General features: G+C 37.3%; 43 protein-coding genes and 2 tRNA genes (2 of these 45 running past the window's edge). 33 read left to right on the top strand and 12 right to left on the bottom strand.

All coding sequences use genetic code 11. The features are described 5' to 3' along the window. From AC0L6O_RS21645 to AC0L6O_RS21630, 4 genes are all read left to right on the top strand, one after another. Positions 1-60, top strand: the 3' portion of a protein-coding gene (locus tag AC0L6O_RS21645; protein WP_473305308.1) for a DUF4331 family protein. Its footprint begins 507 nt before the window's first position; the window shows 60 of its 567 coding nt (coding positions 508-567); its start codon lies off the left edge, out of view; the stop codon is at positions 58-60. Between the two features lie 70 nt (positions 61-130). Continuing rightward, entirely contained in the window at positions 131-1,414 is a 1,284-nt protein-coding gene (locus AC0L6O_RS21640) for a tetratricopeptide repeat protein (RefSeq protein WP_473305306.1), read from the top strand. Positions 1,415-1,416: 2 nt separating this feature from the next. Next, entirely contained in the window at positions 1,417-3,624 is a 2,208-nt protein-coding gene (locus AC0L6O_RS21635; RefSeq protein WP_473305305.1) for a TonB-dependent receptor, read from the top strand. A 157-nt stretch (positions 3,625-3,781) separates the two neighbouring features. Beyond that, entirely contained in the window at positions 3,782-4,765 is a 984-nt protein-coding gene (locus AC0L6O_RS21630) for a DUF4382 domain-containing protein (protein WP_473305304.1), read from the top strand. Between the two features lie 109 nt (positions 4,766-4,874). Here AC0L6O_RS21630 and AC0L6O_RS21625 read toward each other — a convergent pair whose 3' ends face one another. From AC0L6O_RS21625 to AC0L6O_RS21600, 6 genes are all read right to left on the bottom strand, one after another. Next, the gene (locus AC0L6O_RS21625) at positions 4,875-5,612 is read right to left on the bottom strand and encodes a proteasome-type protease (protein WP_473305302.1); all 738 of its coding nucleotides are present in this window, start codon (positions 5,610-5,612) and stop codon (positions 4,875-4,877) included. Positions 5,613-5,768: 156 nt separating this feature from the next. Next, the gene (locus AC0L6O_RS21620; RefSeq protein ID WP_473305300.1) at positions 5,769-7,082 is read right to left on the bottom strand and encodes a hypothetical protein; all 1,314 of its coding nucleotides are present in this window, start codon (positions 7,080-7,082) and stop codon (positions 5,769-5,771) included. Between the two features lie 14 nt (positions 7,083-7,096). Continuing rightward, on the bottom strand, positions 7,097-8,008 hold the full coding sequence (locus AC0L6O_RS21615; protein ID WP_473305298.1) for an AAA family ATPase: 912 nt from the start codon (positions 8,006-8,008) through the stop codon (positions 7,097-7,099). Positions 8,009-8,060: 52 nt separating this feature from the next. Continuing rightward, complete coding sequence (locus tag AC0L6O_RS21610) at positions 8,061-8,489, bottom strand: SRPBCC family protein (RefSeq protein ID WP_473305297.1); 429 nt, start codon at positions 8,487-8,489, stop codon at positions 8,061-8,063. 84 nt (positions 8,490-8,573) lie between these two features. Then, complete coding sequence (locus tag AC0L6O_RS21605; RefSeq protein WP_473305295.1) at positions 8,574-9,515, bottom strand: purple acid phosphatase family protein; 942 nt, start codon at positions 9,513-9,515, stop codon at positions 8,574-8,576. 81 nt (positions 9,516-9,596) lie between these two features. Continuing rightward, positions 9,597-12,350: a TonB-dependent receptor gene (locus AC0L6O_RS21600; protein ID WP_473305293.1), complete on the bottom strand. Its 2,754-nt coding sequence runs from the start codon at positions 12,348-12,350 to the stop codon at positions 9,597-9,599. A gap of 208 nt (positions 12,351-12,558) precedes the next feature. Between AC0L6O_RS21600 and AC0L6O_RS21595 the strand changes: the two genes are divergently transcribed. Continuing rightward, a complete protein-coding gene (locus AC0L6O_RS21595; protein WP_473305292.1) occupies positions 12,559-13,257 on the top strand; it encodes a glycosyltransferase in 699 nt (232 codons plus the stop codon). Between the two features lie 251 nt (positions 13,258-13,508). After that, a complete protein-coding gene (locus tag AC0L6O_RS21590) occupies positions 13,509-13,967 on the top strand; it encodes a DinB family protein (protein WP_473305290.1) in 459 nt (152 codons plus the stop codon). Position 13,968: 1 nt separating this feature from the next. Here AC0L6O_RS21590 and AC0L6O_RS21585 read toward each other — a convergent pair whose 3' ends face one another. After that, positions 13,969-14,979 carry a bestrophin family protein gene (locus tag AC0L6O_RS21585; RefSeq protein ID WP_473305289.1) on the bottom strand — a complete coding sequence of 337 codons (1,011 nt, stop codon included), beginning with the start codon at positions 14,977-14,979 and terminating at the stop codon, positions 13,969-13,971. Positions 14,980-15,110: 131 nt separating this feature from the next. Between AC0L6O_RS21585 and trhA the strand changes: the two genes are divergently transcribed. Then, positions 15,111-15,782, top strand: coding sequence for a PAQR family membrane homeostasis protein TrhA (gene trhA, locus AC0L6O_RS21580; RefSeq protein WP_473305287.1), 672 nt, complete (start codon positions 15,111-15,113; stop codon positions 15,780-15,782). Here trhA and AC0L6O_RS21575 read toward each other — a convergent pair. Then, positions 15,779-17,104, bottom strand: coding sequence for a sensor histidine kinase (locus tag AC0L6O_RS21575; RefSeq protein WP_473305285.1), 1,326 nt, complete (start codon positions 17,102-17,104; stop codon positions 15,779-15,781). The genes trhA and AC0L6O_RS21575 overlap by 4 nt on opposite strands. Before the next feature lie 3 nt (positions 17,105-17,107). Further along, positions 17,108-18,427, bottom strand: a complete 1,320-nt coding sequence (locus AC0L6O_RS21570) for a sigma-54-dependent transcriptional regulator (protein WP_473305284.1) — start codon at positions 18,425-18,427, stop codon at positions 17,108-17,110. A gap of 297 nt (positions 18,428-18,724) precedes the next feature. On the opposite strand from AC0L6O_RS21570, the gene AC0L6O_RS21565 reads away from it, so the two are divergent. From AC0L6O_RS21565 to AC0L6O_RS21485, 17 genes are all read left to right on the top strand, one after another. After that, positions 18,725-19,975, top strand: a complete 1,251-nt coding sequence (locus AC0L6O_RS21565) for an efflux RND transporter periplasmic adaptor subunit (RefSeq protein WP_473305282.1) — start codon at positions 18,725-18,727, stop codon at positions 19,973-19,975. 210 nt (positions 19,976-20,185) lie between these two features. Next, a complete protein-coding gene (locus AC0L6O_RS21560) occupies positions 20,186-20,863 on the top strand; it encodes an ABC transporter ATP-binding protein (RefSeq protein ID WP_473305281.1) in 678 nt (225 codons plus the stop codon). A 171-nt stretch (positions 20,864-21,034) separates the two neighbouring features. Beyond that, on the top strand, positions 21,035-23,458 hold the full coding sequence (locus tag AC0L6O_RS21555; RefSeq protein ID WP_473305280.1) for an ABC transporter permease: 2,424 nt from the start codon (positions 21,035-21,037) through the stop codon (positions 23,456-23,458). A 2-nt stretch (positions 23,459-23,460) separates the two neighbouring features. After that, complete coding sequence (locus AC0L6O_RS21550; protein WP_473305278.1) at positions 23,461-25,866, top strand: ABC transporter permease; 2,406 nt, start codon at positions 23,461-23,463, stop codon at positions 25,864-25,866. Positions 25,867-25,923: 57 nt separating this feature from the next. Next, positions 25,924-28,335 (top strand): ABC transporter permease, encoded by a 2,412-nt coding sequence (locus AC0L6O_RS21545; protein ID WP_473305277.1) that lies wholly within the window; start codon positions 25,924-25,926, stop codon positions 28,333-28,335. Positions 28,336-28,528: 193 nt separating this feature from the next. Next, positions 28,529-30,934 (top strand): ABC transporter permease, encoded by a 2,406-nt coding sequence (locus tag AC0L6O_RS21540; RefSeq protein ID WP_473305276.1) that lies wholly within the window; start codon positions 28,529-28,531, stop codon positions 30,932-30,934. Between the two features lie 2 nt (positions 30,935-30,936). Beyond that, entirely contained in the window at positions 30,937-31,245 is a 309-nt protein-coding gene (locus AC0L6O_RS21535) for a hypothetical protein (RefSeq protein WP_473305275.1), read from the top strand. Between the two features lie 77 nt (positions 31,246-31,322). Beyond that, positions 31,323-33,755: an FtsX-like permease family protein gene (locus AC0L6O_RS21530; RefSeq protein ID WP_473305273.1), complete on the top strand. Its 2,433-nt coding sequence runs from the start codon at positions 31,323-31,325 to the stop codon at positions 33,753-33,755. A 44-nt stretch (positions 33,756-33,799) separates the two neighbouring features. Continuing rightward, the gene (locus AC0L6O_RS21525) at positions 33,800-36,199 is read left to right on the top strand and encodes an ABC transporter permease (protein WP_473305271.1); all 2,400 of its coding nucleotides are present in this window, start codon (positions 33,800-33,802) and stop codon (positions 36,197-36,199) included. 23 nt (positions 36,200-36,222) lie between these two features. After that, complete coding sequence (locus AC0L6O_RS21520; RefSeq protein ID WP_473305270.1) at positions 36,223-38,625, top strand: ABC transporter permease; 2,403 nt, start codon at positions 36,223-36,225, stop codon at positions 38,623-38,625. A 258-nt stretch (positions 38,626-38,883) separates the two neighbouring features. Then, entirely contained in the window at positions 38,884-40,308 is a 1,425-nt protein-coding gene (locus tag AC0L6O_RS21515) for a site-specific integrase (protein WP_473305269.1), read from the top strand. Next, positions 40,305-41,168, top strand: a complete 864-nt coding sequence (locus AC0L6O_RS21510; RefSeq protein WP_473305267.1) for a hypothetical protein — start codon at positions 40,305-40,307, stop codon at positions 41,166-41,168. Before AC0L6O_RS21515 ends, AC0L6O_RS21510 begins: the two co-directional genes overlap by 4 nt. A gap of 115 nt (positions 41,169-41,283) precedes the next feature. After that, positions 41,284-41,574: a hypothetical protein gene (locus AC0L6O_RS21505; protein WP_473305266.1), complete on the top strand. Its 291-nt coding sequence runs from the start codon at positions 41,284-41,286 to the stop codon at positions 41,572-41,574. Continuing rightward, positions 41,571-42,482: a hypothetical protein gene (locus tag AC0L6O_RS21500; RefSeq protein WP_473305265.1), complete on the top strand. Its 912-nt coding sequence runs from the start codon at positions 41,571-41,573 to the stop codon at positions 42,480-42,482. The genes AC0L6O_RS21505 and AC0L6O_RS21500 overlap by 4 nt, the downstream gene beginning before the upstream one ends. Positions 42,483-42,841: 359 nt before the next feature. Beyond that, entirely contained in the window at positions 42,842-43,201 is a 360-nt protein-coding gene (locus AC0L6O_RS21495) for a hypothetical protein (RefSeq protein WP_473305264.1), read from the top strand. A gap of 437 nt (positions 43,202-43,638) precedes the next feature. Beyond that, positions 43,639-44,430 (top strand): hypothetical protein, encoded by a 792-nt coding sequence (locus AC0L6O_RS21490; protein WP_473305262.1) that lies wholly within the window; start codon positions 43,639-43,641, stop codon positions 44,428-44,430. A gap of 1 nt (position 44,431) precedes the next feature. After that, positions 44,432-44,932 carry a type II toxin-antitoxin system VapC family toxin gene (locus AC0L6O_RS21485; RefSeq protein WP_473305261.1) on the top strand — a complete coding sequence of 167 codons (501 nt, stop codon included), beginning with the start codon at positions 44,432-44,434 and terminating at the stop codon, positions 44,930-44,932. A gap of 23 nt (positions 44,933-44,955) precedes the next feature. On the opposite strand, the gene AC0L6O_RS21480 is transcribed toward AC0L6O_RS21485, so the two are convergent. Together AC0L6O_RS21480 and AC0L6O_RS21475 are read right to left on the bottom strand one after the other, a co-directional pair. After that, positions 44,956-45,225 (bottom strand): hypothetical protein, encoded by a 270-nt coding sequence (locus AC0L6O_RS21480; RefSeq protein ID WP_473305259.1) that lies wholly within the window; start codon positions 45,223-45,225, stop codon positions 44,956-44,958. Positions 45,226-45,410: 185 nt separating this feature from the next. Next, positions 45,411-45,482, bottom strand: a tRNA-Arg gene (locus AC0L6O_RS21475). Between the two features lie 273 nt (positions 45,483-45,755). On the opposite strand from AC0L6O_RS21475, the gene egtB reads away from it, so the two are divergent. Both egtB and egtD read left to right on the top strand, forming a co-directional pair. Beyond that, positions 45,756-46,904, top strand: coding sequence for an ergothioneine biosynthesis protein EgtB (egtB, locus tag AC0L6O_RS21470; RefSeq protein ID WP_473305258.1), 1,149 nt, complete (start codon positions 45,756-45,758; stop codon positions 46,902-46,904). A gap of 4 nt (positions 46,905-46,908) precedes the next feature. Continuing rightward, positions 46,909-47,850 (top strand): L-histidine N(alpha)-methyltransferase, encoded by a 942-nt coding sequence (gene egtD / locus AC0L6O_RS21465; protein ID WP_473305257.1) that lies wholly within the window; start codon positions 46,909-46,911, stop codon positions 47,848-47,850. Positions 47,851-47,854: 4 nt separating this feature from the next. Here the strand turns inward: egtD and hflX are convergent, their stop codons facing one another. Further along, positions 47,855-49,057: a GTPase HflX gene (gene hflX / locus AC0L6O_RS21460; RefSeq protein WP_473308556.1), complete on the bottom strand. Its 1,203-nt coding sequence runs from the start codon at positions 49,055-49,057 to the stop codon at positions 47,855-47,857. Between the two features lie 526 nt (positions 49,058-49,583). Here hflX and smpB point away from each other — a divergent pair. From smpB to nrfD, 7 genes are all read left to right on the top strand, one after another. Further along, positions 49,584-50,039, top strand: a complete 456-nt coding sequence (gene smpB / locus AC0L6O_RS21455) for an SsrA-binding protein SmpB (RefSeq protein ID WP_473305255.1) — start codon at positions 49,584-49,586, stop codon at positions 50,037-50,039. Between the two features lie 98 nt (positions 50,040-50,137). Beyond that, positions 50,138-50,647 (top strand): HNH endonuclease, encoded by a 510-nt coding sequence (locus AC0L6O_RS21450; RefSeq protein ID WP_473305254.1) that lies wholly within the window; start codon positions 50,138-50,140, stop codon positions 50,645-50,647. 141 nt (positions 50,648-50,788) lie between these two features. After that, positions 50,789-52,606 (top strand): 30S ribosomal protein S1, encoded by a 1,818-nt coding sequence (rpsA, locus tag AC0L6O_RS21445; RefSeq protein WP_473305253.1) that lies wholly within the window; start codon positions 50,789-50,791, stop codon positions 52,604-52,606. Between the two features lie 113 nt (positions 52,607-52,719). Further along, a tRNA-Cys gene (locus tag AC0L6O_RS21440) sits at positions 52,720-52,790 on the top strand. A gap of 251 nt (positions 52,791-53,041) precedes the next feature. Further along, the gene (locus tag AC0L6O_RS21435; RefSeq protein WP_473305251.1) at positions 53,042-54,244 is read left to right on the top strand and encodes a c-type cytochrome; all 1,203 of its coding nucleotides are present in this window, start codon (positions 53,042-53,044) and stop codon (positions 54,242-54,244) included. A gap of 57 nt (positions 54,245-54,301) precedes the next feature. Beyond that, positions 54,302-57,355 (top strand): TAT-variant-translocated molybdopterin oxidoreductase, encoded by a 3,054-nt coding sequence (locus AC0L6O_RS21430; RefSeq protein ID WP_473305250.1) that lies wholly within the window; start codon positions 54,302-54,304, stop codon positions 57,353-57,355. Between the two features lie 55 nt (positions 57,356-57,410). Continuing rightward, positions 57,411-57,671, top strand: partial view of an NrfD/PsrC family molybdoenzyme membrane anchor subunit gene (nrfD, locus tag AC0L6O_RS21425; protein ID WP_473305249.1) — the start only. 1,104 nt of this gene lie beyond the right edge of the window; the window shows 261 of its 1,365 coding nt (coding positions 1-261); its start codon is at positions 57,411-57,413; its stop codon lies off the right edge, out of view.

Below are 57,671 nucleotides of genomic sequence, written 5' to 3'. Positions count from 1 at the left end.
GTAAGCTCAAACGACAAAGACTTCAGTACTTCTTTCCCATATCTAGCCACTCCTTGGTAAGATATAATAGGAACTAATTTGGGGCGGGTTTTGCCTGCCCCTATTTTTTAAAATCAAACACTAAACGATTATGAAAAGGCTACAAATAATAATCTTGATGGGTGTTCTTGCATTTTCTTGTAAGACTCCCGATAAAGATACTGTTACAAATTCCTCAGACTACAATAAATACCTTACTTCAAACCTAGAGAACGAAAAGCTAGCGTTTGCAGAGGGAGAACTAAAATTTTGGTCAGATAAGTTTGAAAAAGCACCAAATCAAAGTACTTATTTAAGTAAAATGGCTGCCGCCAATAATGAAATTTTTGCCCTGACGGGTCAAATTAAAAACTTAAATACTGCAGCTAAACAATTAACCAAGGTTAATGAGATGAGGTCAACCAAAAGTGCTTCAGTGCTTCGCTCTCTTGCTAAAACTAAAATAACACAACACCAATTTCAGGAGGCTAATCAAGCATTAATCCTAGCAGACTCTTTAGGAGAGAACAAATCAGCTACTCAAAAAATGATTTTTGATGTATCTATGGAGCTTGGCGAGTATCAAAAGGCGGGTTCTATCTTGAAAAAACTAAGCGAAAAAGAAGATTTTGATTATTTAATAAGATTGGCCAAATGGCGTGATTATAATGGAGATACTGAAGGAGCCATAGAGCAACTCAAGTTAGCCACTATTAAAGCAGAAGAGCTAGACAGCGACGAACTTAGACTGTGGATTTATTCTAACATAGCAGACTTTTACGGGCATGTGGGCAGTATTGATAAATCTTATGCTCATTACCTAAAAGCTTTAGAAATTGACCCAAATTATGTTTATGCTCTAAAAGGTATTGCTTGGATAACTTTTTCACACGAGAAAAACACGAAAGAGGCCGAAAGGATTATCGCAGCAATTGAGAAAAAACATGAAGCTCCTGACTATAATTTATTAAAGGCCGAAATAGCCAAATATGAGGGAGACTTAGCGAAAGAAAAAGAGTTAAAAGAGACTTTTCTTAGTTTGGTTTCATCGTCTAGCTATGGTGATATGTATAATGCATATTTAGTCACAATGTTAGAAAATGAGCCAGAGAAAGCTTTGGAACTAGCAAAAAAAGAAGTTGCCAATAGGCCAACGCCACAATCTTATCAATTACTGTCTTCTGCATATTATCAAAACGGAAACAAATCTGAAGCCTTGTTAATAGCTGATAATAAGGTGAAAGGTAAGACGTATGAACCAAAGAGTTTAATTCACCTAGCTCAGGTGTATAAAGCATCCGGAAATGAAGAAAATGTTACGGATTTGAAAAATGAATTAAAAGGGAGTTACTTTGAAGTTGGGCCCAATATGACCACTGTTATTAAAAATCTTTAGGCATGAGAAGACTTCTAATTATATCATTATTTTTTCTAGTTTCACCTCTTTTTGCACAGCAATTTCAAGGACGAGTGGTAGATGAAAATAAGTCAGGAATTCCTGAAGTGTCGATAAGGGTAGTGGGTACTAACAAATACGCAAAGACCGACTTTAACGGTAACTTTAAAATAGACCAAGTAAATAAGGGAGATATACTGAGTTTTAATATGCTTGGTTTTAGCTCTCAGTTAATAGTTTTTAATGAAGAAACCGCAAGTGAAATAGTACTTACAGAAGCGTTTATTTCATTAGATGGGGTGGAGGTAAGACCAGAAATGGATGCGATGCAGGTTTTTGCTGATGTTAACATTGAGGTTAATCCCGTAAACTCATCTCAAGATTTATTAAGAATGGTACCAGGGCTTTTTACTGGACAGCATGCAGGTGGAGGTAAAGCGGAGCAAATTTTCTTAAGAGGTTTTGACATAGACCACGGTACAGACCTTAATATTTCAGTGGATGGCATGCCGGTAAATATGGTTTCTCATGCTCATGGTCAAGGGTATTCAGATTTGCACTTTGTGATTCCTGAAACGGTAGAAGGCATTGAGTTTTCTAAAGGAAGCTATAATGCAGACCAAGGTAATTTTGCCACGGCAGGAAGTGTTTCTTTTAAGACAAAAGAAAGAATTGACAAGAGCTCAGTAAGTGTAGAGTACGGAAGCTTTAATCATAAAAGAGCCTTGGGCTTATTTAATTTAGTGGCAGACCGTTCTGCTAAAAGTCAGGCATATATAGCATCAGAGTATATTTATAGTGATGGGCCATTTGTCTCACCTCAAAACTTCAATAGGTTTAATGTGATGGGAAAGTGGAACAATCAAATTTCAAGTACAGAAAAACTAGTAGTAGCGGGTTCTTACTTTGGAAGTAAATGGGATGCTTCTGGTCAAATACCAGAAAGAGCAGTAGCCTCTGGTTTGATTAGTCGTTTTGGAGCCATTGATGACACCGAAGGTGGAAACACTTCTAGAACTAACGCATCAGTATCTTACTATAAGTCTTTTGGGAATAACACTACCTTAGAGTCGAGAGCATTTTACACCAATTATGACTTTCTGTTGTTTTCTAACTTCACCTTTTTTGCAGAAAACCCTATAAATGGTGACCAAATCAAGCAAGCAGAAAACAGAAACTTGTTAGGTTTTGAAACCTCGTTTTCAAAAGAGTTTAATGGTTTTACCCTTAACACAAACGGTGGTATAAGGTCTGACTTTATTAGAGATAATGAGTTAACCAGAACAGAAAACAAGACCACGGTGCTTAGCAGAGTGTATTATGGAAATATAGATGAGACCAATACTTATTTAAATTTAAATACGGTTTTCAAATTTGGTAACTTTAGTATGATTCCTGGCTTACGTGTTGACCATTTTTATTTCAATTATAATGACAAACTTTCTAACGATGGCATAGGTAACACAGAGCAAAGTTTTTTAGTGAGTCCAAAATTGAGTTTCATTTTGCAGCCTAGTCCCGAAACACAGTTTTTCCTTAAAACAGGAACAGGCTATCACTCAAATGATAGTAGGGCGGTAATTTTCAAAAATAACAACCAAGTGCTGCCTCGCTCTTATGGAGCAGACTTAGGAACGGTCTTAAAAATCAACAAGCGTATACTTTTAAATGCTACTTTATGGGCACTTAATTTAGACCAAGAGTTTGTTTATGTAGGAGATGAAGGTATAGTGGAGCCTAGCGGCAAAACCAACCGACTTGGTGCCGACCTAGGCTTTAGGGCTCAAATCACAGACAGGTTGTTTTTTGATTCTGATATTACCTATTCTTATGCTAGAAGTAGTGAAGAGCCTAAAGGGGAAAACTATATACCCTTAGCACCAGCTCTAACATTTACGGGAGGTTTGGCTATTACAAACTGGAAAGGTTTCTCTGGCGGAATCAAAACAAGAGTTTTAGGGAAAAGACCTGCCAATGAAGATTATTCTATCACGGCAGAGGGTTACTTTATTACTGACGCAAATGTGAATTATGAATTTGGAAAATGGCGTTTGGGCGTAAATATTCAAAACCTTTTTAATTCATCTTGGAATGAGACGCAGTTTGCTACTACTTCTAAACTTTTCAATGAGGTTAACCCAGTAGAAGAAATTCATTTTACGCCAGGTGCACCGTTCTCTTTAAGAACCAGCATTGCTTTAAGATTTTAAAACCCCAATTTACACAGATAGTCTTCCCCAAAACGGGGAAGCTTTTTCCATTTTTTTACTTTTTCGACTAGTTAAACGATAGGGAATGGTTGTTTTAATAACAACTTCACAAGGAGTGTTTCCTATTTATAAATTATAACGAAAAAGTAAAATTAGAATGAGAAAGCAAAGTAGAATTTTAGCTTTAGGAGTGTTGGCTTTATCAATGTTCGCATTTTCTTGCGATGATAATGATTCCACACCAAAAGGTGACATCAATGACCCAGACCAAGCCCAAGGGAGTTTAAGTTTCGGGATTACAGATGCCCCTATTGACCAAGCAGATGTTTCGGCGGCTTTCATAACCGTGACAGAAATCAAAGTAGACGGACAGACTTTTAGTGGTTTTCAAGGGCCAAAAACCTTCAATCTTCTTGAACTTCAAAATGGTAATTCACTTGACTTAGGCCAGGGTAATGTGGCAGCGGGTTCATATTCAAGCCTTGAGTTAGTTATTGATGCAGAAAGTGATGCTACAGGTTCAGGACCGGGATGTTACATACTTAAAACAGATGGTACTAAAGAGAAATTAGAATTAGCTTCTGGAAATGCTACATCCATCACTATGGCTCCTAGCGATTTTAAGGTTGAAGAAAACGCTAATACAGAAATCATCATGGATTTTGACTTGAGAAAATCTGTGAAATCTTCGGGTGATGATTATTCTTTCGTGACAAATAATGAGTTAAACGCTGCAGTGAGAGCAGAAAATAAGGCTATGACTGGTGCCATTAAAGGTAAAATTGATAATGCAGCAGCAGCCAGCGGAAAAGTAGTGGTTTATGTTTACGAAAAAGGAACATTTGATGCGAGTACTGAAACTTCAGGTCAAGGAAGCAGTGATATAATGTATGCCAATGCAGTGAGTAGTGCTAAAGTGAATGCAGATGGTACGTTCAACCTTTCTTTCTTATCAGAAGGAAACTATGAGATTCAGTGTGATAAGCCTGAGGAAAATGATTCAGGATTAGGTTTAAGTACGCTTTTAGAGCTAGAGAGCAATGTGGATTTAAGTAATGTAGGTGTTAATGCAGGAGCAGAAACTAACCTAAACTTATCGCTAAAGCTTGATGGTATACTTGGGAGTTCAATAAATTTGTAAGGAAGTATAAACCCTTCGGGGCTGAAAGCGGCTGTCATTTTTGGCAGTCGCTTTTTTGTTTTAGCAAGACTTTGAAAAATAGTAAAAGGCTCGATGGCTTTTTTATAAATCAGCCTTTGTCAAACAAAGGTGATTTGTCAAGAATTTTATCAATCAGAGTATCAGGAATCTGGTTAACAGAGTCTTTAAGTCTATCTGCCCAGAAATTGGTAATTTCTTCTAGATCTTTCTCCTCTAGTCTATGCTCTTCTAGCTCAAAGGTTTCTCTGTTAAATATCAAAACATCAATAGGGAAACCAACATCGCTAGCACAAACTCTAGTAGAATCAAAAGACAGAAAACCCGTTTTTAAAGCAAATTCAAGGCTAGAATCATAATTAACTGTTCGCTGAAGTACAGGCTTGCCATAACCAGAGTTTCCAATAATCATAAAGGGCGTTCCTTCACCTACTTCTATCCAGTTCCCTTCAGGGTAAAGTAGGTAGAGTTTAGGCTCATCATCTTTTGGCATTTGCCCACCTACTATGGTGAAAATGTTGAAGTTGATGCCACTTTTAGCTAAGATGTCACGGTCTTCCGCAGCTACTCTTTTTATTTGTTTGCCCAAAGCATTAACTGCCTGATACATTTTATCAAAGCCCTCCGTTTCGTCAAGTAACTCTTCAAAATAGCAAAGCACCTTATCTCTTACTGAACGTAAACCGGAAGTCATTATAAAAATAGGATGTTTCCCATATTTATGAACAAAGACTTTTTTAGCGGTGGTGGTTTCTGAGCCAGAGGTAATTCTGGTGTCTGCAAGAGCTACCAATCCTTTCCTCAATTTTATTCCTAAACAATAAGTCACTTTATTCTACTTTAATTAATGATCGGCACAAAGTTATTCCACTTCAAGTACATTGCTAATATTAGGAATGTTTTTTTATGGTCATTGAAGATATTAATAGAAGAAGTGTCGTTCTAGGTGATGGTGAAACATGCGGTTATACTATTTCAAGAGTTCTTAAGTTCTTTTAATATTCATTTCCCTCACGGCATCTTCTATGCCTTTTGGTGTCATGGGATACATATTGATTAGTTGTTTTAAAAACTGTAAAGACATGGTGTGTGGCCAGTACTTTATTGGCTCTGGGTTTATCCAGGCCAGTTTTTTAAACTTCTTTTTTAAGCTCTCGTAGGTATTAATGCTTTGCTGGTTAATTTCATAGGTTCCCATGGTGGCATCGCCAATGATAAACACGCTGTAGTTGGAGTCTTTGTTTAGCAGTGTTTTTATTTTTACCGGCTGCGTTCTGTTTGAGTCCGAATAAACCTCTCCATAAATGGTATTATGGAAATAGTACGTTTCTAAATCGTGAGCAAAACGCGTTTTCATTTTCTTAAAAAGCTCACGAACCACTTTTACGTAAGAAAGCATAGAGTAGCCACCATTGTCAATCAATAGTATCACCTGAAGTTTCTCTTGGTTTACTTTCTTTATTTCTGGAATAAAGAGGCCTCCACGCTTTATACCAAGTTTTATGGTATTATGAATGTCGATTTCGTCATGAGCAGACTCTTCTATCACGCCTTTTAAAGATGCCAATGCAGCATCAATATTATTATCATTAACTAGCTTATTGACATCCACAGGATAGTAGTTTTTGTTATTTAGGACAGCCCTTGCCATTTTGCCACCCCCCGTTCCGCCTACTCTTACGCCCCCTTTGGCAGCACCGCCATGGCCATAAGGAGAAATACCTCCTGTGCCTATCCAGTGGTTTCCTCCAGAGTGACTTGTTTTTTGATTTTGTTTTATGGTTTCCATTCTTTCCAAAATCTGCTCAAGACTTAAGTCAGAATAATCTGCCATTTTATCCAGATTTCTTTCTGTAGTTTCGCCATTGTTTTCAGCCGAATTGTCTTGTTGATAAGGATTATCTTTATCCCATAATTCTCGCCCATTAATCACCTCTTTGATATCATAAGTGGTCAGGTGAATTTCATCTAAAAACTTATTGACCAAAGCGTCTTCATCCAACACTGGGCTATCGCCGTCAAAATTGTCTTTCCATTTCTTAAAGGTCTTTGACCTAATAATGGCATCATTAAGCCTTTCGCCTTCTTTGATTTCAATTTCTAAAAAGTAGTCATAAAAGGCCTTGGTGTATGGTCCCAGTAAGGTTTTCTCTTTTACCACAATGGCTTTTAAAACATTATAAACATCGCCCAAAGTGCGTATCAAACCCTTTGTTATTGATTTTTGGAGCAATAGCAAAGTTCTTACATCGGCGGGTAAACCGTAAGTTCTGAAATGAGCAGGTAGTGATTCAAACATGATTTGACTAGGTTTTAATTATAAAAACCTTGACGTTTTGGCTCCGGCTCACCAGAAAGAGAACGTTTTATTTTCTCCATGTCGGCCTGCGTTTTTATCAAAACACCCAAACCTTCTAAACTTTTGATTTTTTCTATGGAGTCTTCGCTAGCGAAAGATTGAACATACTTTAGCCAATTTAGCAGCTCTCTGGTAGTAGGAGCTCGTTCTAAACCGAGGTTTCTTAATTGGTAAAAAGCATCTAAAGCTACCTCAACCACCCTATCGTGAATTTTTGGATAGTGTTTTAGTACAATTTCACGCATCAATGTTTCGTCAGGAAAGTTTATGTAATGATAAATGCACCTTCCCTTAAACGCCGTTGGCAATTCTTGCTCTCTATTAGAAGTAATTACTATGGCTGGCATCTCTTCTTCCGATATCTCTATCACCTCGCCAGACTCAGGCATTACGAGTTTCCTATGGCTAAGTGCATAAAGCAAATCGTTAGGAAACTCACGAGGAGCTTTGTCAATCTCGTCAATAAGTAAAACAGAGTGTGGAGTGGCGTACGCTTTTGCCGCTGGCCCTTTTACCACATAATCTGCAAGGTTTTCTGAGTTTCTGTTGCCTGTTGAAAGTTTTGAGGTAAGTCCTTTTTCTGCTCGCTGAGCATTCAATATTTCTACCTGAGAATCTCTTAAATATTTGACATGGTCAAAACGAGCTACAAAAGATTCTACATTGCTTTTTGAGCCAGTAGGGTAGGTAAATATGGGTAAGCCCATTGACTTTGCATATTGAATAGGAAGCTCTGTTTTCCCTGTTCCGGGCTCACCTTCTATCAATAAAGGCATGCCTAAAACACGTGCCATATGAAAAGCTTGTGCTAAGCTTTGGTCACAGATATACTTCTCAGAACCCTTCCAAAATTCAGTTAACGCCATGCTAGTTTGTTGATTTTTAATGCAATTTAGTACATTAAAACAAACTTGCTAGCTACTCTCTTTCTTGGAAAGGCACTACTTTTCCTTTTTCTAGGTAATTTCTGAGGTCTTTTAGCAAACTAGCCCAGCAAAAAGAAGAATACTTTAAATGTCTATTTAATTCAGGCCAGTCTTTGTGCCAAAACTGCACATAAGTGTCTCCATTGCTAGTAAGTTCTAAATCAAAACCAAATGTGGTGGGAGTCCAATCGGCATCAGCCTCGGTCATTTTCAGATAAAAGGCTTCCCCTTTTTCTGCTTTAATCACTTTTGCATACCAATCATACTCATTGGTGAAGAAAAGGTTATAAACTTCTCCAAGCTCTGGTTTTCCTGAGCATTTTAAGGGCCACCAGTTTTCTAAGTCTTTTGGTGTAGAAATGGCCTCATAAACCCGTTCAGGTTTGACTTTGATTATGAAATTATGATAAATGGCGTTCATTAGCTTCAATTTGAAAACTAGTTAAGACTTTCAAATGAAAATAACAAACGCCACTCAGGATTGACTTTAATAAAGAAAGAGGGCTTACTTCACCATTTCGGTTTGATAAAGCAATTTTCCTTTATAGTCTATAAAGCTTAATCTGGCTAATCCCTTTTTTAAAGTGAGGTATCCAAAGCCTTGTCTTGATTCTGCAAAAACTGTGGTTGGTAAGTAACCTGTAGGTCTTACTTCTGAACCTGCTCCAGAAACTATATGGTGCGTTTTACCTTCTGGTTTAATGTACTGTAAATCGTGCTCGTGACCTGCTAAATAAAAGTCAACTTCATATTCTTTTAGAATTGGCAATAAGTGGTTTCTAACGAAGTTAGGGTCTTCTATTCTTTTCCCACCTGTATAAAGCGGATGATGCCCTGTTACTATTTTCCAGTCCGCATCTGAATTTGCTAAGGTCTGTTTTAGCCACGTTAATTGCTTGGTAGTATCTTGTGTTGACACTTTGCTAGCATATTTTTCTTCTCCGTAATACTCATCATTAAGCGGATTAGTATCCACAAAAACGAAAAGACCTTTACTTCCATCTTCTAATTCTTGCTCAAAAGAGTAATATGCTTCGGGCATATTCCATCTTCTGCTGATGTTGGTATAATCAATCTCGGCTTGCATATTTCCTCTATAATCATGGTTTCCTAAAACCACAAACCAGTTGATATTTAAAGAATGGGCAGAGTAAATATTTTCAAATGAATTGGTCCATTGCGGGTCTGATACACTGGCTACTCCGTTTGGATAAAAATTATCACCTGTAGAGATGATAAACTCAGGCTCAAACTTTAATGCCGCCTCACCCATGGCTGTGGCTAATTCCTTTTGTTTGAATTCGCCTCTTCTTCCCCAGTCTCCAAAAACGAAAACGCCTGTGGCATCATCATCGTACACTATTTCTTTATCTAGTTTTACCTTTTTTTGACCAAAGGCTAAATTGACGCCAAAGGCTAAAACTAATAATAATCCTATTTTTTTCATATGATCTAAATTAAGGTTTATAGAAAAAGATGCCCAAAAGTATGGACATCTTTAGTATTCCTAAACCATTATAAACTGTATTTACTTTTTCCCGCTTAAGTCGAACTTTAGGCCAACATTATATCGTGCGTTATAAAACTCTTTTTGCATTGTTCTGGAAGAAATGCCTTGGTAGTATCTTAATGGCTGATTAGTAAGGTTATTTCCTTCTATATATAATCTGATAGCAGGAGTAAAGGCATACGCTGCATTTACGTCTAAGAAGGTTTGTTTGTCATAAAATCTATCTTCAAAAGCCGAACCACCAATCTCGTCTACGTAGTCACTAGCATAGTTTAATGATACCCTTGCTACCAACTTTTTATTCTCATAAGAAAGAGATGCATTAAACATATTATTTGCTGTACCTGGAAGGGCTAAGTCATCGCCTTCACGTCCTTCAATTCCTGAAGTAGAAGAATGTGTGTAGGTATAGTTTAAGTAAATGCCGAAACCTTTCCATAACTGACGCTGAAGGGCAAGCTCCATTCCTACTACCTCTGCCGTACCACCGTTTTTAGGAAGTGTATATTCTAGGTCTGTTCCAAAAACTGGGTCGGCATAGTTTTGAATAGTCTGAGAGTAAATAAAGTTTGAAATATTCTTATAAAAGAATCCCGCAGACACTATTCCGATGTTTTTGAAATAGTTTTCTGCCATAACATCTAAGTTAGAAGCTGTACTTGCTTTCAAATCAGGGTTTCCTCTTTCTAACTCAGAATCTTGTGGGCTAAAGTTAGCAAACGGCACTAGGTCATAATAGCTAGGTCTTGCAATGGTGTTAGTCCAGGCAAACCTAAGAATTGCATTTCCTCTCAAGTCATATTTCAAATGTACACCAGGAAGCAAATTGCCATAAGCGTTGTCTCTGCTGTCTTGAGAAACGGTTTCCTCGTCTATGTTATAAATATTACCAGTGTAGTCAATGTTGGTATACTCATATCTTAATCCTAAAATAGCTGAAAGCTTTTTGTTTAGCTGCTGGTCTACCATAACATAGCCACCTGTGATGCTCTCATTGGCAGAATAGATACCCGAGATGTACTCTTCAGGAACATCTTTTTTCTCAAATAAGCTCGTGTTATTTAAATCTAGCTTACCAAGGAATTCTGGTGTAGCAAACTGCCCAACTTGATACTGAGAACCTGGTAGGAAGTTTAAATCTGAATAATCTGCATTGCTTACGCTAGCTAAGTCTGTGATAGTTTCATTGACCTCTTCGTATTCAAAATAGTTTTGGTCTCTTAATTTCTCTTTGGTTCTTAACCTTCCACCAAACTTGAAAACACCTTTATTAGAATAAGGTAACTGGAAGTCTAATTTTGCATTTAAATCCTTGTCAGATGTATATTCATATTGCTCAGAAATAGCGTCTAAGCCAATAGCAAGGTTATCAGCTCTATTAGCTAAATAAACCGAAGGAGATTTAGTGTCTCTTATTTCTAAATTGACCACTTGGTCTTTATCCCTAAAGCTAATGTAACGCTCACCAGGTCTTTCTTCAGAAGCTTTTGCCAGTGTTACATTCCAAGTAGCTTGTAATTTGTCAAACCTATGGTTTCCGTTTAATGTATAGTTCCAAACACGTTGGTCTTCTAACCTTTTCGCTTTTACTCGGTCACTGTCAATACCACCCTTGGTTTGATATTCTACTCTGCCGGCTGTTATGTTATAAATACCATCTCCCTCTGAAGTAAATTCGCCATCATCAAAAGCATCTTCTAGCTTACTTACTCTCATTCTCAAACGATTTTCCCAGTCGTCTCTCCAGTTATACATGGCAGAAAAACCAATAGAATGGTTTGGACTTAAGTCATAATCAAAGTTTGCAGAAAGGCTTCGTCTCACACGCTGAACCGTGTATTTTCTAATGTCAAATTCATCAATTACTGCACCAGCATCTGTTTCAACCCAAACGGCTTCAACGTTATCAGAACCGAAATTGTGATTGTTATAAGAGCCAGAAAGAACAAAACCCAATTTCTCATTCAAGATTCTGTTTCCAATCACAAAAGCTCCATTATAAATAGGCTTTTTAGAAAGCATGTTAATTCCAGAGCCTAGTGTACCTGAAATTCTTAAATCATTTGGTGCTTTTCTGGTTACCAAGTTTACAGAACCTCCAATGGCATCCGCATCCATGTTTGGCAATACTGCTTTATTGACCTGAATGGTTTGAATCATGTCAGAAGGAATCAAGTCCATTTGTACTTTTCTGTTGTCACCTTCTGCCGAAGGTATTCGCTCACCATTAAGTGTGACAGCATTAAACTGAGGAGCCATTCCTCTAATCACAATGTCTCTTGCCTCGCCTTGGTCGTTTTGCATGGTAATGCCAGGAATTCTCTTTAAAGCATCTCCTATATTGGCATCAGGAAATTTACCTACTTGGTCAGAAGAGACCACATTGGTAATATTGGCATTAGTTTTTTGTTGATTAAGTGCCTTTGCTTGCCCCTTAAGCCTATCTCCTAAAATTATCACTTCATCTTGAAGGGTAATTCCAGACTGCATCTCAAAGTTTTGGCTATTGGTACCTTGAGAAAGTCCAACAGACCGGTCCAAAGTATTATATCCTATATAGGTAATATGAATTTCTTGTTCACCTGTGGCTAAACTCGAAAAATAGAAACTACCATTTACATCTGTAATTGTTGCTTTATCTTCTAGTTTCACGGTAGCTCCTGGTAGTACGAGGCCGTTTTCATCATATACTTTGCCCGAAAGACTTGCATTTTGTGCTTGAAGATTAAGGCAAATGAAAAAGAAAGTTATTGAGGTAAAAATTCTTTGCATATTTAGGTGTTTTGGTAAATTTCCGCAAAGGTATTTTTCTCACATTACCCCAATGTTAAGTAACCGTTTAGAAATTGTTTCTATTTAATATGTCAGGTAATCAGTGATTTGTGATAATTTTGATAGGATTTTCGGTATTCAAAAACAGTACAGTTAATCTCAAATGGGAGAGAACTCGTATATTAAAAGAGAATGTTAAAAAGTGTAAATGATTAGTATAATTATACCCACATATAATGAAGCCGAACAGATAAAACCTTGTTTGGAACAAATTAGTACTAACATTCCCGAAGGCACTTCTTTTGAAATAATTCTTTCAGATTCTCCGTCATCTACTGACGATTTAGAAAAGCTTACAAAAAAACTAGGCTTTAAATACCTAGTATCAAACAAGCCTGGTAGAAACCACCAGATGAATAGTGCTGCACAGGAGGCAAAAGGGGATATTCTATATTTTGTACACGCCGATGTGTTGGTTCATCAAGATTTTATAGCCGACATTAATAAAGCAATTAGCAGTGGAGCAGACCTAGGAGCATACCGAAGTGAGTATGACCACTATCCTAATCCACTTTTATATGTTAACGCTTTCTTTACGCGTTTTCCTATGATATGGTGCAGAGGCGGCGACCAAACACTGTTCATTAAAAAAGATGTTTTTGCTAAACTCGGTGGCTTTAGTGAAAATCACTGCATCATGGAAGATTACGATATATTAGAACGCTGCAAAGGAAAGTTTACCTTTAAAATTATACCTAAAAACGTACTTATATCGTCTAGGAAGTACGTTTTGAATGGTTATTGGACTATTCAAAAGGCCAACTATTTGGTCATGAAAAAGTGGATGAAAAAAGATGCCTGTCCTCAAGAACTTCATGCAACCTATCGTAAGCTTTTGAAGTTTTAAAACCGAACGTTTTAGGTTTTACTTTTAATTATTTTTCTGGAGTTTAAGTTGAGCATTAATGATGTATTAATCTTTTGTTATGCCTGTTAACAACTTCTTAACTTCTTACATCTTTTCATAAAGTGGGCACCCCATTATATTTACTTCAATTTAATATATGCCGAACCATTCTATCTCTAGTGCATACATTTCACAATCCACCTTACCTTGACTCTATAACCCGAATAATAAAACACCTTGTGGCTTAAACAATGAAAGCATTCTTTAAGGAAATTTTTGAGTACAATCATTACTTCAATCAAAAACTAATTGCCGAACTAACAAAGCATCAAAGCCAACTTCCTGAAAGAACGTACCCCCTCTTTTGTCATAACCTTAATGCTCATCAGATATGGAACGCTAGGTTAATGTTTACCACACCTTTTGGTGTTAATCAAGTTTATTCCTGTGAAAAGGCAGGTCAAATAGACACTATTAATTTGGAAAATTCTTTGAAGATTATCAAAGACTTAGACATGGATACTAAAATCACCTATACTAATCCTAAGGGTGAGACTTTTGTTAATACGGTTCAAGACATTCTTTTTCATACCATCAATCATCATACGCACCACAAAGGGCAAATAATTTCTGATTTCAGACAAGCAGGAATTGACCCAATTATGGTAGACTATATTTTCCTTAAAAGGGGTGGTTTTTCTAAGTCTTGACTTAAAGTAATATATCCATTGGTCCATGAGGCTTTATAGGCTGAGGTAGGTCTGTTTCGTCTAACATTTGACGAATGTCAATTTCAATTCCCACTACCATACTACTAATAGGAACATCATTATACGTACCTTCAAAAGGATTTTCGCTATAGTCGCCTATCATCTCCATAGTCCAGAAAACCCAAGAGCCCAAAACTGAAAAAGCTACCGAAAACCATATCCATGGGCCTGAGCCTAAAGCAGCAAAAACATCTAACATGCCGAATGGTAAAAGAAGTACAAATAAAAGCACGAAATAATAATTAACAGTGGCATACTGACGAGGAAAAGGGAAGTTTTTAATACGTTCAGATTTGCCCTGAAGTGCATATAATTCGGTGATTAAAGCTTGCATTTCTAAGTGTCTAAAGTGTTCGAGTTTATCGCTCTTTCTTAGTGATGTCAAGGCTTTAGACTGAAGACTTAATAAATGTGATGACCTATTTCCTTTTGACATTATGTAGTCATACTCTTCAGTACTTATATACTTTTTAAGTATTTCAAATTTGCTTTCAGAATATTCAGTGGCAAGGGCTTTTCTTAAGGCTCGTTCGGCTTTTCCGTTATGCTCCCACTTTTTAAGTTTACGCATTTCAAAACTCAATGCATATAACCATGCAATATGCCTGTAAATTAAACTTTTGCTAAGTTCTGGCTCTTCTACCGTAGGTTTTGACTCATCAAAAACAAAATCACGAGCCATTACTGTAAAAGAACGGGATGCGTTTACTATGCCTCCCCATATTTTCCTGGCTTCCAAGAGTCTTTCGTAAGAAGAGTTGTTTTTAAAACCTAAATAGAAGGCTACCGCAATACCTATTAATGAAATAGGTTGCCATGGAATATGCAGCCATTCCCATCCAAAAAAATGATAGAGAGCCACTGGAATAGAATCAAATACAAGAAAAATAAGCAAGGGCTCTTTTTCCCATCTGATTAATTGAAATAAACTATATCTTCTTCCTGCTTGCATGGCTGTTTATAAATGGTTTAAACAAATTTAGCTTTTTTCTGGCATTTCTATTAGTCAATAATCTTCAGACTAAAATAGATTTCTACCAAGGGGAAAGACTAAATTTACCTATCTAAATAAGTAGCTAATAAATGTCCATTTTCTCCTTTATTCCTAAAACAGTCCCAAAAGAGCTAAATGGCTTAGTGAAAAGCATTCCCGAAGAAGTGGCTAATTTCTTTTCGCATGGTATAGGGTTAATAATATTTTTATTTGGAGTGCCTTTACTAGTTTTTAAAGCAAGTTCTTCTGGAGATTCTTGGGCTGTAATAGGTAATTTAATATTTGGGATATCGCTTTTGATGGTTTATACCTCTTCTACTTTATATCACGGTGTTTTTAAATTAGAACTGCGTAAAAAATTAAGAGTGATTGACCACATCTGTATCTACTTTCTAATTGCAGGAAGTTTCTCCCCTTTTATACTGGTATACCTCCAAACCGAAACCGGCTGGCTGGTTTTTGGGATTCTTTGGCTAATGGTTTTAGTAGGCTCCGTTTTTAAATACTTCTTTACGCATCAGTTTAATTTTGTGGCTACGCTAGCTTATGTGGGCATGGGCTGCATGGCATTTTTTATACTTGACCCACTGACTAAAGCCATTCCTGAAGTAAGTACTAATTGGCTGATTTTTGGCGGTCTTTCTTATGCCATTGGCGTAGTATTTTACCTCTGGAAAACACTAAAGTATAACCACTTCATTTGGCACGTTTTTGTTCTCATGGGGAGTATCGGCCATTTTTTGTCGGCTTGGTATCTTTAAAATTCTAAGCTAAAAGTCGTTCCTACGCCTAATTCAGATTTTACGGTTAAGTCGCCTCGGTGCATCTGTAAAATTTGTTTTGAGAGACTCAGCCCAATGCCTTGCCCTGTTTTTTTAGTGGTATAAAAAGGTATAAATATTTTGGTTAAAGCCTCCGGCACAATGCCCGTTCCGTTGTCTTTTACTTCAATAAACCTATACTTACTACCTTGATAGGCCCTCACGGAGATATCACCTGACGCTTTTTCCCCAATAGCTTCAAAAGCGTTTTTGACAAGGTTAATTATCACCATTTCTATTTGGTCAATATCGCAGATGACAGAAAAGTCAGTTTCAATTTCAAAACTAACATTGGAACTTTTGTCTTTGGCTTCAGCCTTTACTAAAGCCTCTATCCTTCCTAAAATATTTGAAACAGGCATTTCCTTAAACACTGGTTTCGGTAGTGTGGTGAAGTCTCTGTAAGCATTCACAAAATTCATAACACCTTTTCCTCTAGACTCAATAGTTTTTAGAGCTTCGCTCAAATCTTCAATCGCCTCTTGATTTTCAACTTCACCTTTCAAATCTTCCTGAACAATGTCTCTCATGGTTCCCACCAAAGACACAATAGGGGCAATGGAGTTCATAATCTCATGCCTTAAAACCTTGGTTAAATTTTGCCAAGCATCCAGTTCTTGTGCTTGTAACTCTGAGCGAATGTTTTGTAAAGAAATGATTTTCACAGCCCGTCCTCTCAAGTTTACTTTGGTAGCATTTACCGAAAGTTGAAGTCCGTTTTTAGCACGATACATAAATCTGTTTCCAGAGTTAAGGTTTCGCATTTCGTCATAGAGCGTGGCGTGTTCTGTGTTTAAAAGCTCATCTAGGTTTCGCAATCTGTAAACATCTAAAAGCCTGATGGCAGCATTATTAAGAATCTCAATTTGGCCATGAGCGTCGTAACAAATGATACCAACATCAATATGCTGCACCATGGTATTCAAAAAATGAATATTAGCTTCTTTTTCTGCTCTAGCAGCTTTAAAAGCTTCAATAACCTGATTCATTTCAAGGTTTAAATCCTGGAAGCTTTTTCCAAGTTTATTATCAGAACTAAACTTTATGGTAAAATCTGAATACTGAACAGACTCAAAAAAGCGAATCAACTTTACATTGACAGACGAAACATAGTAATACAGCGAATATCCAGAAATGACAGATGCAATTAGGAAAACTATTGACATAGCAACATTTCCCGATTGGTACATAAACGGAATAGGGCACAGGAAAAATGCCAGAAAGAGTATCCTTAAGAAGATTTGAAGCGGAAACTTTTTCATTAATTAAATACCATATTTTTCGATTCTTCTATAAAGTGCCGCTCTGGAAAGTCCTAATTCCTTTGATGCTTCTGTAATATTTCCATTAAACTTTTTCAGGGCCTTTACTATCATTTGCTGCTCCATGTTTTCTAAGTCGTAACTCTTGGTAGTATTGGCGGCAGTTTTGAATTGATGCTGTTCACCAAAAACATCCTCTACTCCCAATGTATTGCTTTGACACATAATCACGGCACGCTCTATGGAGTGCTGCAATTCTCGAACGTTTCCAGGCCAATTATACCTGTTCATTTCCTTTATTAAAGCAGCACTTAAATTCGTTATTTTTCTATTATACTTACTTTTATAGATTTCTAGAAAGTGCTTTCCTAAAAGCTCAATATCACCTGCACGCTCTCTTAATGGCGGCATTTCTATGGTGATGGTATTAATCCTATAAAGTAAATCTTGCCTAAACCCTCCTTTAGAAACCTCTTCCTGAATATTGCTATTAGTAGCACACACTAGGCGAATGTCTACGTTTTGGGGTTTGTTATTACCTAGCTTCACTATTGTTCTTGTTTGAAAAACATTTAAAAGCTTGCTCTGAACAGGAAGTGAAAGATTTCCTATCTCATCTAGGAAGAGTGTGCCCTTATTGGCTTCTTCAAATTTCCCGATTCTATTGTCTTTGGCATCCGTAAAAGCTCCTTTTACATGACCAAAAAGCTCACTTTCTACCAAAGTCTCAGGCATAGCTGCCAAATCTACTCTTACAAAACTTTCTTTTTTCCTGTTTGACAATTTGTGCAGAGCACTAGCTACTAGGTCTTTTCCAGTACCATTTTCTCCTAAAACTAGCACATTCGCATCGGTATCCGCTACGCGGTCAATGGTGTTGAAAACCTTCTTCATCACATCAGATTCTCCTACTATACCATCTTCTGAAGATGCTTTTTTAGGAGCAGGAGCCTCACCAAGTGCCGACTTAATAGTGCCCAGAAGCTTGTCGTTTTCCCAGGGTTTTATCACAAAATCCTTCGCTCCAAGTTTAATAGACTTTACGGCCATCTCTACATCGCCATAGGCCGTAAAGAGTACAACCTTCAGTTCTGGCTTTAAATCCAATATCTTATCAAGCCATAGAAAACCTTCTCTACCTGTATTTACATCTTGGGTAAAATTCATGTCTAACAAAATGAGGTCAAACTCATAGTTATTAAGCAGGAATGGGATTTTTTCTGGGTTTTTCTCTATCGTAACTTCGTCAAAGTGTCTTTTCAAAAAGAGCTTTGCTGCACTTAAAATGTCGACATCGTCATCGATAACTAATATTTTTGACATGGTAATCTTTTTAAAAGTTTGGTGTCACCCTTTGTTTAACAACCTTATGGTTTTTAAAATTAACATATATAATTCAATCAATGTTTGGGTGCATTAACATTGAAATAATGTACACAATAAAAGACCTTGTCAAGTAGTGTTCGGAAACGGACATTCATGTACGATGCCGAACAAATAAAAAACGGACACTTTGTGTTAAGGTGTTAATTAATAGCAATTTAAGCTCTTTGGCACAACATTAGAATATCAGTTGGCACATGCCTTTGACACAAATACATAAATTAGGCTTGCAGAAAAATGGATAGAAAAATTGAAAAGAAATATTGGACAGTAAAGCGAATAGGTTTAATCGCACTTGGAGTACTTGTTATTTCATTGCTTGCATACAACTTCATATTTGCGGACCATCGTTCTAAACTTAATGTTGAAACAGATAAAATTTCAATCTCTGAAGTATCTGAAGGCATTTTTGACGAATTCATTATTGTTCAAGGGGTGGTGCAGCCTTTAAAAACCATTCAGCTTGATGCTATAGTGGGTGGCTATGTAACCAACAAACTTGTGGAAGGCGGTAACATGGTAAACCAAGGTCAAATAATCTTGAGACTAGAAAACCAACAACTAAAACTAAATTTTCTTCAGTCTGAAACGGAAGCAAGTAGATTGGTAAACGAACTACAAAACACGCGTCAAAGACTAAAAGTAGAGCGTTTTAACCTTCAAAAGACATTAAGTGATTTGGATTTTCAAATTGCTCAAGCCAAAGATGCCTTTGACAGAAACCAACAACTTAAAAACGACAATGTAGTTTCTGACATGGAATATATGCGTACAAAAAGAGATTACGAAAAACTGGTGAAGCAGCGTGAAATTGAGATTGAGTCTCAAAAATACCAACAAGAGAACGCCGAAATCCAGATTAAACAACTGGAAGGAACCCTAGAAAGAACAGAAAGGAACGTGGAATTATGGCGTCAAACTTTACAAAACTTGGTGGTAAAAGCACCAGTAGCTGGTTTGCTTTCATCTATTGATGTAGAGGTAGGTTCTAACATTAACCAAGGTCAAAATATAGGTCAAATTGACGATATGAATGGCTTTAAAATGCGTGTTGAAATTGACGAGCATTATATATCAAGAATTTTTGCAGGCTTGCAGGCCAACTTCGATTTTAACGGAAGCACGCACAAAATGGAAATTGTAAAAGTATACCCAGAGGTTTTAAACGGCCGATTTGCGGTAGACATGATTTTTAGTGCGGCTGCTCCTGACGGAATCAGAAGAGGTCAATCATCTCCTATTAGATTAGAGCTAGGGAAATCTGAGAAGGCCACATTACTTCCGGTAGGTGGTTTCTTCTCAGACACTGGTGGAAACTGGGTGTATGTGGTAGAAGAAGGTGAAACTAAAGCCACAAAAAGAAACATCACGCTAGGCAGAAAAAACCCAAGACATTATGAAGTGTTAGATGGTCTTAAGCCAGGTGAAAAAGTAGTAACGAGTTCGTACGGAAACTTTGGAGATAAGGAGGTTTTGGAATTGAAATGATGAGTTTGTCGGATGTTAGATGAACGATGCTTTAAGAAAAGTAACAAAATGTCAGGTCGAGCGAAGTCGAGACCAGTCATACATAGGAGTTTCTTGGCTTCGCTCGAACTGACAATCGCAACAGTAATGCTGAAGAAATAAAAGGAGTTAAAATAAGTTTTAGGAATTTAAAACTGAATTCTATCAAAAAAATGAAATGCTAAAAATATTATGATAAAAACAACCAACTTACAAAAGATGTTTACCACCGACGAGGTGGAGACAACGGCCTTAAATGGTTTAGATTTTGAGATAAAAGATGGCGAATTTGTAGCCATTATGGGGCCATCTGGATGTGGTAAATCTACCCTGCTAAATATCCTTGGACTTTTAGACAACCCAACTGAGGGAAGCTATAATTTCTATGGTACCGAAGTAGGAGACATGAGCGAGCGTCAGCGAGCTCAACTGAGAAAAGGAAACATTGGTTTTGTGTTTCAGAGCTTTAACTTGATTGACGAGTTAACTGTTTTTGAAAACGTTGAATTGCCTTTGCTTTACCTAAAAACGCCAGCTGCCGAACGTAAAGAAAAAGTAGAAGCCGCTTTAGAAAGAATGAACATGATGCATAGGAGAAACCATTTTCCTCAGCAACTTTCTGGAGGGCAGCAGCAGCGTGTGGCCATAGCCCGTGCGGTGGTAGCTAAACCAAAATTAATACTTGCCGATGAGCCTACTGGTAATTTGGACTCCGCAAACGGTGAAGATGTAATGAAATTATTACAAGAGTTAAATCAAGAAGGAACCACGATCGCGATGGTGACTCACTCTCCTTATGACTCTGGTTTTGCTCACAGAACTGTCAATTTGTTTGATGGTAAAATTGTGACAGAAAACTTTCACGTATAGCATTCTAGTTCTCGGAAGTATCTTCCGAGAACTTCATTCTCTCTCTTCGTTTTTAACGCTGCTCTAAAACGAAACACCACACATATTTCATTAAAAGCTAAAAGGAATTTTAGCACAGTTCTGATATTAAGCTAATTAAACAGAATAGATACCCTTATTCGCCATAACATTATGATAAAGAATTACATCAAAATAGCTTTAAGAACCTTCAAAAAAGATGGCTCTTTTACTTTTATCAATTTGTTAGGCTTATCAACGGGCTTGGCCATTACGCTCTTAATTATTCAGTACGTCCGATACGAATTCTCTTACGAAAGCTCCCATGAAAACGCTGACCAAATAGTCAGACTTACCATGGATTACATGGATGGTGAAACGGTTACCACACAAGACTGCGAAACCAATCCACCAACGGGAGCGAGGGCTCTTAGCGAAATGCCAGAGGTAATAGACTTCAGCAGAGCATATCCTATTGGCGAACCACACTTAAATGTAAAGGTGAAAGAAGAAGCCTTTATTTTAGAAAAGGTATTCGCTGTAGACTCTTCCTTTTTTAGCATGTTCTCGTATCCATTAATTCGTGGTACACAAACAGATTTGTTTAAAAAGGCTAATGAAGCTGTCATTTCAGAGAACACTGCCAAAAGGCTTTTCAATAGCGTAGACGTAATAGGCAAAGTAATTAAAATGCCTATGAACGAAACCGACAAACTTTTCACGGTAGTAGGAGTAACCGAAAATAGCCCTGCCAATACTCACTTAAAGTTTGATATGGTGTTTTCTTATGCCAGTATGTATGCCGCTCCTACCATCAATGGAGAAGAGGAAAACAATTGGGGCGGAAACAATACGCTTACCTATCTTTTACTAGGTCCAAACGCCAATTATAAAGCTTTTACTGAAAATTTGGTAGCTTTTAATGATAGGCTCCATAAGGAAGAAAAACTTGAAGACGCACAGGTTATTGGTCAAAAAATTAGCGATATTCACCTTTACTCGCACAAAACCTTTGAAACCGAGGCCAACGGAAACGCCACTTCCGTTTTCTTTTTATTGGGCGTAGCCTTATTGGTGATTATAAGTGCCTTTGTCAATTATGTAAACCTAGCCACCTCAAAAGCACTGGAAAGAGCAAAAGAAGTAGGACTAAGAAAAGTGGTAGGTGGTACTCAAAATCAACTCAAAATTCAGTTTTTGACGGAATCTTTACTCATAAATTTGCTTTCTGCAGGTTTGGCAGTGCTCTTCATTCTACTATTTAAAAACAGTTTTATTGAGCTTGGTGGGCTTCCTGCCGACTTTGTCATTTTCAATGATTCTGTGTTTTGGCTTTACCTTTCGGTAGCTGTTTTTGCCGGTGTATTTTTGGCAGGAGCCTATCCCGCATTCGCTCTTTCTTCTTTTGAACCTGTCACGGTATTGAAAGGGAAGTTTTCGAACTCTACAAAGGGTACTTTTTTAAGAAAATCGCTGGTGATTTTTCAGTTTACCATTACCATCATTCTCTTGGTACAGGCTTTTACGGTGCATAAGCAGCTTGATTTTATGCAAGATGTAGACCTCGGTGTCGATATTGATAAGATTTTGGTGGTAAATGCTCCAGGAGAAGTAAAATATCAAGAAAACTATAAGGCCTTTCGTAATCAACTTTTAGCTAAAGCAAACGTGCAAGCAGTATCTGTTTCTGGAGCAGTTCCTGGTCAGCCTACCAGTCAATTTAGTACTACCACGGGCATAAACCTTTCAGAAGTAATAGAAGAGCATAATTACAATTTTTACCTAAACTATACCGATGCCGAATTTATTCCAACCATGGGAATGACGCTGTTGGCAGGTGAAAATTTTACTCCACTTTCAAAAACAGAAAACAATGAGGTAATAGTGAATGAAGAAGCTATACGCCTTTGGGGAATACCAGAAGCAAAAGATGCCATTGGGAAGGAATTGAGTTTTTGGGGAAGAAAATGGCTTATCAAAGGCGTTATAAAAGACTACATTCAGGAGACGTCTAAATCGCCTCAAATCCCGATTATCAATCGATATTACGATGAGTCATTTGAAAGTGTGGCGAGTATCAAGTTTTCGGGCAGTAGCCCAAAAGACCAAATAGCTGAGATTGAATCTATTTATAAAGCCAACTTCCCTGGACAGCCTTTTACTTATTTCTTTCAAGATGCCGAATACGATAAGCAGTTTAAATCAGACCAGCGATTTCAAAAGGTTTTTAATGTTTTAACAGGCTTTGCTATTCTCATTGCTTGCCTAGGTTTGTTTGGTTTGGCTTCATTTACTATTGCGAAGCGAACCAAAGAAATAGGCATTAGAAAAGTAATAGGGGCTAGCACTACTAATCTGCTTTTGACCCTTTCTGCGGAGTTTATGAAAACTGTTTTGCTTTCTATGTTAATCGGTATTCCTGTCACTTATTTTATCATCAAAAACTGGTTGGATAATTTCGCTAATCGTATAGAAATAAGTTGGTGGCTATTTGCCATCCCTTCACTTCTAGTGTTCCTACTTGTTCTTATTTCCATTAGTGGAAAAACCATTGCTACGGCTTTGGCAAACCCTGTGGACTCTTTAAAAAACGAATAATCATGATACGTAATTACATTAAAATAGCTTGGAGAAATCTTAAGCACGACCTAAGCTTTTCTGCCCTGAACATATTGAGTTTAACCATAGGTTTAACCTTTAGTTTACTCCTTTTTTACTATGTCAAAGACGAATTAAGTTTTGACACGTATCATGAAAAAGGCGAAAGAATTTATCGAATAAATTCGGAACTCTTGGAGCCTGAAAAGTCAGATTTAGTAGCCATATCTCCAATGGTGATGGCTCCAGCCCTTAAGACCGATTTTGATGAGGTAGAGCATGCTGTTAGGCTTTTGTCTGGAAACCAAAAGACACTTTTGAAGTATAATGGGCAAGAGGCATTTATAGAGAAAGTCTTTTTTGCCGACAGTAATAGTTTTTCAGTTTTCACCTACCCGTTTATTGTTGGTGACCCAAAAACAGCCTTAATAGAGCCAAATAGTATTGTTCTTAGTAAATCCACAGCCTTAAAATATTTTAGCAACCCTGAGGATGCCTTAGGCAAAGCTCTGGAAGGAGAAGGCACAGATGTGTATAAAGTAACAGGCGTGATGGAGGATGTTCCAGAAAACTCTCATATCCTGTTTAATTCCCTAATTTCTATTTCATCATTAGAATTTCTAAAAAATGTAGACCAACAGTGGGGAAATTTTGGAGCTTTAACCTATGTGCTACTTAAGCCAGAAGCTAATGTCGGCTCTTTTGAAGATAAACTTTCCTCTATCTACCCTACTTATCAAAAGTCAATTTTTGAGCAGTTTAGTGTAACCATGAAATATTCTGTAATGCCCATTATGGATATTCATTTAAAGAGCAAGCTTAAATACGAGCCTGAGCCATTAGGGAATATAAATTACGTTTATACTTTTTCTACCATTGCGTTTTTGTTGCTTTTGATAGCATGCATTAATTACATGAACCTCACCACGGCTCGTTCTGCCAGAAGAGCTAAAGAAATAGGAATACGTAAAGTTTCAGGTTCTGTTCAGGGTCAGTTAGTTGCTCAGTTTTTAACAGAATCCATGCTGCTTTCTTTTATTTCATTTGCCCTAAGCATGGTTTTGATAGCGGTTCTATTACCTTCTTTCAATGAAATTTCGGGCAAATCGTTCTCGTTTTCTTTCATTTTGCAGCCGCTTACGCTACTTTATACTTTGGGGATTGTATTGGTTGCAGGATTTATTGGTGGTAGCTATCCTGCCTTTTTCTTGTCAAAGTTCAACCCATTGGTGGTTTTGAAAGGTAAATTGTCAAAAGCTTCTTCCAATGCTGGACTTCGTAAGAGCCTAGTAGTCATTCAATTTACAGTGGCTATTGTGATGTTGATTTCTACTTGGGTAATTTATAATCAGCTCAATTATTTACAAAACAGAGATTTGGGCTACGACAAAGAGAATATCCTTGTGCTATCCTTGCCATCTGTAGACGGTCGCAACACTAGTACTTTGGATTATATCAAAAGCGAGGCCCTTCAAAATCCAAAAATAAAGGCTGTTTCCACATCGTTTTATACACCAGGCACCACAGACCAGAACTATAATTTGTTTGAAGTAGAAACCGAAGATGGTTTTGTATCACAAGGGATTGACAATTTTGGGATTGACGAAAATTACCTAGATAACTTTGGAATGGAATTGGCCGAAGGCCGTCAATTTAGATTGACAGACAGACCAGATTCTTGTATCAACGTATTGGTGAATGAGGCCTTTGTCAAAAAAATGAACTGGGGAGCAAATGCCCTTGGTAAAAGAATCAAAAACCAAGGCAATGAAGCCGAGCCTTATTTATATGTAATAGGTGTGGTGAAAGACTTTCACATGCGTTCTATCTATAACCCTATAGAACCGCTAATGATGACCTTCACACATGATAATGGCTCCATGCAGTTTAAAATTGATGGACAAGATGTGGCAAGTTCAATCGCATCTATTGAAACCATCTTTAAAAAGTCTTTCCCAAAAGAGCCGATGGAATATTCTTTTGCAGAAGAAGACTTTAAAACTCAATTTGAATCTGACCAAAAACGTGGGCAGCTGTTTTCTACCTTCTCTGGGCTTACCATCATGTTGGCATTCTTAGGGCTTTTAGGCCTGATAGCTTACACCACACAGCAGCGTAAAAAAGAAATAGCAGTAAGGAAAGTAATGGGGGCTGAGAGCCACCAAATAGTATTCTTACTGGCCAAAAACTTCATGATTTTAGTGGGTATTTCTTGCCTTGTTGCCTTTCCGTTATCCTATTATTTCCTAGACCAATGGCTAGATTCTTTCACTTTCAGAACCTCCATTAACCCTATGGTTTTTGCATATTCGGCTTTGATTATACTGTCATTAACAATGTTGGCTGTGGCTTATCATTCTATCAAAGCCGCTTTAGGTAATCAAGTAAACGCTATGCGAATAGAGTGATATTTAGACTAATCTTCCAATGGGTTTTTAAAAAGTAAATTGCCAAAACTTTAAAAAGTGCTAAAAAACTACATCAAAATAGCTTGGAGAAACCTTTGGAAGAATAAGATCTACAATGGCCTTAACATCATTGGGCTTTCCATTGGCTTGTGTAGTGTACTGTTTGCTCTAATTTTTTGGAGCTATGAGCGTAGTTTTGATAATTTCCATGGCAAGGACATTTATAGAGTTACCACCAGTAGCATAGAAAACACAGGCGAACCACATAAAACCTTCGCAGGAACGGGGCAGGTTCAAGGGCCTGCATTTATGAAAGAAGTACCCGAGCTAAACTCTTATGTGCGTGTTTGGGGTGGAGATATCATGATAGAGGTGCGGTCTGGCGATAATGTGTTAAACCTTAATACGCTCTTTGTTGATGATAATTTTACTTCGTTTTTTAGTTTTCCTCTTTTAGAAGGTGATAAAGCAACAGCTTTAAAAGAAATTAACTCTGTGGTAATTTCTGAAGATGCTGCCATGCGGCTTTTTGGTAAAAAAGAAGGTGTGATTGGCGAATTAGTACACCTTCATGCAGAACCTTCGGCCAGACGCTTGGGAGGAAAACCGCTTGTCGTTAGAGCTGTGGCAAAAAATACTCCTCAAAACTCTTCTATTAATTTTGACATTTTACTGCCATTTCGTTTTGCCCAATTATCTTTTACAGATACCAACTGGCTGAACGCATACCTCGGGACGTTTGTCAAGTTTGACCCAAAAACTAATACAGAAGCCATTGTTCCAAAACTCAATGCAGTTTATGAAAAGTATGCTCAAGCACAGCTAGCAGAAAGTGATTTTGACCCAGAAATCTCCTATGACCTTCAGCCAATAAGAGACATGCACCTAAATTCTTACTTGAGTGAAAACAGTTGGAGCATGCATGAGGGTGGCACCACAAATGAGAGCAAATCGTCTTACTCAAATCAATTTTTGGGTATAACCCTGTTTATATTTTTACTGGCGTTATTTAATTTTATTAATATCAGCATCTCCGCCACGCTACCACGAATGAAAGAGATTGGTCTCCGAAAAATGGCAGGAAGCAGTATCACGGGCATTTATGTTCAGTTTTTTTGCGAAACGGCTCTTTTGACCCTATTTGCCATTGGCTTTGCACTTCTTTTACTTTTGGGACTTATGCCGCAGTTTACCACGCTTACGGGCGTACATGTGCAATTTTCCACATGGTTGAGCTTAGAAAACATCATTTTACTAATAGCCATTTTAGGTATTACTTCGTTTTTAGCTAGTTTTTATCCCGCCACATACTTCGCTAAAGTAACGTCGAAACAATCATTATTTGGAAAGAACAAATCGCCAAAATCTTTGGCTATTGGGCGTGTGTTGCTGGTTCTCCAGTTTGGCATTGCTTTTATCTTGGCATTTTTCTCCATCACCTATTATGCTCAAATGAAGTTTATGAACACTAAAGATTTAGGGTTCAATGCCGACAATATTATCAAAGCAGAAATTAAAGGAGACAGAGAAAAGGAGCCTATCAAACAATTTCTAGAAAACGAATTAGCCACCATTCCACAGTTTAAGGCGGTTACTTTTGGAGGCACCTTTGGTTATGAAGTTGACCCTACAATTATTGACGGCAAAAAGGTTGATGCAGTCTATCGTTCTATTGACCAAGACTTCCTTTCTGTCATGGGATTACATCTAAAAAGCGGTAAGAATATTCCCACTGGAAACAGTCATGAAATTCTAGTCAATGAAACTTTTGTTAAAGAAGCACAGCTAGAGCAGCCCATTGGAAGTAGGTTAAAACTATCAAATTCTATTGACGAAAGTCAGGAGTATTACACGATTGTAGGTGTTATAAAAGATTATCATTTTCAATCCTTAAGAATGAAAATTAAGCCACAAGTTTTGGCCTATATTCCAAGGCATTCGAGCGAGATGCTCGTTAAAGCCGCCTCCCTAGGTGGTTTTTTACCAAAATTCGAGGCGATTTATAAGAAAGCCATGCCTCTAGCAGCTTTTGAATACGGTTTTCTAAGTGAAAGGAATAAGCAAGAATATATTAGAGAGCTTCGCTCACAGAAAATTCTTGGAGTCGCTACCATTTTAGCCATCGTGATTTGCTGCATGGGTATTTTCGGGCTTTCTCATCTCAATGCCTCCTATCGAATTAAGGAAATTGGCATAAGAAAAGTATTGGGAGCAAAGGTTTCAGAAATCACCGTTTTGCTATCTACCGGCTTTCTTAAATTGGTGGTGCTCGCCATCATAATTGCCAGCCCCATAGCCTACTATTTGGTCAATTCTTGGATGCAAGATTTTGCATATAGCGTAGGTTTTATGTGGTGGGTGTTGCCATTGGTTACCTTTGGAGCACTAACTATCACTATGCTTACGGTAGGCTTTCAGGCCATTAAAGCAGCACTTGTGAACCCAGTGAAGAGCTTGAGGTCTGAGTGAGAGAGTTTGTTCTTTTTTCAAAACACTGCTAATAAACATATATCCCTTTCTTAAAGCGAAGGCTTCGTCCGGCCTGTTCATTATCGGACATTTAAAGCCAATACGAAAGCATACAAATGGCTAATAGTGAGATGTCTATATCTTCTGGCACAGTTTAGGGATAGATTATAGCGTATAATAACCTATAGCTCAAATGATTAAAAATTACATCAAAATAGCCTGGAGAAACATTTGGAGAAATAAGCTCCATGCATCTATTAATGTATTTGGACTTGCCATAGCTTTTGCTATTAGTTCTATACTTTTTGTAACAGCCTACTTTCAATTAAGCTTTGATTCTTTTCATAAAGAAAGTGGCAGTCTTTTCAAGGTTTCAAAGTTTGCGATGACAGAAGATGGCGGGCGTTTTTCAGGTCAACTTCCATTGCCCTTTCTTGCCGCTGTGAAATCTGATATTCTACAGGTACAACAAGCAACTCGTGTAGTTTATGGACGAGATGAGCCTTTGGCAATCCAAGACAAAAAGTTAAACAGAATAGTTACCAGAGTTGACCCTGATTTCTTTCAAATGTTCAATTTTGGTGTCATTCAAGGTGATATTGATAGTGCTTTGTCAGGTATTGAAAACATTGCTTTGACCAAAAGTACCGCAATTGATTTATTTGGTACTGAAGATGTGATTGGGAAAGAATTAAGCCTCGGAAAAAAAGGAGAAGAAAAGGGGCTTATTGTTTCTGCTGTTTTAGCAGATTGCCCAAGAAACTCTAGCATTCAGTTTCAAGCCTTAGCTCGTGTGGAAACGCTGCCATCGTTCCAAGAAAATCAAAACAACTGGTCGGCTGGAAGTGCCAATGTTTTTCTGAAAGTGCCTGAGAGCCCTATTGCACTAAATACATCATTAGAAAATTTTGTAGATAAATACTACCAAGAAGAATTGGCAGAATTGAACCTTTCGAAAAGTAGTCTCCCGGCAGATATTAAACCCATTAACTTGAATTTGACGAACATTGAAAATATTCATTTTAGTGGAGAAAGAAGCACACCACTCTTTTTGATTTATGCTCTCATAGGTTTAGGTGCTTTTATCTTATTGATAGCGTGCTTTAACTTCATAAGCTTGAATTTGGCTAGTTCATTTACCAGAGCAAGAGAAATTGGTGTAAGAAAATCACTAGGGGCATTTAAAGGTCAAGTCTTTTTCCAGTTTTGGTCTGAAGCCTTAATATTATATTTCATCGGCTTTGTCTTAGGCATATTTTTAACCTACCAGCTTCTACCCATTTTCAATGCAAGAACAGATGCCAATGTCGGCGTAAACAACTTATTTCAGCCACAATTTTTGGGTATAATGAGTTTGATTTTTTTAGCTGTGACTTTAATAGCTGGTGGTTATCCTGCTTTGAAAATATCAGGGTCTAATATCATAGAGGTTTTAAAAGGGAAAATATCGGGGGGCAAACCGAGCAGGGTTAGAAACACCTTATTGGTTTCGCAATTTGCTATTTCTGCTTTCTTAATTACTCTAAGTTTTATTGGTAGTAAACAGCTCAATTTTATTCAAACAAAGCCTATTGGTTTTAACAAAGAACAGGTTTTAAGCATTCCGATAGGTTCAGACCAAGACGGTCAAGTCATTCTAGAGCGATTGAAAAATTCCTTAGTTTCTAATCCAGAAGTATTAAGTATTTCAGGAACAGGTATAAACCTTGGGAGAGGCTTAGACAGAGTAACTATGCGAAATACTGTGGGATGGGATTACCTCGACAAGCACATTAATATGGACTGGATTTTGACGGAAACCGATTTCCTTAAAACCATGGATATTCCCTTGGTTGCTGGTAGGGATTTTATCTCAAATAGTATTTCAGACAAAGAAACTGGGCTTATAGTGAGCGAGAGTTTTGTCAAAGCCATGGGAGAGTCTGAGCCTGTCGGCAAATTTATTGGCGAAAATTCAGAAGGTAAACCTTATCAAATTTTAGGTGTGGTGAGTGATTTTCATTTTTACTCGCCTTCTGAGGAGACTTTGCCTATTGCCATGCATTTATCAGATGTAGAACCTGTTCAATATCTCTTTTTAAAATTAAAATCTAAAAACCTAGTTGCCAGTGTTCAGAAAATAGAAAACACATGGAACGGACTAACCGACAATGCCGAATTCAAAGCATCTTTTGTAAATGAGAACCTAGCGGCTTGGTATGAAGGAGAAAGATTAATGACAGACCTTTTTGGCACCGCTTCTGGCATCGCAATTTTCCTTTCTTGTTTAGGGCTTTTCGCTTTGTCATTATTAACCATTGAGTTAAGAACCAAAGAGGTTGGCATTAGAAAAGTAATGGGTGCTTCGGTCAGTAGCATTGTGAAAATAATATCCTTTTCCTTCATAAAACTGGTGCTGATAGCTTTAGCGGTGGCCTTGCCTTTAGCCTGGTTTGCATCCAACGCTTGGCTCGAAAATTACGAATACAGAATAAGTCAAAGCCCTCTCCCATTTATAGCCGTGGCATTATTAGTCACTTTGATTGCTCTGGGCACAGTAAGTTTCCATACCATAAAAGCAGCATTGATGAACCCTGTTAAATCATTAAAATCTGAATAATTATGAAACCGCAAATAACAATTTTAGCCTTAGGATTTATTCTTTTCTCATTTTCTGCTTTGGCACAGCAAAAAATAAGTTCTAAAATAACGGATGATGAGACTACCCTAAATGTCTATATAAAAAACCAAATGAAAGCGGAAACGCTCGTTTTTGAAAAGTCATTCGATATAGAAAAAAAGAATATTATCCAGAGAGATTTTTTGGTTCTAATTGCTTTTGATAACGTAAAGGCCGCTCCCCCTATTCATCTGCTTAAAGGCTCTTTAGTCTCTTTGATGGCCTTTAAGATTTATCAAATCTTTGACTAATCAAACTGAAATTCAATAGGAACAACTACGAATTCATGTATTTGAAACGATTCGTGGTCATAAAAAAGAACATTATCATGATACGTAACTACATCAAAATCGCTTGGAGAAACCTCCTAAATGTTAAGTCTTATGGCTTGGTAAATCTGCTCGGACTTACGGTAGGCACGGTCTGCAGTTTGGCTATTTTATTATATGTTCAAAACCAATTTGGTTATGAAAAACAGTTTGCCGACCATGAAAATATCTACAAAGTAGCAACACTCAACATCAATGGTGGCGAAAGCCAAGACGCCAATATGATTACCTCTGGGCCACCAATAGGCCCTACTATTGCCAAAGATTACGAAGAGGTAAAAGCACAAACCAGAATTGTAGACTTAGGAGGGGAATATCTTTTTCATGCGGAAGGCTCTGATAAGACTTTCTTCCAGTCGGGTGGTTACTTAGTAGATTCTACCTTTTTTCAGGTTTTTGATATACCCCTAGTTCAGGGTGATGCCAAAACTGCTCTTGACAATCCTCAAAGTCTCCTTTTGTCTTCCGATGTAGTCACCAAATTGTTTGGTGATGGCGTTTCTGTTATTGGGAAACAGGTACAAATTACCGGAGGCAATGACGATGTTTCATTAACTATTAAGGGCGTTTATAAAGCCGACCTAGGCAAAACCCACTTAAAACCCCAATTTATTATGAGTATGGGAAGCACTGGCATGGGTAGTTATGTACTTACAAGTGACGAGTGGTCTGGAAATAATTTTGTACATACTTACATAAAATTACAGCCTCAGAGCAAGCCTGATGCTCTAGCCGCCAAGTTTCCTGAAATGCTAGAAACGTATGGTGCAGAGCAATTAAGACTTGCCAACAAAAAGAAGGTAATTAGTTTAGTACCTATTACGGATTTGCATTTGAAAGCTAATGCCTATGAGTTTCACCTTGGTAAAAACTCCTCCATAACCTATATCTATATACTATTGGCCATTGGTTTATTTATACAATTGATGGCTTGTGTAAACTATATTAACCTTACCACGGCTCAGGCCACCAAAAGGGTTAAAGAAATAGGCGTAAGAAAAGTAAACGGAGCGGCCAGCAAATCATTAATGTATCAATTTCTCATTGAGTCATTTATGGTAGCATCTATATCCGTGATTTTGGCAATCCCTCTTCTAATCTTTATGCTGCCTTATATCAATCAGCTATTTGGAAGCGACATGGTTATATCTAATATTCTTTCGATCAACATGCTTTTGACCATGGCGGGCATCTGTATTTTTACCAGTTTACTATCTGGCATGTACCCTGCCTTTTATTTGGCCATGATGGAGCCCTTAAAAGTGATGAAAAAGAAAATGATTGGCCGTAATCAGGCTTTTTCTTTACGAAACGGCTTAGTGATTTTTCAATTTTCGATGGTATTTCTATTGATATACGCTGTATCGGTGGTTTCACAGCAATTAAATCATTTAAGCGAAAAAGATTTAGGTTTTTCACAAAACCAAAAATTGATAGTGCCACTGAAGACCTCAGATGCCGTAAAATCTTATGCCTTTCTAAAAAATGAATTGGAAGCCCTGCCGGGAATTAATGCCGTGGCTGCTTGTCAATTTTACCCATCGCAGAATATTTGGTATGACCAAAAAGTCTATAAAAGAGGAACCTCATTGGCAGAAGGTGTGGTGATTCAAAATAATCTGGCTAGTGATAATTTCTTTGAAACCATGGGGATGGTATTGCTAGAAGGGCGGAGTTTAGTGGCAACAGATGAAGACCAAATGGTGGTGAACGAGACTTTTTTAAGGAAATTTTCTATTGACCAGAGTGAAGCCGTAGGTTTGTTTTTCAGCCGTCAACCCCGCGAAGATGGTACTGACAGATCTCCTTTAGAAATAGTGGGCGTAATAAAAGATTATAATTTTTTGTCGCCAAAAGACGAGGTATTGCCCGTAGCAACATTTTATGACAATGAACTATCAAATGCCGTGGTGAATTTCAGTAGTGCTAACACCAAAGAGTTGCTTTCGGAAATTGAAACAAAATGGTCTGCCATTAACCCAAATGTGCCCTTTGAATTTACTTTCTTAGACAAAGCCATGGCAGAAGTTTTTGAAGATGAAAAAAGGCTTCAGCGAGTATCATTCACTTTCACAATGCTGGCCATTCTTATAAGTTTATTGGGCATTTGGGGCTTGGTTTCATTTACTACCCAACAACGTTTCAAGGAAATAGGCGTAAGAAAAGTATTAGGAGCCTCCGTAGGAGAAATAACCACATTGCTTACCAAGGAGTTTGTGCTATTGGCGGGCGTGTCGGTCTTAATTGGCATTCCTGTGGGTATTTATGCTATGAATACTTGGCTAGATAATTACACCTATAAAATTAACAATACAGCAGGTCTCATTGCTTTTGCTGCATTAAGCACGCTAATCGTTTGTTTAGTTAGTGTGATTTACAAAACCATAATAGCCGCTAGAGCAAATCCTGTAGCTAGTATAAAATCGGAATAGTTTGGAAAACCCTGATTGCCTCGAATCAATAAAAAATCAAGAACATGCTTAAGAATTACATCAAAATAGCCTGGCGGAACGTTTGGAAAAACAAGGTTTTCTCCATGATCAACATTGTTGGTTTGGCGATAGGAATGGCGGCTAGCACGGTCATTTTGTTATTTGTTTCTTTTGAAAAAAACTTTGATTCTATTCACACCAAGAATCTTTATCGTTTAGACGAGGTTCAAAGTTTTCCTGGCATGGTAGCTCCGCAAAAAGTGGCTCTATCCATGTTTCCGATGGGACCAACCTTAAAAGAAGAGTTTCCGGAAGTTAATGATTTCTGTAGAGTTCGTCAGATTCAAAACATGCCTTTAACATTAGGCAATAAAAAAGTAGAGCTTCCAAATGCCCTTTGGGTTGACCCAAATTTCTTTCAACTTTTCGATTTCAAACTTTTAGAAGGAGATAAAGAAAGCTTGTTAGCTGAGCCTAACACCGTAGTCTTAACTACAGAAACAGCCCAAAAGATATTTGGTAAGGAAGAGGCCATAGGAAAAAGCATTGTTCGCTATGAAAACGATACGCTGACTTTTAAGGTAACCGGAATCATGGAAAATGTTCCTAGTTCCTCGCATTTACAGTTTGATGCAGCATTTGCCTTTAGCACTATTACTGGCCCTCAAAATATGGAAAACTGGGGTGGTAACTGGCTAGTAACTTATTTAGAATTGGCCAAAGACATAGAAATTTCTGATTTGGAAAGCAAATTCCCAGATTACTTAAAACGTCATATGAATGGCGATGCTTCAGATTGGTATGAGTTGTTTTTACAGCCCATGTCTGAGGTACATTCTAATTCAGCTGATATTACCCATGATTATATAAACTATCAAAAATTCGACCGTACCTACACTTACATTTTCTCTGTTATTGCCATTATTATTTTGATAATTGCCTGTGTCAATTTCATGAATTTGTCAACGGCAAAATCAATGAGCAGAGCCCAAGAGGTAGGTTTACGAAAATCTATAGGTGCCGTAAAGTCTCAATTAATAATACAGTTTATTGGCGAATCTATTCTATTGGCTTTGATGGCTCTGTTTTTTGCAGTTTTCATCGTTTGGTTGGCATTACCTTACATGTCAAACCTAAGTGGCCGAAACCTTGAATTTCCTTTATTTTCAAATCCTTTTTTAATTTTTACTTTACTTGGAGGAACCATCCTCATTGGGCTATTTTCAGGCATCTATCCTGCCTTTTATTTATCCAGTTTTAATCCTGTAAAGGTTCTAAAAGGTACATTTTCCATAGGAAAGAGTAATTTTAGGAATGCATTGGTAGTAGCACAATTCACGTGTGCTGTTTTCTTAATAATAGCCACCTTTTTTGCAGTGAAGCAGTTGAAATTTATGCAAAAGATGGACCCAGGATTTGACAAAGACCAGGTCATTGTAGTCCCTCTAAACTATAAGTCAGGCCCACTATATTCTACGCTTAAGCAAGAGTTCCTTTCACGCTCTTTTGTGGAAGCTGTTACCGCCTCTGGACAAACACTCGGAAATAATTTTCATCAAACTGGAGTAGAATTTCAGGGAGAAGGACCCTTGAAAAGCATGGCTTCCTCCAGAGTAATTGTTGACCCTGATTATCTCAGTTTATATAAGATAGAAATATTGGCAGGCAGAAACTTTCAAGAGGGGCCAGCCGATGATGGAAAAACATATATTGTCAATGAATCATTGGCTAAGGAATTATTAAAAGACCAAAGTGTAAAGACTTATGAATCGCTGATTGGCAAAGGTTTTAGATTTGGTGGAATGGATTCTTTGGGGGCAATTGTTGGTGTTTCTAAAGATTTCAATTTTAATTCTTTGCATCACAAAATTGAGACACTGTGCATTTTTAATCAATCAAACTGGGGATATAGTGAGATATCTGTCCGTGTGAAAGGCAAGGATACCAAAGAAGCCATTGCCAGCCTTCAATCGGTTTGGAAAGATTTAATGCCCGACCAAGAGTTCCATTATAGCTTTTTAGACGAACACTTTGCGGAGCTCTATAAAGCAGATGGACAGGTAAGTGAAATAGTTGGTGTTTTAGCAGGCTTAGCCATTTTTGTTTCCTGCCTTGGTTTATTTGGTTTGGCTTCTTATTCTGCCAAACGTCGCGTAAAAGAAATTGGAGTACGCAAAGTATTAGGTTCCTCGGTTGCCAATATTGTAGCCTTGCTTTCAAAAGACTTTATCAAACTTGTTTTGGTTTCTATCTTAATAGCATCGCCACTCGCTTGGTATGCCGTCAATTCTTGGTTAACAGACTTTGCCTATCGAATAGATATAGAATGGTGGGTATTTATTATTGCGGCATTTTTAGCCGTTTTAATTGCCCTTTTAACGGTAAGTTTTCAGGCAATAAAAGCCGCCGTTGTTAATCCAGTAAAATCTTTAAAATCGGAATAGATTCAATCAACTCATCTAGAAATATGCTTAAGAATTACATCAAAATAGCTTGGAGAAACTTAATAAACCACCCTACCTATTCCCTTATCAATGTCCTAGGACTAGCTTTGGGTATGGCAGTAACCATATTGATAGGTCTATGGGTAAATGGCGAGCTTACTTATGATAGTCATTTTAAGAATAAGGATAAGATTGGACAATTTTGGCAAAGCCAAACCTTTAATGGCTCAGTGGGTACAGGAAGAGCTATTCCTCGTCCTTTAGAGTTTGAATTAAAAAATAATTACGAGCAATATTTCAAACACATTGTGATGAGTACTTGGACGCAGTCTCGTTATCTAAAAACAGGAGATATTACCGTTAATAAAACAGGGAACTACATGCAGGCAGATGGGCCTGAAATGTTTGATGTAAAAGTTATTTCTGGTCAAAAAAATGGACTGAAAGACCTAAAGTCAATAATGCTTTCAAAGTCTTCTGCTAAAGCTCTTTTTGGTGAGAAAGATGCTCTAGGAAAAATAGTAAAAGTTAATAACCGCTCTGAAATGAAAGTCACAGCTGTTTATGAGGACTTTCCTTTTAATACCAGTTTGTATGAAACACATTATATTATGCCGTGGGACCAGTATGTGGCAGAAAACGAATGGGTTAAAAATTCGGTAGATAGCTGGGGAAATAACTCTTTTCAGCTTTTCGCTCAAGTAGCAGATAACCAAACGGTAAAAGGTGTCTCTCAAATCATTGAGGATGTAAAGTACAAAGCTGCTGGAGAAGATTTTCAACAATATAAACCTACGCTTTTGCTAATGCCGATGGAAGATTGGTACCTGCGTTCGCTGTTTAAAAATGGCATTCAGGATGGGGGACGAATTCAACTAGTATGGCTTTTTGGTATCATTGGTGCTTTTGTGTTGTTTTTGGCCTGTATTAATTTCATGAATTTAAGTACAGCTCGTTCAGAAAAACGAGCGAAGGAAGTGGGCATTCGTAAGTCAATTGGCTCTCTGAGAACGCAGTTGATTAATCAGTTTTTGAGCGAGTCTTTCATGGTCGTTATTCTGGCTTTTATTCTGGCTTTAGCATTAGTGCTATCTTTTTTACCAGGCTTTAATGAATTGGCAGATAAGAAAATTGAATTTCCATGGTTTAGTGGCACCTTCTGGTTGTCCAGTTTGAGCTTTATTGTTTTCACAGCTTTGGTTTCAGGAAGCTATCCGGCATTATATTTATCATCTTTCTTACCTGTTAAAGTGCTAAAAGGAACCTTCAAAGCGGGTAAGTCTGCGGCATTGCCTAGAAAGGTAATGGTAGTCATGCAGTTTACTGTTTCTATCGCTTTAATTATAGGCACATGTTTGGTCATGAGACAGATTAATTATTCGAAAAACCGCCCAATTGGCTATGATAAAGAAGGTATGGTGCAGATTCCTGTGATGTCTTCTGAGTTTATTGGCAAAGCAGACTTTATGCGAACGCAGTTTCTAAATAGCGGAGCGGTAGAAGAAATGTCAACATCGAGCAGTCCAACCACAAATATCTATTCTAATCGCTCAGGTTTTCTTTGGGAAGGAAAGCCGGAAGGCTTCCAAGAAGATTTTGCCTGGACCGAAGTCTCTCCTGAATATGCTAAGTCTTTAGGAATGAAAATAATAGCAGGAAGAGATTTGTCAAGAGAGATGTCTACCGACTCTAATGCGGTTTTGGTCAATAAAACCTTTGTAGAATACATAGGAAAAACAGATGTCATTGGGCTTCAAATAAGAAACGATGATGAAGAAAGCACCGATGCACCATTAGTGATTGTTGGCGTGGTGGATGATATCATAACACAGTCTCCTTACGAACCCGTAAAGCAAGCTATTTATGCTTTTGACCAGTACGACAATGCTAGTTTTTATAACCTAAGACTAAATCCAAATAAATCAGCCAAAGAAAACTTAACTGTAATAGAAGGAGTCTTCAAAGAGCATTTCCCGAGCCTCCCTTTTGAATATCAATTTATTGACGAAGTCTATGCAGAAAAGTTTGCGATGGAAGAACGCATTGGCTCTTTGGCAAGTGTCTTTACGGTTTTAGCCATTTTAATCAGCTGTTTAGGTTTGTTTGGTTTAGCTTCTTTTGTGGCGGAGCAACGAACTAAAGAAATAGGTGTAAGAAAAGTATTGGGGGCATCCGTTACCAATCTATGGGCAATGCTTTCAAAAGACTTTGTTTGGTTGGTTTGTATTTCAATGCTGATTGCAGTTCCACTAGCATGGTGGGGAATGGATGCCTTTCTAAGTCGCTATACTTACAGAACAAACATGGCCTGGTGGATATTTGCCTTAGCCGGTCTAGGAGCTATATTAATAACACTCTTAACGGTGAGTTTTCAAGCCATAAAAGCAGCATTAATGGATCCAGTGAAGAGTTTGAGAAGTGAGTAGTGTTGCTTTTAATAAGGCTCTATGGAGATTGGCCCTTTTGTTTTAGAGCGATATATTCAGAAATGACCCCGCTAGGAATCGAACCTAGATATGTTGTTTTATTGTGTTACCCCTTTATAAGGTATTTATTGTGGCTTTGTGTGCGTATTAGGCGTTTTCTCATTAAGCTACATTCGAGAGTATTAAAATTATACTACACCAAACACTACACCATTTAATGTAAAAGAGTATCTTTGACGTATTACCATTATTGTAATTATGACTAGTGCGTACTTATTTTTACGAAAGGCTAAATCAAAAGAACTGACTCTTGTATATGTTGGACTAAGACATGAAGAGGGCTATTTAAGGGTTTCTACTGGCATCAAAGTTTTACCTAAAAGCTGGGATGGTAAAAAGCATCAAATAAAGAGAAATGGTATTTCTCAAGTATTCATCCCGCCATATTTGCTGTCTCAGATGAACGGAGCTGAGGAGACGTCTTTTCTGAATCGCTTTCTAATTGAGGTGTGCAGGTTTGTCGATTCGCGACAAAGCTTAAGTTTGGATGTGCTAAAGTCTGATGTGAAGGACTTTATAAGGAATTCCGAGGGGGATTATCTTACTGATTTTTATCAAGATATGAAACGAGTCGTTTCTGAATCTAAAATACAGGGAATTGAGGTTAGTAAAGAAATGATTCAATCAAAGATAAATCAGTATCAAACGAGGGAAAGAGAAAGTGTTACGATGTTGAATTATTTTGAAGACTTCATATTAAGGTCAGAAAAGGGGGTAAGGATGCCTAAGGGTAAGAAAGTAGACCAAAATACAATTAGGACTTATAGGGCAACTCTAAGGGTCTTGAAGAGCTTCCTTATGGATAAAGGTGTTGAGGATATTTACTTTGGAGATGTTAATTTAAACTGGGTAGCTGATTTCAAGTCTTCAATGAGTCAAAAAAGAAATTGGAGGTCAGCGACTCTAGGAAAGCATGTAGCTAGGTTAAAGATGGTTTTTCGTGAAGCTTATGAACATGGGATTCATACGAATCAAATATTTCAAACCTCCGCATTCAATGTTGAAACATCAGTAGGTCAAGGGATTGCTCTTTCTGATGAAGAGATTAAGAAGTTCGTTGATGTCAAACTACCCTTAAAGGGCAAGCTAGATAAAGTTCGTGACCTTTTTGTAATCATGTGCCATACTGGACTTCGTTTAAGTGATGCAAAAAGGATAAGTCCTGATAATATTATTAAGTCTAAGGAGCATTTTTATATCGAAATAGTTCAAGAAAAAACAGATGCGGCAGTTGTGACCCCAATTTCGGGTGTCGTTTGGGGAATTCTTGAAAAGTGGGAGATGTCTTCGCCACCAATAATATCAGACCAAAAATTTAATGACTATATCAAAGAAGTTGCAGAACTAGTTTTTGGAGAAGATGAAACTATATTGCAGACGCATTTAGAGGGCGGAAAGGTCGTCTCAAAGAGGGTTTCTAAATCTAGCTTGATAAGTAGTCACGTAGGTAGGCGTTCGTTCGCTACTAATAGCTTTAGGAAAGGCATTGACTCTATTACGATTAGAAAAATAACAGGTCATAAAGATTCTAAGTCTTTTGAGAGTTATGTTAAAATTAGTGAGCGTGAGCACGCTGATTTGTTTCGTAAACAGTTAGAGTCAATTAACTATAAGAGTAAATGAAGGAGTGGACTAAGTGTGGAGGTTATATTTCATGGTTCGGTTCTATAGATTTAATAAATAAGTCTGATAGTTTTTGTTTAGTCGAGGTAGAAAATAACGTTTTAAATTCACAGAGTAGGCTGGATATTGTTGATGGTGCCGAAGTTGGGGAAGAATTTATAGGGTTAAGGTTTACTTTCAGGACAAACTATGTAAATAACCTTCAATTGTCTGTTTATCAGATACTTGTATTGGATTACTTGCAAGCGAGTGAAGTGTTAAGGAGGAAATTTAAAAATATTTTTCGTACGGAAGTGAGCGGTGAGGCGGTAACCCGATTTTACCGTTTTTTAGTGGTTGGGCTAAGTTATAAAGTTGATATTGATGAAAAAGGAGATTTGTTCATTAAATCCTTAGCAGTATTAATGAAAAGTGATTGGATTAAGCAAAGAGGTCTAATAGTCGATGATAAGCCTATCTATAGTGAAGACCTCCTTAAATGTCGTCGTAGATGCTTGTTTGACTTAAAGGGAGCGGACTTAAACCTTTACTGTACGCTTTTAAGTTTAGTAATTGGTGAGCCTGAAACGGGCGTATTAGGAAGAGATAAGGATTCTAAAGAGTTTCTAAAGGTGTTAATTGATGAAATGAATGCTATTTACTTATCAGGGTTTAAGTTTTCTTCAATAGAAAGTGACTTACAAAAAGATAAGAGGTTAATTGAAGACCATATGGAGAAAGAGCTATTGTCTAAGCATTTTGATAAAAAACTAAAGCGTGTCGCTAGGCATATGATTAGAGAATATCCGCATCTCGAGAAGTTGATATATCACGTAATTGTTCAGACTTTCCCCTTTTCTAGGGAGCTCAATTCTAATTGACAAGTTTAGTTTAAAAGTCTTTAAGTAAGGTGTTTGTGATTTAAGGGGCTTTTGAAAAAACCCCTTCTGAAACTCTGTTCCTAGTTTTGCAAAGTCGAATTTAAACATAAAGCAAATGGTACAGAAAAAAGAGAATCAGGCAAACCCCTTCGTTTCCATAGAAACTAGATTAGATGGACTGGAGCAGTTAATTGGGGATAAGTTTGAGGAGTTAAAGGGTTGTCAGTCTTTTCCAGAAGATAGATACGTTGACCAAAATGAAGCTAGTAATATACTAGGAATAAGCACTGTTACATTATGGACTTATGAAAAGAAAGGTCTAATTAAAGTCTACAGATTTGGTACAGTAAAGAGGTATAGACTTTCAGAGGTTCTAAATGCCCCAAAATTGATACTTACAAAGTGATTGATGGAATTAAAGTATCTCGGTTGGTTTCCGATGAAAATGTTCTGAATCACTGTTCCGTTGCTCCTTTAGTGGATACTAAGTTTAAAGAGGTCACAGGTGAGCAGATTTACAGGTCTGTAAGGTGGTTTGACTTAGTCTTGAAGAACTATGATAGGTTCCCTAATATAGTTCCCTTACAAGGCTCATTGCATAAGTTCTGGAACAACTATCTTGAATCAAGTTGCCCAATAAAGGAGAGTCATAACTACAACGATTTTAAGTTTAAAGATATATGTCAGGCTGTTTCTATTCTTGAATGGGAGCACTTCGGGATAATAAAGTCTGAATTGAACGGAGTTGAGTTTGGAGTTAATGTGGATACTGGGGAAGTTCAGGTAGCAGATATTTTAAATAGTCTAATCGCTTATAGTAATAAGCCGTTTGTTAAGGAAAAAGTTGGGTATAAGCATTTTTGCTATGTTGATATGGCTGAATATACAGTTAAGGTATATGACAAGGGTTTACAGTACAGGTTGCAGGGTAATATACTTCGTGTAGAAGTCAAGGTTCGAAAAATGAAATTCCTTAAGAAGTCTATTGGTAAGCTTACCTTAGAAGGGTTACTAAATAAGGATATCTATCAAGTTTTGGGAAATATACTTTCAGACTGTTGGAGTAAAATTCTAATGGACAATAGTAGTATAAGGTTAGATGAAATGTTCTTGAAGGATAGGGAGCTTTACTTGAAACTAAGGAACCCTAATCACTGGACTAAGGAGGGCATGTCTGCAAAGGAAAGGAAACAAAATCAAAGGGGTAAGGTTAGGTTTCAGCACCTTTTAGAGGAATATAAAACTGGTGATAACCTCCACACTCTGATTAGTGGCAAAATAAGTGATAAGTGGGAGGAACTGCTTGAGGGTTAAGAATTGTAATATGCCAAGAATTATAACCCAATTTAGGCACTTAAAAACAATAGGAATTTAAGGGCAAAGTGCTTTAAGGCTTATTCGAGTAAGGTGTCGAGCCTAAGCCAATTCTATTTGGCTACTTATTACCCGTGTCCTTAATTCACCACTTATCTACAGGGAAAAATGTGACATTCATGTGATAAAAGATTTTTGTCACAATATTTCCTTCGGGGTTTTAATATGAAAACTTTGGCAGGAAGTCACGATTTAACCCTCGGTAATTGATTTGTTTTTTTGGTTTGGATTAAAAATAGAAGATAGCGAGGTGTTAATTTTTACAGGGAATATGTTTCGGGGTCGATGAATAACAAATAATGAAAGAAAGGAAAAGCAGTAAGGAGGTACTTGTTGATGCAATTGGCTTCTATAGGAAAGCTCTAAAAGATTGTCAGCCAAATGGTATTCTTAACTACGGCTATGAGAGTAGTACTAAGACTGAACTTAGGTCAATTAATCCAATGATTACAGCCGCAGTTCTATTATCCAAAGCTTTAAACAATATACATAAGGGTAGAGAAGACTTAGCGATGAAGGAAATATCTTATGTTAGAAATATTTACTTAATGCACGCTTTTAAGGTTGAGAGTTTTTGGCTTATACCTCAGGATAAGCGTAATCCAAGGAGTGAGAATGATGAAGATTTTTTAGCTCTGCTAGGTAAGGAGCAATTATGAGGTTTGTGGTATAAAACTAGCTGACCCTAAAAGAGATTAGTCTAATATTTCTTGTTATGTGCGTTTGAGCTTAACTATGGGGTTTGAGTTTATAGTCTTATTCATAAAGGTGCGTTTCTATTTGGTTACTGGTCTGTTTGAGTTTAGGTCGTTGTTGTTTTTTAATCCCCCCCCCTTATAAGCTAAAAAAGGAGGTACGATGTTTTCATGGATTTTTAATATGCTCGCAGGTTTTCGGTGAAATGTTGAGGGTAGCTTTTAATACTAATCTTTTTTTGTTGTTTTTGGCAGTTTAATGCCCGCTACGGCTTGGCTTGGTTTCTAATGTTTAGCACTTAAATTTAGTGGATGGTGTATAGTTTTATTCACTATATTTGTTAACTAAGTGAGGAAATATTTACAAAACTTGTTCATTAAGTTGACAAGTTAATAGTGCATTGATAGATACAGAGGACAACATATTGGGTTTAAGGATTTCAGCGGACGGCTTGCATCCAGATACGGTCAGGGCGTCTGAAGTGGCTTTCCTAATAGCACAGTTTGAGAAACTTGTACTTTCTAACTTTAAAGACTTACATCCCGAAATAGATATTAAAAGTAATGTTATTCTTGCCTTTCATGAAGTAAAGGATGAAAGTTTGGGTATTAACTTAAAGGATATGCTTTCGGATGAAAAACTTGCGGGTTTTTTAAAGGGCTCATTAATAGCTTTATCTGCTACTTTGGGAGCTCATGAGTTAAATTCTGTAAACAGGGATTCTCTAGTGGCTTTAAAACACATCCAAACTTTTAGTAAAGAGTATAATGCGAAGGCTGAAATAAAAATTAATAATAAAACCTATTTCGAGTTTGATGAGAGTTTTGATTTTTCGGTAGTAGCAAGGACTTATAGCGGGCAAACTGTTATAGTTGGAGAGCTTCTTGATTCTGGGGGTGAGAGACCAAACCTTCATTTAAAGTTAGCTAATGGAGATAAGGTCATAGTTAATACAGATAAGGAAACAGCAAAAAGATTAGGTTCTAGGCTTTATGATGCGGTGTCATTGGAGGGTATTGCTACGTGGGATTCTGTCACTGACCGAATTATTAAGTTTGAATTAACTAAGTCAACTGATTATCAGGTAGGTAATTCATTTCAAGCTATACAGGAATTAAGAGAATTGACCGATGGGTATTGGGACAGTTTTAGTTCAGACGACGAAATAAATGAAGCACTTCTAAGAATTTAATATGTTAATAGCCGTTGATTCGCATACAATTATTTGGGGGATAAAAAAACAAAGTAGTTCTGGGCAAGAAGATATGATTCAGAAGGCTGAGAGGTTTTTTAAATGGGCTGACGAGAATGGTCATAAAATAATTCTTCCTACAGTAGTTGTGGCAGAAATTTTGACGCCTGAAAGCGATGAAAATGCTGAGAGAATTCTTGAAATAATTACTAAAAGTTTTGTTGTTGCTCCTTTTGACGTGAAGGCTAGTAAAATATATGCAAAGCTTTTGAGAGAAAGGTATGGGGAGTTAAAGGTCTTTGCTAAAGAGAATGAGATTAGGAAGGCTAAGATGAAGTTTGACCATGTTATTGTTGCCACTGCAATGGCGTATGGTTGCACAAAGATTGTTTCTAATGACCCAGATTTACCTAATTTTGCAAAAGGAGCAATCCCTGTTGTAAAGTTAGAAGATGCTTTCAATGATATGTCGACACCCTCTTCTGAATTATTTGAGGTTTAGTCTTATTTTCAATAAGTATAATTTTACAGTTCTTCTTGGATGGAAAGTTGGGCTTCTTGAATCATTTTGGTTGTGTCATTGGCAAAGCCCGACCATTTATCATATATAACTTCACCGAGTATATAAGCCTTTACATGGTAGCCATTTTGGCTTTCTACTATAATGGCTTGTGATTCATACTTAGATTGATACTCCAATAGGTCTGCTTGGTAGTCTGAAAAGGAGTAATCCGCTTCTTTTTGCTCAATAGGTGTGCAGCCAAAGGATAGAAAGAGTAGGAGAAAATGTTTCATCGGCGTTTCAATTAAATCCTAGTTTAGTATATACTGTCAAAAGAACTTTCATTACTATAAAGGTAAAGAGAATTTCTAAGGTCAGTTGTAGGGCGTTATATTGAAAACACTACACCGTTCACTACACCTATTGGCTTTTTGTTTATGTAAATCGTTGATAGTCTTTCAGTTGCGTGTTTTTGTTGTAGCCCCGCTAGGAATCGAACCTAGATCTAAAGTTTAGGAAACTTCTATTCTATCCATTGAACTACGGGGCCTAAGATAGCGGTAAAAGTATAAATTTCCTTAGAGTAATGTTAACTGTTTGACCTTAAATCATGCGTCAATATGGGATTATGCGTGATTATTTGAAAATTTATGTTTTGATAATATGTGTTCTCTATTTTATTAGGTAGGCCATCAGGGGAATACTATGATACGGTTTTAAGCTATTTCTGCCTTTTGCCAAAGTATTTAGTAAATTGAGAATATAAGAAACCGTTTTGTTTAGAATACCGTTTCTTTAGAAAATTCAAAGAATACCCCTTTTCATGAGCCCTGTTTTAGAAAAGTTTTTAAAAGTTAGAAATTATACCGAACAGCTTTGTGCCGGTCTGGAAGTAGAAGATTACCTACCACAAAGTGCAGAGTTTGCTAGTCCTCCGAAATGGCATCTGGCTCATACTACTTGGTTTTTTGAAGAAATGATTCTTCAGAAATACGTCAAAGGCTATACGGTTTTTGATAAGAGTTACAGATTCCTGTTTAATAGTTATTATAATTCCATAGGCGAGCGTCTAAATAGGGGAGAGCGAGGGCTAATCTCCAGACCAAGTGTAGAGATGGTTTATAAATACAGAGCAGTTGTAAGTCGGCAAATGGAGTTACTACTTCAAGAGAATGTTTCAGAAGAAGTATTAGAGCTGGTCATTCTTGGTATAAACCACGAGCAGCAGCATCAAGAGTTATTGTTGACAGATTTGAAATATACTTTCTCCAGAAATCCGACCTACCCTGAATGGCAAAAAGAACCTTTAGTTAGTTCTAAAAACCAATCTGAATCTTGGCTTAAGGTTTCAGAAGGTGTTTATGAGATTGGTTTTGACGGAAATGGTTTCTCTTTTGATAATGAACTAGGAAGACATAAGGTATACCTCAATGATTTTGAGATTGCTAACAGCCTAGTGACCAATGGAGATTTTATTGATTTTATAAACGACGGAGCTTATCAAAAATCAGAGTTTTGGCTTGACGAAGGTTGGTCATGGGTAAAAGCTAATAACATAGAAAAACCCCTTTATTGGTATAAGTCTGACGGCAAATGGCTAAACTATACTTTGGCAGGTTTAAAAGAAATTAACCCTGAAGAGATATTAGCCCACGTTTCATTTTATGAAGCTGCTGCCTATGCGTTATGGAAGGGCTGCAGATTACCTACAGAGTTTGAATGGGAAATAGCTTCTGATAAGTTTCAGTGGGGTACCCGCTGGGAGTGGACCAACTCTGCATACTTGCCATATCCAAAATATGAAATAGCTGCAGGAGCCGTAGGAGAGTACAATGGTAAATTCATGATAAACCAAATGGTTTTAAAAGGGGGCTCCGTTGCTACATCCGAAGGACATAGTAGAAAAACATATCGTAATTTCTTTCACGCTCAAATGCAATGGCAGTTTTCAGGAATTAGATTAGCTAGATAACACAATGAGTCAATTTGAAAAAGATGTGAAAGATGGCCTTTCGCAATTACCTAAGTACCTCTCTTCAAAATATTTTTACGATAAAAAAGGGGATGAACTGTTCGTTCAAATAATGAATATGCCGGAGTATTACTTAACTCGGGCAGAATTTGAAATCTTTAAAGAGCAAACCGATACCATAATAGAGACACTGGGAGTAAAACCTGACTCGTATTTTGAATTGGTGGAACTAGGGGCTGGAGATGGTACCAAAACCAAGGAGTTACTAAAGGTATTGGTCAATCAAGGCTTCAAGTTTGACTATGTTCCTGTTGATATTTCGTCAAATGCTTTGACAAAATTGCAGAATTCTCTTCAAAGAGAAATGGCAGAGTTGTCTGTCAAAACCAGACAAGGAGATTATTTCCAAGTTCTTGAATCGCTGAAATCAACAAATACACCAAAGGTTGTACTTTTTTTAGGTTCAAACATTGGGAATTTGAAAGATGAGGAAGCTCATCAATTTATGAATGAACTCGCGGAGGTTTTAAATGCTGGTGATAAGTTATTTCTAGGAGTAGATCTTATTAAGGCCGAGGAGGTGGTTTTGCCAGCCTATAATGACAAAGCAGGAATTACAAAGGCTTTTAATTTGAATCTTTTATCTAGAATAAATGAAGAGCTAGGTGCCAATTTTGATATAGAAAGTTTCAAACATCAGCCAGAATATTCAGAGGAGGTTGGCGTGGCCAAAAGTTTTTTGGTAAGTACCAAAGCTCAAACGGTCAAAATTAATGGCTCTGGTACTTTTAAATTTGAAGCTGGTGAAAAAATTCACACAGAAATATCTAGGAAGTATAATGATGAAATTATTGCTAAAATAACGAAGGATACAAAATTCCGACTGCAAGAAAAACTGCAAGACAGCAAAGGCTATTTTGCGGATTATATTCTGGTGAGAGACTAGCGTTTTATTCTTCGGTATCTTGATGTCCTTGCCAGTCGTATAATGGATTCTGTTTTGGGTCCCAGTTAGGATATATAGCAAAATGCTTGCTGGTAAGTAGGTCAAGAAGGTTTTTTCTTAATTCCTTCAAGTTTTCTTTCTTACTGGCAGATACAAAAACCACATTCTCCATGTTCTTTGCCAAATAGCTAGACTTAAGTCGTTCCAGATTTTTTTCTAAATCTTCTTCGGTGGCTAAATGAGCATCCAGACCTTCTTCAGATTCAGCTTGATATAAATCTAGTTTATTAAAAATAAGAATAGTTGGCTTGTCGGCAGCTCCAATGTCGGCTAGTGTTCCATTTACCACATCTATATGCTCTTCAAAAGACTTGTGAGAAATATCTACTACATGGAGCAGTATATCAGCCTCTCTAATCTCGTCCAATGTTGACTTAAAAGAAGCTACAAGGGTTGTAGGCAATTTTCTGATAAACCCTACTGTATCCGTCAAAAGAAAAGGGATATTCCCTAGAACAATCTTTCTAACGGTGGAGTCTATAGTAGCAAAAAGCTTATTCTCCGCAAAAACATCAGTTTTGGCCAGAACTCGCATTAAGGTAGATTTCCCAACATTGGTATAACCTACTAGAGCTACTCTCACCAGTCTGTTTCTTTCTTTTCTTTGAGTTAAGGCTCTTTTGTCAATTTTCTCAAGCTTCTTTTTTAAGAAAGATATTCTGTCTTTAACTATCCTTTTATCTGTTTCTAGTTCTTTCTCACCAGGTCCACGCATACCCACGCCACCTTTCTGCTTACTAAGGTGAGTCCACATTCTAGTTAACCTAGGATATAGATATTGGTATTGAGCCAGCTCTACCTGTCTTTTGGCTTGGTCTGATTTAGCTCTTTGAGAAAATATGTTTAGTATAAGAAGACTTCGGTCTAATACTTTGGTTTCGCTAAAACTTGCCTCAAGGTTTCTTACTTGAGAAGGAGTTAGGTCGTCATCAAAGATTATAGAGTCTACAGGGTTTGCTTCTAACCACGTTTGTATTTCTTCTAGTTTTCCTTTACCTACAAAAGTCTTATTGTCTGGTTTCGGAAGCTTTTGCACAAACGTTTTCTTGCAAGTAACACCAGCGGTTCTAGCTAAAAAAGCCAATTCGTCTAGGTATTCTTTAGTCTTTTCCGCGTTTTGGTCTTTATTTATTACACCTACAATGATGCATTTTTCTTTTTTCTGAGAAGTAGAGAATAATTGACTGTCTAGCAAATTTGTTCTTTTGTTTGATGTTGTCTAAGTTGACGTGCCAAAATTAAATATAAGAAATAAATAAACATAGATGTATTTTGTAAACCTCTGGTTTTAAGGTTAAAATAATATTAATTTTATTTCAATATTTTTTCGAAGATGTAAAATAGTTTCATGAAGTTATATTGGCACAGTATTCGTAACTAGACTATCCGAATCTGACAAATTGCTGTATGTACGCCGTTTATAGCATTTCAGATAAATGAAATTGAAATTTTAAAAGTGTTGGAAAATAGACGAGGAGTATATACATTTGTTGCCTAGACGTCACACACTAAAAAATATTTGAGTTGTTAAGGCTCATGAAAGTTTAATCCGCTTTGTTTCACGTTCGCGTGATGCACATGGATTATTAGGAAAGCACGTAAGTCGGAATCCCTGTCACTAAAATTGAGGCAGGGATTTTATTTTTATAGCTTTGCAAAATTTCCCCAACACTATGGCAAGTAATATTAGTAACAAAGTAGAGATTAAGAATAGGAAGGCATCTTTTGAATATCAATTCATTGACACCTTTACTGCAGGTATTGTTTTAAGAGGTACCGAGATGAAATCCATAAGAATGGGTAAGGCCAATATTTCAGACGCCCATTGTTATATCACCAATGGCGAGTTGTTTATTAAAAACCTTCATATTTCTCCTTATGAGTTTGGAACACACTATAATCATGAGCCTCTCAGGGAGCGTAAGCTATTATTGCAGCGAAAAGAACTTAAGAAAATAGAGAATAAACTTAAGGATGTGGGACTTACTATTATTCCCACTAGACTTTTTATCAGTGATAAAGGCTTGGCAAAATTGAACATAGCTTTAGCAAAAGGAAAGAAGCTATACGATAAAAGAGAGAGTATCAAATCTAGAGATACTGAAAGACAGGAGAGTAGAAAGTTTTAGCTTAATATTACTTTTCGGTAAAGAGTTGGTGCAGTGGCTTTGATTTTTGACTAAAATCATTAACTTCGTTGCATCATTTTCAATTACTTACAAGCTAAATGAGCCGGAAAGTACTAGTTCTCAATGCTGATTACAGTGCCATCACGGTTTGTACCGTTCCAAAGGCTTTTTTGTTGGTTTATCTTAACAAAGCCGAGCTTCTTAAAGATGATGATAAGGCTCAACTGAGAACCGTTTCTGTATCTTATCCTCTTCCGTCGGTTATCAAATTAAATAATTACGTCAAGGTTCCTTATAAAGGTGTGGTGCTTAATAGGCAAAACGTTTTTAAAAGAGATGGAAACGAATGCGTTTACTGTGGGAAAAGGAAAGATTTAACCTTAGACCATGTAATTCCAAAATCACGAGGAGGTAAAACTAACTGGGTAAACCTAGTGGCTGCCTGTAGATCTTGCAATGGTCGTAAAGGTAATAATACACCTGAAGAAGCGGGAATGCCACTGAATAAAAAGCCCTTTAAACCAACTTTTGTTATGTTTTTAAGGAACTTCTCAGGCAAGGTTGGGGAGAATTGGGCCCCGTACTTAGGGAAAAGCAAACTTGCTTAAGTTTATTCTTCATTACCTATTTGATTATCGAACTCAAATTCTTACTTTTGCAGTCCTTTTTAAAAGGACGTTCATTTTTAATTAATTTCAACAGCATGAGGCCTGTGTTGTTGATGTAGCAAAAGGCTGAGAATAAGATATATGGATAATCAAGAATTTCCAGAATTTGATTGGGACAGAGTCTCAAAGAAAGGTATTGGTAGTGGTTACTCTGCTGAAGAAACTGCAGAACTTTCAAAAGTGTATGAGGAAACTCTAACTACTATTGAAGAGAAAGATGTGGTTACAGCTACAGTAGTAGGTGTTACTGCTCGTGAGGTATTATTAAATATTGGATTTAAGTCTGACGGTATTGTTTCTAGATCTGAGTTTAGAGATTTGCCAGATTTGAAAGCAGGTGATACTGTTGAGGTATTTATAGAGAAACAAGAAGATGCTTTAGGTCAGTTAGTGATCTCTCGTAAGAAAGCGAGAATACTTACAGCTTGGAGTAACATCGAGAAAGCTTTTGAGAATGATGAAATCATGGACGCTTTGGTAAAAAGACGTACCAAAGGTGGTCTTATTGTTGATATTCATGGTATTGAGGCATTCTTGCCAGGTTCGCAAATTGATGTGAAGCCTATTAGAGACTTTGACGTATTTGTTAATAAACAAATGGAAGTTAAAGTTGTTAAGATTAATCATACTAATGATAATGTGGTTGTTTCTCATAAAGTACTTATTGAGAAAGACCTTGAAAAACAACGTCAGCAAATCTTGACTAACCTTGAGAAAGGTCAGGTTCTAGAAGGTGTTGTTAAAAATATTACAAACTTCGGTGTATTTATTGATCTTGGTGGTGTTGATGGCTTATTGCACATTACAGACATCTCTTGGGGACGTGTTAATCACCCGAATGAGGTACTTAACCTTGATGAGAAAATCAACGTTGTTGTTCTTGACTTTGATGAAGACAAGAAACGTATTTCTCTAGGTATGAAACAACTTCAAAGTCATCCATGGGATGCACTTGAAACAAGTCTTGAAGTTGGTTCTGCTGTTAAAGGTAAAATTGTTAATCTTGCAGATTATGGAGCATTCCTTGAAATACACCCAGGTGTAGAAGGTTTGATTCACGTTTCTGAAATGTCTTGGTCTCAGCATTTACGTAATCCTTCTGATTTCCTTAAAATTGGAGATGAGATTGATGCGGTAATCTTGACAATGGACAAAGAAGAAAGAAAAATGTCATTGGGTATTAAGCAACTAGCTGAAGATCCTTGGACTAAGCAAGACTTACTAAGCAAATATGCTGTAGGTACTACGCATAAAGGAACTGTTCGTAACCTTACTAACTTTGGTCTATTCTTAGAATTGGAAGAAGGTATTGATGGTTTAGTTCACGTTTCTGACCTTTCTTGGACTAAGAAAATCAAGCACCCATCTGACTTTGTTAAGATTGGAGATGAGCTTGAGGTTATTGTTCTTGAATTAGATGGTGACAATAGAAGATTGGCTCTTTCTCATAAGCACTTAGAAGAGAATCCTTGGGATGCTTTCGAAGGTACTTTTGATGTAGGAACTAAGCATGAGTGTACTATCATTTCTACTTCTGATAAATTAGCTGCTCTTGAGCTTCCTTACGGAATCGAAGGTGCTGCTGGATTGAAGAACCTTGCTAAAGAGGATGGTTCTATGGCAGAAATAGGTGAGAAACTTACTTTTGTTGTAACTGAATTCAATAAGGACGAGAAGAGAATTATTCTTTCTCACTCTAAGACTTGGGATGGTTCTGCTGACGAGGTGGTAGCTAAGCCAAAGAAAAAGGCTAGCCAATCTAAGGCTTCTTCTACACAGTCTTCAGAGAAGTCAACTTTGGGTGATTTATCAGCCTTAGCAGCTTTGAAAGAAGAAATGGAAGCTCCTAAGAAAGCTAAAGCAGCTCCAAAAAAGAAGAAAGAAGACTCAGCAGAGTAATCTTTTAGATATAGAAAATAAGGCTGGAAAATTTCCAGTCTTATTTTTCAAAAATAATTGGCAATTTGGCACGCCAATTGTAGTTTTGTTGCCAGTTAGAAATAACAAAATATGGTCTCGTGGCCGAGTGGCTAGGCAGTGGTCTGCAAAACCATGTACAGCGGTTCGAATCCGCTCGAGACCTCTTAATTCAGTTAGATAGCAAATTGCTTGCTTTTAACTTCTTACTAAAATACCATTCCTAAAGTTCTGATTAGCAGGGTTTTTGGAGTGGTATTTTTTATTTAATCTATTGTTTATCAATCAATTAGGTTTTTGTTTATAATTGTTCTAAATTGACTAAACCCATAGAAAAAAACAAAATTCTTTTTTGATGGAACTCTTTACGTGGCTAGATTTGCACTCTCAAAACAAAAACACCGTCAATAATAGAATATGTTCAAAACGCATATAAGACCGCTTCTTCTATTATTTATTTCTTTATCTACCATTACCCTTTCGTTTGGGCAAGAGGGCGATGCTGCCTTGGGTGAGAAAATATTTAAGAATAACTGTGCAGCCTGTCACTCTTATGGTGCAGATGTAGTAGTAGGTCCTGGCCTTAAGGGTATCGATGAAAGGAAAGATTATGATTGGATAAAATCATGGATTAATAATCCGGCTGCTGTTATAGCAAGCGGAGACCAATACGCAGTTGATTTGTATGAAGAATACAACAAGACTCAAATGACAGCTTTTCCTGGTTTTGGAGATGCTGAAATTCAAGGCTTGTTAACTTACATCAATCAAGCGAATGCAGCTGCTCCAGTTGCAGAGGTGGCCGCGGGTGCTGCTACTGCTGGTGCTGATGATTCGCAGCAGGGTGGTTTCTTCAATATTATAATAGTTGCTCTTCTTCTTCTAATGGGTCTTGTTCTAGTAGCTTTAATAGCTATTTTGAACTTGTTATCTAAATTGTCTAAAGGAGAAGGAGCGGAAATTGATACAAGAGGGCTTGGCGAGCAAATAGGAGACTCTTTAAAAGTTGTTTTCCAAAACTCAACAGTTAGAAGTGCTATCATTGTTTTGTTCCTTCTTTTTGGGGCGAAGGCAACATTTGATGGTCTTTATGGTATTGGTGTTCATCAAGGATATGCACCAACACAGCCAATTCCTTTCTCTCACAAGCTTCACGCTGGAGATATGGAAATAGATTGCTCTTATTGTCATACTGGTGTTTACAAAGGAAAACAAGCGGGAATTCCTTCTGCTAGTATTTGTATGAACTGCCATAATAGTATTAAGCAAGGTTCTCCAGAAATTCAAAAGATATATACTGCTCTTGAGACGGATACGCCGATTGAGTGGGTAAGAGTTCATAATTTACCTGATTTGGCTTATTTCAATCACTCACAGCATACTAACGTAGCTGATTTGGATTGTGAAAATTGCCATGGTGAAATTAACACAATGGAGGTTGTGGAACAGAGGCATACTTTGACTATGGGTTGGTGTATTGATTGTCACAGACAAACAGACGTTAACTCAAAAGGAAATGAGTATTATGACAAGCTAGTAGAGGCTCATGATGCTACCTCAGTAGGAGGTATGAAAGTGGAAGATATTGGTGGTCTAGAATGTGCTAGATGTCATTATTAAAATATTAATCTAATAAGATTACTTTAGATAAACCTGTAAGGGGAAATACAAAGACTAATGGAAAATACTACTAAAAGGTATTGGAAAGGGATAGAAGAGTATCGTAACGATATCGAAGTAGTTAAAAACGCTGATAGCGAGTTTAACTTAGAAGATATTGAAGGCGGAACGCATAGAAGAGATTTCTTGAAAATGCTTGGCTTTGGTGTTGCTGCAGTTTCTTTGGCTGCTTGTGATGCTCCAGTTAGAAAGACTATTCCTTATTTAAAAAAGCCGGAATCTGTAGAGCCGGGAATTCCTAACTACTTTGCTTCAACTTATGCTCAAGGTGGAGATTATGCAAGTATTCTTGTAAAGACAGTTGAGGGTAGACCTATAAAAATTGAAGGTAATAAGCTTTCAAAAGTTACTCGTGGTGGAATGAGTGCTAGGGTTCATGCGTCTGTTTTATCTTTATATGATAATGATAAACTTCGTGGGCCTCAAAAAGGTGAAGCTGAGATTTCTTGGGAAGATTTAGATAAAGAAGTTATGGCAGGTTTGTCATCAGCTTCTAATGTTAGAATCCTTTCTTCATCTATAGTATCTCCAACAGCTAAAAGGGTTATTGCTGATTTCTCAGCAAAATATCCTTCTACTAAGCACGTGTCATACGATGTTTCATCGGTTTCTGGCATGATTGAAGCAAACTCTAGTTCTTTCGGGAAGGCGATTGTGCCAACTTATGACTTTTCAAAAGCAAAAGTTATTGTTGGTGTTAATTGTGATTTCTTAGGTAATTGGCTTTCTTCTATTCAGCATTCTGCTCAATGGGCAGAAGGACGTAAGCTTGTAAGTGGAAAAGATGGCAAGCAAACAATGTCTCGTCACTATCAGTTTGAAACTGGTATGACTATTACAGGTTCTGCTGCTGATTATAGGGATATGATAAAGCCATCTGAAGAGGGTGCCTTTCTTGTAGCTCTTTATAATAAGTTGACAGGAAATACAATTGGGAATTCGTCTGTTAGTTCTAAGATTTTAGATAAATGTGTGGCTGACTTAAAAGCTGCGAATGGAGCGTCTTTAGTTGTTTCTGGTTCTAATGATACTGCTATTCAAACGGTGGTTAACGGAATCAATAGTTTCTTAGGAAATTATGGAAATACGATTAGCCTTGCAAATGCGAATAATACACGTCAAGGTAATGATGCTGATGTAGCTGCACTAGCTTCTGAACTGAAGTCTGGTAGTGTTGATGCACTTATAATATTAGATGCTAATCCAGTTTTTAACTTACCAAATGGTTCTGAATGGGCTACTTTAATCGGTAAAGTGAAAACTTCGGTTTCTTTTGCTAGTAGAGTTGATGAAACAGCTGCTGTTTGTAAATATGTAGCACCTGCTCCTCATTTCTTGGAGTCTTGGGGAGATGCTTCTCCTTATACAGGTTCATATTCTTTGCAGCAACCAACCATTTCTTTGATATTTAATACACGTCAGGCTGAATCAAGTTTATTGACTTGGGCAGGTTTAGATGGTGATTATCATAAATACTTAAAAGCCAATTGGAAGAATAATATTCTAAGTGGTAAGTCTTGGGTTTCTGCACTTCATGATGGTGTGTTAGAAACTAGTGAGGCGTTAAGTACAGAAAATGTTACCTTCTCTGGTAACCTTGGAGCTGCGGCTGCAAGTATAGCTTCTAAGAAAGCTTCTGGTTTAGAAGTAAGTGTTTTTGAAGCGATTGGAATGGGTGATGGTTCTCAGGCTAACAATCCTTGGTTGTTAGAATTACCAGATCCAATTACAAAGGTTACTTGGGAAAATACATTAAACATATCTCAAAAAACAGCAAATGAGCAAGGTCTTGAAAAAGGCGATTGGGCTAAATTGACTGTTGGTGATTATAGTATTGAGTTACCTGTGTTAATTCAGCCAGGTCAAGCTCATCAAACTATCTCTGTAGCAAAAGGTTTTGGTAGAACTGCAGCTGGTAAATGTGGAAATGTTGGAGCAAATCCAATTCCATTTACTAATGGTGTGAACTGGACATCAAATGCTACAATTGAGAAAACAAAATCAGGTTATACACTAGCTCAAACACAGACGCACGAAACCGTAATGGGTCGTAAAGCTGTTGTGCAGGAATCTGTTCTTAGTGAGTATGTGAAGAACAATAAGGCTGGAAGATTCGAGCCTATGATTGCAACTTCAGAGGGCCCTGTTAAACCATATTCTATCAGCCTTTGGGATGGTCATGAGAAAAAGAACCATAGCTGGGGAATGGTGATTGACCTTAATACTTGTACGGGATGTTCTTCTTGTTTGATTTCTTGTCAAGCTGAGAATAACGTTTCAGTAGTAGGTAAGAAAGAGGTTGCTAGAGCCCGTGAAATGCACTGGATTCGCATAGACCGTTATTACAGTACGGATGCGGATACTACGTATAATATCAATCCATCTCACATTAGAAAGATGGAAGATGCTTCTGAGAATCCAGAAGTGGTTTTCCAACCAATGATGTGTCAGCATTGCAATAATGCACCTTGTGAGACAGTATGTCCTGTATTGGCTACTACGCACAGTTCAGAAGGATTAAATCAAATGACTTATAACAGATGTGTTGGTACAAGATATTGTGCTAATAATTGCCCTTATAAAGTACGTAGGTTCAACTGGTGGAAATATTATGAAAACGAGCAGTTTGATTTCCACATGAATAATGAATTGGGTAGAATGGTTCTTAATCCTGAAGTAACCGTAAGGTCAAGAGGGGTTATTGAGAAATGTTCTATGTGTGTTCAAAGAATTCAAGCTGGTAAATTGGTAGCTAAGAAAGAGAAGAGAAGACCAGTTGATGGAGAGATTGAAACAGCATGTTCTCAATCATGTCCTACGGGAGCAATCACTTTCGGTGACATGATGGATCCAAATTCAAAGATTTCTAAAGCTTTGGAAACGGAGAAAGAAGGAAGAGCCTTCCATGTTTTAGAAGAAATTAATGTTCAGCCTCAGGTTAGTTATTTAACTAAAATCAGGAATAAGGACTTAGGAGATGCAAAAGCTTCATTGCACAATGGAGATTCCCATAAAACGGAAGCTCATGCTGAAGAAGAGCATCACGGATAATAAAGAATTTTTTAAACGAAAATAATAGGAACTCTTTTTATTAAGGGTAGCAATTATGCAAGTAGTTTCGCCAATTAGAGAACATTTAGTAACGGGAGGGAAGACCCTTCATGATATTACTGAAGACATAAGCAGACATGTAGAAGGAAACCCTACTAAGGAGTGGAAGATGGTTTTTGGTATATCCTTAGCTGTCTTGGCTTACGGTGGATATTGGGCTTACCAAACATGGTTCCATGGTCTTGGTAACTGGGGCTTAAATAAAACCGTAGGTTGGGCATGGGATATTACTAACTTCGTATGGTGGGTTGGTATC

It is taken from the genome of Arcticibacterium sp. GJ41-1, assembly GCF_055808875.1.
This window is presented reverse-complemented; position numbering and strand designations above follow the sequence as displayed.

Excerpts from the sequence above, each read along its gene's own strand:
- AC0L6O_RS21640 (WP_473305306.1), top strand. The coding sequence starts at position 131 with ATGAAAAGGCTACAAATAATAATCTTGATGGGTGTTCTTGCATTTTCT.
- AC0L6O_RS21635 (WP_473305305.1), top strand. The coding sequence starts at position 1,417 with ATGAGAAGACTTCTAATTATATCATTATTTTTTCTAGTTTCACCTCTT.
- AC0L6O_RS21630 (WP_473305304.1), top strand. The coding sequence starts at position 3,782 with ATGAGAAAGCAAAGTAGAATTTTAGCTTTAGGAGTGTTGGCTTTATCA.
- AC0L6O_RS21620 (WP_473305300.1), bottom strand. The coding sequence starts at position 7,082 with ATGTTTGAATCACTACCTGCTCATTTCAGAACTTACGGTTTACCCGCC.
- AC0L6O_RS21615 (WP_473305298.1), bottom strand. The coding sequence starts at position 8,008 with ATGGCGTTAACTGAATTTTGGAAGGGTTCTGAGAAGTATATCTGTGAC.
- AC0L6O_RS21610 (WP_473305297.1), bottom strand. The coding sequence starts at position 8,489 with ATGAACGCCATTTATCATAATTTCATAATCAAAGTCAAACCTGAACGG.
- AC0L6O_RS21605 (WP_473305295.1), bottom strand. The coding sequence starts at position 9,515 with ATGAAAAAAATAGGATTATTATTAGTTTTAGCCTTTGGCGTCAATTTA.
- AC0L6O_RS21600 (WP_473305293.1), bottom strand. The coding sequence starts at position 12,350 with ATGCAAAGAATTTTTACCTCAATAACTTTCTTTTTCATTTGCCTTAAT.
- AC0L6O_RS21595 (WP_473305292.1), top strand. The coding sequence starts at position 12,559 with ATGATTAGTATAATTATACCCACATATAATGAAGCCGAACAGATAAAA.
- AC0L6O_RS21590 (WP_473305290.1), top strand. The coding sequence starts at position 13,509 with ATGAAAGCATTCTTTAAGGAAATTTTTGAGTACAATCATTACTTCAAT.
- AC0L6O_RS21585 (WP_473305289.1), bottom strand. The coding sequence starts at position 14,979 with ATGCAAGCAGGAAGAAGATATAGTTTATTTCAATTAATCAGATGGGAA.
- trhA (WP_473305287.1), top strand. The coding sequence starts at position 15,111 with ATGTCCATTTTCTCCTTTATTCCTAAAACAGTCCCAAAAGAGCTAAAT.
- AC0L6O_RS21575 (WP_473305285.1), bottom strand. The coding sequence starts at position 17,104 with ATGAAAAAGTTTCCGCTTCAAATCTTCTTAAGGATACTCTTTCTGGCA.
- AC0L6O_RS21570 (WP_473305284.1), bottom strand. The coding sequence starts at position 18,427 with ATGTCAAAAATATTAGTTATCGATGACGATGTCGACATTTTAAGTGCA.
- AC0L6O_RS21565 (WP_473305282.1), top strand. The coding sequence starts at position 18,725 with ATGGATAGAAAAATTGAAAAGAAATATTGGACAGTAAAGCGAATAGGT.
- AC0L6O_RS21560 (WP_473305281.1), top strand. The coding sequence starts at position 20,186 with ATGATAAAAACAACCAACTTACAAAAGATGTTTACCACCGACGAGGTG.
- AC0L6O_RS21555 (WP_473305280.1), top strand. The coding sequence starts at position 21,035 with ATGATAAAGAATTACATCAAAATAGCTTTAAGAACCTTCAAAAAAGAT.
- AC0L6O_RS21550 (WP_473305278.1), top strand. The coding sequence starts at position 23,461 with ATGATACGTAATTACATTAAAATAGCTTGGAGAAATCTTAAGCACGAC.
- AC0L6O_RS21540 (WP_473305276.1), top strand. The coding sequence starts at position 28,529 with ATGATTAAAAATTACATCAAAATAGCCTGGAGAAACATTTGGAGAAAT.
- AC0L6O_RS21535 (WP_473305275.1), top strand. The coding sequence starts at position 30,937 with ATGAAACCGCAAATAACAATTTTAGCCTTAGGATTTATTCTTTTCTCA.
- AC0L6O_RS21530 (WP_473305273.1), top strand. The coding sequence starts at position 31,323 with ATGATACGTAACTACATCAAAATCGCTTGGAGAAACCTCCTAAATGTT.
- AC0L6O_RS21525 (WP_473305271.1), top strand. The coding sequence starts at position 33,800 with ATGCTTAAGAATTACATCAAAATAGCCTGGCGGAACGTTTGGAAAAAC.
- AC0L6O_RS21520 (WP_473305270.1), top strand. The coding sequence starts at position 36,223 with ATGCTTAAGAATTACATCAAAATAGCTTGGAGAAACTTAATAAACCAC.
- AC0L6O_RS21515 (WP_473305269.1), top strand. The coding sequence starts at position 38,884 with ATGACTAGTGCGTACTTATTTTTACGAAAGGCTAAATCAAAAGAACTG.
- AC0L6O_RS21510 (WP_473305267.1), top strand. The coding sequence starts at position 40,305 with ATGAAGGAGTGGACTAAGTGTGGAGGTTATATTTCATGGTTCGGTTCT.
- AC0L6O_RS21505 (WP_473305266.1), top strand. The coding sequence starts at position 41,284 with ATGGTACAGAAAAAAGAGAATCAGGCAAACCCCTTCGTTTCCATAGAA.
- AC0L6O_RS21495 (WP_473305264.1), top strand. The coding sequence starts at position 42,842 with ATGAAAGAAAGGAAAAGCAGTAAGGAGGTACTTGTTGATGCAATTGGC.
- AC0L6O_RS21485 (WP_473305261.1), top strand. The coding sequence starts at position 44,432 with ATGTTAATAGCCGTTGATTCGCATACAATTATTTGGGGGATAAAAAAA.
- AC0L6O_RS21480 (WP_473305259.1), bottom strand. The coding sequence starts at position 45,225 with ATGAAACATTTTCTCCTACTCTTTCTATCCTTTGGCTGCACACCTATT.
- egtB (WP_473305258.1), top strand. The coding sequence starts at position 45,756 with ATGAGCCCTGTTTTAGAAAAGTTTTTAAAAGTTAGAAATTATACCGAA.
- egtD (WP_473305257.1), top strand. The coding sequence starts at position 46,909 with ATGAGTCAATTTGAAAAAGATGTGAAAGATGGCCTTTCGCAATTACCT.
- smpB (WP_473305255.1), top strand. The coding sequence starts at position 49,584 with ATGGCAAGTAATATTAGTAACAAAGTAGAGATTAAGAATAGGAAGGCA.
- AC0L6O_RS21450 (WP_473305254.1), top strand. The coding sequence starts at position 50,138 with ATGAGCCGGAAAGTACTAGTTCTCAATGCTGATTACAGTGCCATCACG.
- rpsA (WP_473305253.1), top strand. The coding sequence starts at position 50,789 with ATGGATAATCAAGAATTTCCAGAATTTGATTGGGACAGAGTCTCAAAG.
- AC0L6O_RS21435 (WP_473305251.1), top strand. The coding sequence starts at position 53,042 with ATGTTCAAAACGCATATAAGACCGCTTCTTCTATTATTTATTTCTTTA.
- AC0L6O_RS21430 (WP_473305250.1), top strand. The coding sequence starts at position 54,302 with ATGGAAAATACTACTAAAAGGTATTGGAAAGGGATAGAAGAGTATCGT.